Annotated in this window: 42 protein-coding genes, 3 tRNA genes and 1 pseudogene (2 of these 46 running past the window's edge); 20 read left to right on the top strand and 26 right to left on the bottom strand. The window is 69.3% G+C overall.

Annotated elements, in window-relative coordinates; all coding sequences use genetic code 11:
• The 4 genes from C3V41_RS09650 to C3V41_RS09635 all read left to right on the top strand — a co-directional run.
• Window positions 1–355: the final stretch of a lysylphosphatidylglycerol synthase transmembrane domain-containing protein gene (locus C3V41_RS09650; protein WP_106110086.1), read on the top strand. The gene continues 2,393 nt to the left of window position 1, outside the view; 355 of the gene's 2,748 nt are visible here — the last part of the coding sequence; its start codon lies beyond the left edge, outside the window; its stop codon occupies window positions 353–355.
• A gap of 195 nt (window positions 356–550) precedes the next feature.
• Window positions 551–2,398 (top strand): RNA-binding domain-containing protein, encoded by a 1,848-nt coding sequence (locus C3V41_RS09645; protein WP_106110085.1) that lies wholly within the window; start codon window positions 551–553, stop codon window positions 2,396–2,398.
• A gap of 137 nt (window positions 2,399–2,535) precedes the next feature.
• A complete protein-coding gene (gene tdh / locus C3V41_RS09640; protein ID WP_106110084.1) occupies window positions 2,536–3,609 on the top strand; it encodes an L-threonine 3-dehydrogenase in 1,074 nt (357 codons plus the stop codon).
• A 23-nt stretch (window positions 3,610–3,632) separates the two neighbouring features.
• Window positions 3,633–4,817, top strand: coding sequence for a glycine C-acetyltransferase (locus C3V41_RS09635; RefSeq protein ID WP_254423745.1), 1,185 nt, complete (start codon window positions 3,633–3,635; stop codon window positions 4,815–4,817).
• 81 nt (window positions 4,818–4,898) lie between these two features.
• Here C3V41_RS09635 and C3V41_RS13185 read toward each other — a convergent pair whose 3' ends face one another.
• On the bottom strand, window positions 4,899–5,057 hold the full coding sequence (locus C3V41_RS13185) for a hypothetical protein (protein ID WP_165271630.1): 159 nt from the start codon (window positions 5,055–5,057) through the stop codon (window positions 4,899–4,901).
• Window position 5,058: 1 nt separating this feature from the next.
• Complete coding sequence (locus C3V41_RS09630; RefSeq protein WP_106110082.1) at window positions 5,059–5,817, bottom strand: class E sortase; 759 nt, start codon at window positions 5,815–5,817, stop codon at window positions 5,059–5,061.
• Between the two features lie 143 nt (window positions 5,818–5,960).
• On the opposite strand from C3V41_RS09630, the gene C3V41_RS09625 reads away from it, so the two are divergent.
• Window positions 5,961–6,656: a cell division protein CrgA gene (locus tag C3V41_RS09625; RefSeq protein WP_106110081.1), complete on the top strand. Its 696-nt coding sequence runs from the start codon at window positions 5,961–5,963 to the stop codon at window positions 6,654–6,656.
• Window positions 6,657–6,798: 142 nt separating this feature from the next.
• Here the strand turns inward: C3V41_RS09625 and C3V41_RS13180 are convergent, their stop codons facing one another.
• The gene (locus C3V41_RS13180) at window positions 6,799–6,975 is read right to left on the bottom strand and encodes a hypothetical protein (protein ID WP_165271552.1); all 177 of its coding nucleotides are present in this window, start codon (window positions 6,973–6,975) and stop codon (window positions 6,799–6,801) included.
• A 216-nt stretch (window positions 6,976–7,191) separates the two neighbouring features.
• Between C3V41_RS13180 and C3V41_RS09620 the strand changes: the two genes are divergently transcribed.
• Complete coding sequence (locus tag C3V41_RS09620; RefSeq protein WP_106110080.1) at window positions 7,192–7,713, top strand: peptidylprolyl isomerase; 522 nt, start codon at window positions 7,192–7,194, stop codon at window positions 7,711–7,713.
• Window positions 7,714–7,986: 273 nt separating this feature from the next.
• A complete protein-coding gene (locus C3V41_RS09615) occupies window positions 7,987–8,859 on the top strand; it encodes a rhomboid family intramembrane serine protease (protein WP_106110079.1) in 873 nt (290 codons plus the stop codon).
• Between the two features lie 2,080 nt (window positions 8,860–10,939).
• Here C3V41_RS09615 and C3V41_RS12895 read toward each other — a convergent pair.
• The 3 genes from C3V41_RS12895 to C3V41_RS09590 all read right to left on the bottom strand — a co-directional run bounded on the left by C3V41_RS12895 (window position 10,940) and on the right by C3V41_RS09590 (window position 15,029).
• Window positions 10,940–12,463 (bottom strand): class I SAM-dependent methyltransferase, encoded by a 1,524-nt coding sequence (locus C3V41_RS12895; RefSeq protein ID WP_129591551.1) that lies wholly within the window; start codon window positions 12,461–12,463, stop codon window positions 10,940–10,942.
• Window positions 12,464–13,017: 554 nt separating this feature from the next.
• Complete coding sequence (locus C3V41_RS13885; RefSeq protein WP_246741955.1) at window positions 13,018–13,851, bottom strand: response regulator; 834 nt, start codon at window positions 13,849–13,851, stop codon at window positions 13,018–13,020.
• On the bottom strand, window positions 13,848–15,029 hold the full coding sequence (locus tag C3V41_RS09590) for a sensor histidine kinase (protein WP_106110076.1): 1,182 nt from the start codon (window positions 15,027–15,029) through the stop codon (window positions 13,848–13,850). Before C3V41_RS09590 ends, C3V41_RS13885 begins: the two co-directional genes overlap by 4 nt.
• 330 nt (window positions 15,030–15,359) lie before the next feature.
• Between C3V41_RS09590 and C3V41_RS09585 the strand changes: the two genes are divergently transcribed.
• Both C3V41_RS09585 and C3V41_RS09580 read left to right on the top strand, forming a co-directional pair.
• A complete protein-coding gene (locus C3V41_RS09585; RefSeq protein ID WP_106110075.1) occupies window positions 15,360–15,704 on the top strand; it encodes a hypothetical protein in 345 nt (114 codons plus the stop codon).
• Window positions 15,705–16,004: 300 nt separating this feature from the next.
• Entirely contained in the window at window positions 16,005–16,793 is a 789-nt protein-coding gene (locus C3V41_RS09580; RefSeq protein WP_129591550.1) for a hypothetical protein, read from the top strand.
• A 1,358-nt stretch (window positions 16,794–18,151) separates the two neighbouring features.
• On the opposite strand, the gene C3V41_RS09575 is transcribed toward C3V41_RS09580, so the two are convergent.
• The gene (locus C3V41_RS09575; RefSeq protein WP_106110073.1) at window positions 18,152–19,096 is read right to left on the bottom strand and encodes an ROK family protein; all 945 of its coding nucleotides are present in this window, start codon (window positions 19,094–19,096) and stop codon (window positions 18,152–18,154) included.
• A 322-nt stretch (window positions 19,097–19,418) separates the two neighbouring features.
• Window positions 19,419–20,195: a DsbA family protein gene (locus C3V41_RS09570; RefSeq protein WP_368033260.1), complete on the bottom strand. Its 777-nt coding sequence runs from the start codon at window positions 20,193–20,195 to the stop codon at window positions 19,419–19,421.
• A 1,065-nt stretch (window positions 20,196–21,260) separates the two neighbouring features.
• On the opposite strand from C3V41_RS09570, the gene C3V41_RS09565 reads away from it, so the two are divergent.
• From C3V41_RS09565 to C3V41_RS09555, 3 genes are read left to right on the top strand one after another with little or no spacing between them, the layout of a single operon-like run.
• Entirely contained in the window at window positions 21,261–22,832 is a 1,572-nt protein-coding gene (locus tag C3V41_RS09565) for a DUF2079 domain-containing protein (protein ID WP_106110071.1), read from the top strand.
• Complete coding sequence (locus tag C3V41_RS09560; protein ID WP_106110070.1) at window positions 22,825–23,262, top strand: fluoride efflux transporter FluC; 438 nt, start codon at window positions 22,825–22,827, stop codon at window positions 23,260–23,262. Before C3V41_RS09565 ends, C3V41_RS09560 begins: the two co-directional genes overlap by 8 nt.
• Window positions 23,259–23,648 (top strand): fluoride efflux transporter FluC, encoded by a 390-nt coding sequence (locus tag C3V41_RS09555; RefSeq protein WP_106110069.1) that lies wholly within the window; start codon window positions 23,259–23,261, stop codon window positions 23,646–23,648. The genes C3V41_RS09560 and C3V41_RS09555 overlap by 4 nt, the downstream gene beginning before the upstream one ends.
• A 248-nt stretch (window positions 23,649–23,896) precedes the next feature.
• Here the strand turns inward: C3V41_RS09555 and pknB are convergent, their stop codons facing one another.
• From pknB to C3V41_RS09520, 7 genes are read right to left on the bottom strand one after another with little or no spacing between them, the layout of a single operon-like run.
• A complete protein-coding gene (gene pknB, locus C3V41_RS09550; RefSeq protein ID WP_106110068.1) occupies window positions 23,897–25,750 on the bottom strand; it encodes a Stk1 family PASTA domain-containing Ser/Thr kinase in 1,854 nt (617 codons plus the stop codon).
• Window positions 25,747–26,964, bottom strand: coding sequence for a serine/threonine-protein kinase (locus C3V41_RS09545; protein WP_254423557.1), 1,218 nt, complete (start codon window positions 26,962–26,964; stop codon window positions 25,747–25,749). The genes pknB and C3V41_RS09545 overlap by 4 nt, the downstream gene beginning before the upstream one ends.
• Window positions 26,961–28,451 carry a peptidoglycan D,D-transpeptidase FtsI family protein gene (locus tag C3V41_RS09540; RefSeq protein WP_106110067.1) on the bottom strand — a complete coding sequence of 497 codons (1,491 nt, stop codon included), beginning with the start codon at window positions 28,449–28,451 and terminating at the stop codon, window positions 26,961–26,963. Before C3V41_RS09540 ends, C3V41_RS09545 begins: the two co-directional genes overlap by 4 nt.
• Window positions 28,448–29,929 (bottom strand): FtsW/RodA/SpoVE family cell cycle protein, encoded by a 1,482-nt coding sequence (locus tag C3V41_RS09535; RefSeq protein ID WP_106110066.1) that lies wholly within the window; start codon window positions 29,927–29,929, stop codon window positions 28,448–28,450. Before C3V41_RS09535 ends, C3V41_RS09540 begins: the two co-directional genes overlap by 4 nt.
• A gap of 2 nt (window positions 29,930–29,931) precedes the next feature.
• Complete coding sequence (locus C3V41_RS09530; RefSeq protein ID WP_106110065.1) at window positions 29,932–31,365, bottom strand: PP2C family protein-serine/threonine phosphatase; 1,434 nt, start codon at window positions 31,363–31,365, stop codon at window positions 29,932–29,934.
• A complete protein-coding gene (locus C3V41_RS09525) occupies window positions 31,362–31,838 on the bottom strand; it encodes an FHA domain-containing protein FhaB/FipA (protein WP_106110064.1) in 477 nt (158 codons plus the stop codon). The genes C3V41_RS09530 and C3V41_RS09525 overlap by 4 nt, the downstream gene beginning before the upstream one ends.
• Entirely contained in the window at window positions 31,835–32,545 is a 711-nt protein-coding gene (locus tag C3V41_RS09520) for an FhaA domain-containing protein (RefSeq protein WP_106110063.1), read from the bottom strand. The genes C3V41_RS09525 and C3V41_RS09520 overlap by 4 nt, the downstream gene beginning before the upstream one ends.
• A 214-nt stretch (window positions 32,546–32,759) precedes the next feature.
• Here C3V41_RS09520 and C3V41_RS09515 point away from each other — a divergent pair.
• A tRNA-Leu gene (locus tag C3V41_RS09515) sits at window positions 32,760–32,843 on the top strand.
• 261 nt (window positions 32,844–33,104) lie between these two features.
• Here the strand turns inward: C3V41_RS09515 and C3V41_RS09510 are convergent.
• Window positions 33,105–33,926 (bottom strand): PfkB family carbohydrate kinase, encoded by an 822-nt coding sequence (locus C3V41_RS09510; RefSeq protein WP_106110062.1) that lies wholly within the window; start codon window positions 33,924–33,926, stop codon window positions 33,105–33,107.
• Window positions 33,927–34,478: 552 nt separating this feature from the next.
• On the opposite strand from C3V41_RS09510, the gene C3V41_RS09505 reads away from it, so the two are divergent.
• The 3 genes from C3V41_RS09505 (at window position 34,479) to C3V41_RS09495 (ending at window position 39,040) form a co-directional block, all read left to right on the top strand.
• Window positions 34,479–36,017, top strand: coding sequence for an L-serine ammonia-lyase (locus tag C3V41_RS09505; RefSeq protein ID WP_106110061.1), 1,539 nt, complete (start codon window positions 34,479–34,481; stop codon window positions 36,015–36,017).
• Between the two features lie 141 nt (window positions 36,018–36,158).
• Window positions 36,159–37,808 carry a GmrSD restriction endonuclease domain-containing protein gene (locus tag C3V41_RS09500; protein WP_106110060.1) on the top strand — a complete coding sequence of 550 codons (1,650 nt, stop codon included), beginning with the start codon at window positions 36,159–36,161 and terminating at the stop codon, window positions 37,806–37,808.
• Window positions 37,805–39,040 carry a type II toxin-antitoxin system HipA family toxin gene (locus C3V41_RS09495; RefSeq protein ID WP_106110059.1) on the top strand — a complete coding sequence of 412 codons (1,236 nt, stop codon included), beginning with the start codon at window positions 37,805–37,807 and terminating at the stop codon, window positions 39,038–39,040. The genes C3V41_RS09500 and C3V41_RS09495 overlap by 4 nt, the downstream gene beginning before the upstream one ends.
• On the opposite strand, the gene C3V41_RS09490 is transcribed toward C3V41_RS09495, so the two are convergent.
• From C3V41_RS09490 to C3V41_RS09475, 4 genes and pseudogenes are all read right to left on the bottom strand, one after another.
• Window positions 39,037–39,498 (bottom strand): hypothetical protein, encoded by a 462-nt coding sequence (locus C3V41_RS09490; RefSeq protein WP_129591549.1) that lies wholly within the window; start codon window positions 39,496–39,498, stop codon window positions 39,037–39,039. The two genes, C3V41_RS09495 and C3V41_RS09490, sit on opposite strands and share 4 nt — an antisense overlap.
• 268 nt (window positions 39,499–39,766) lie before the next feature.
• Complete coding sequence (locus C3V41_RS09485) at window positions 39,767–41,605, bottom strand: carbohydrate-binding domain-containing protein (protein WP_106110057.1); 1,839 nt, start codon at window positions 41,603–41,605, stop codon at window positions 39,767–39,769.
• A gap of 28 nt (window positions 41,606–41,633) precedes the next feature.
• Complete coding sequence (locus tag C3V41_RS09480) at window positions 41,634–42,629, bottom strand: polyphosphate polymerase domain-containing protein (RefSeq protein WP_106110056.1); 996 nt, start codon at window positions 42,627–42,629, stop codon at window positions 41,634–41,636.
• A gap of 309 nt (window positions 42,630–42,938) precedes the next feature.
• Window positions 42,939–43,499, bottom strand: a pseudogene (locus C3V41_RS09475) (DUF4956 domain-containing protein); the annotation flags it as partial.
• A gap of 1,284 nt (window positions 43,500–44,783) precedes the next feature.
• On the opposite strand from C3V41_RS09475, the gene C3V41_RS09470 reads away from it, so the two are divergent.
• The 4 genes from C3V41_RS09470 to C3V41_RS09450 all read left to right on the top strand — a co-directional run bounded on the left by C3V41_RS09470 (window position 44,784) and on the right by C3V41_RS09450 (window position 53,952).
• On the top strand, window positions 44,784–45,152 hold the full coding sequence (locus tag C3V41_RS09470) for a hypothetical protein (RefSeq protein ID WP_106110054.1): 369 nt from the start codon (window positions 44,784–44,786) through the stop codon (window positions 45,150–45,152).
• Between the two features lie 891 nt (window positions 45,153–46,043).
• Window positions 46,044–47,195 carry a hypothetical protein gene (locus tag C3V41_RS09460; protein WP_129591548.1) on the top strand — a complete coding sequence of 384 codons (1,152 nt, stop codon included), beginning with the start codon at window positions 46,044–46,046 and terminating at the stop codon, window positions 47,193–47,195.
• Between the two features lie 2,810 nt (window positions 47,196–50,005).
• Window positions 50,006–51,895: a hypothetical protein gene (locus C3V41_RS09455; protein WP_129591547.1), complete on the top strand. Its 1,890-nt coding sequence runs from the start codon at window positions 50,006–50,008 to the stop codon at window positions 51,893–51,895.
• A 791-nt stretch (window positions 51,896–52,686) separates the two neighbouring features.
• Complete coding sequence (locus C3V41_RS09450) at window positions 52,687–53,952, top strand: hypothetical protein (RefSeq protein ID WP_106110051.1); 1,266 nt, start codon at window positions 52,687–52,689, stop codon at window positions 53,950–53,952.
• Between the two features lie 84 nt (window positions 53,953–54,036).
• Here the strand turns inward: C3V41_RS09450 and C3V41_RS09445 are convergent.
• The 6 genes from C3V41_RS09445 to gyrB form a co-directional block, all read right to left on the bottom strand.
• Window positions 54,037–54,109: transfer RNA gene (locus C3V41_RS09445), tRNA-Ala, on the bottom strand.
• Between the two features lie 12 nt (window positions 54,110–54,121).
• A complete protein-coding gene (locus tag C3V41_RS13175; protein ID WP_165271629.1) occupies window positions 54,122–54,265 on the bottom strand; it encodes a DLW-39 family protein in 144 nt (47 codons plus the stop codon).
• Between the two features lie 31 nt (window positions 54,266–54,296).
• Window positions 54,297–54,370 (bottom strand) — tRNA-Ile (locus tag C3V41_RS09440).
• Window positions 54,371–54,419: 49 nt separating this feature from the next.
• Window positions 54,420–54,824, bottom strand: a complete 405-nt coding sequence (locus tag C3V41_RS09435) for a DUF3566 domain-containing protein (RefSeq protein WP_106110050.1) — start codon at window positions 54,822–54,824, stop codon at window positions 54,420–54,422.
• A gap of 40 nt (window positions 54,825–54,864) precedes the next feature.
• Entirely contained in the window at window positions 54,865–57,582 is a 2,718-nt protein-coding gene (gene gyrA, locus C3V41_RS09430) for a DNA gyrase subunit A (RefSeq protein WP_254423556.1), read from the bottom strand.
• A gap of 53 nt (window positions 57,583–57,635) precedes the next feature.
• On the bottom strand, window positions 57,636–57,671 hold the final stretch of the coding sequence (gene gyrB / locus C3V41_RS09425; protein WP_254423743.1) for a DNA topoisomerase (ATP-hydrolyzing) subunit B. It continues 2,001 nt past the right edge of the window; only the last 36 of its 2,037 coding nucleotides appear in the window; its start codon lies off the right edge, out of view; it ends in the stop codon at window positions 57,636–57,638.

The raw sequence follows: 57,671 nt of genomic DNA, 5'->3' as shown, positions 1-57,671 counted from the left end.
GGTGTGGGTGCTGACCAACCCGGCCCGGCTGGTCGTGGGGATCGGCGGCACCATGCTGCTGACCGCCTTCTACATCCTGTCCTTCGCGGCGAGCCTGTGGGCCTTCGGTTACACCCTGCCGTTCTCCGTCCTGGCTATCACCTACCTGGCCTCCAACACGGTGGGCTCGGTGGTGCCCTCCCCCGGCGGCATCGGCCCGGTCGAGGTGGCGCTGACGGCGGGCCTGGTGGCCGCGGGCATCCCCTCGGGTGTGGCGCTGTCCACGGCGATCGTCTACCGGGTGGTCACCTTCTGGATCCCCATCCCGGCGGGGTGGCTGAGCCTCCAGCGCCTCCAGAAGGCCGGGGACCTGTAGGGCGGGGCCTGACCGGAGTCACAAGCGCCCTCCTCAACACTCCCACCACCCAGCTAGACACTTTTGCTCCCCTCCTTGACACTCTCACTGGCCTCCTCAACACTTCTGGAGCCCTCCTCGACACAATCTGTGCCCAGCTAGACACTTTTCCTGGCCTCCTTGACACTTCTGCCGCCCTCCTCGACACTTCTTGGCATGGTCCTTGACACCAACGACCTCACCGAGGCCCTTGCTCAGCTCGACCAGGAGGGTGGGGACAACCTCCACCTGGAGGCCAAGACCTTCTCCGAGTACTCCTCGTCCTCCATCGCCCCCACGCTGAGCGCCTTCGCCAACCTGCCCGGGGGCGGCACGATCCTCCTGGGTGTCACGGAGAAGCCGCTGAACGTCGTCGGGGTCAGCCACCCACACGAACTCGCCAAGCGTGTGAGCAACCTGGCACGCAACGGCTTCTCCTCCCCCATAGGCGTAGACGTCCACACAATCAGGCTCGGGTCCCTGACGGTGCTGGCGGTCAACGTGCGTGAGTCCTCTGACGGGGACAAGCCCTGCCGCTGGCGTGAGACCAAGTACGCCTACCTGCGTCAGTACGACGGCGACTACCGCATGTCCTCCCAGGAGGAGCAGCAGCTCCTGCTACGCCACACCCGTCCGCGCGAGGACTCCCACGGCGTCGCCGCGACCGGGAAGGAGGACCTCGACGCGGGGCTGGTCGCCACCTTCGTGGGCAACGTCCGCCGGGGCAGCACCGCCCTGGCCAACGCGACCGAGGAGGACATCCTCCTCAACCTCAACGTCGTCACCGAAGACGGCACCCTCACCCGCGCGGGCCTGTACGCGCTCGGCACCTACCCTCAGCGTTTCCTGCCGGCGCTGTCCATTACGGCGGCGTACCTACCCGGCCCTGAGGCGGTCGACGGCGTCCGCGCCACCGACCGCCTGGACATCACCGGCCCGGTGCCCGCCATGCTGGACGCGGCCGTCAGCTGGGTGGACCGCGTGGCCGACCGCACCATCAGGTTCCGTCACGGTCACGGCTACGACCAGGTGGAGTACCCCTCCCTGGTCGTCCGCGAGCTGGTGGCCAACGCCTTGGTCCACCGCGACCTCTCCGAGCCCGCCCTGACCAAGAGGGTTGAGATCCGCCTGCTGCGTGACAAGCTGGTCATTGGCAGCCCTGGAGGCCTGTACGGCCTGAGCGTGGACCAGCTCGGAACCCGTGACGGCAAGTCCGCGGTCAACGAGTACCTCTACCAGATCTGCACCTTTGTCTCAGCTCCTGACGGCCATCGCGTCATCGAGGGCCTCGGCTCAGGAATCCGTGCCGCCCAGCAGGCGCTGGCCGCCGCCGACATGGAGCCTGTCAGGTTCCAGGACACCGGTGTGCGGTTCACCGCGATCGTGCCACGCGCGGCCCTCCTGCTCCCTCAGGATCTGGAGTGGCTGGGCGAGCTGGGTGCCCAGGACCTCACCGTCCCCCAGCGCCACGCCCTGGTGGACATGCGGCACGGGACCACCTGGACGAACGCCGGCTACCGACGGCGCTTTGGCGTGGACACCGTGCGGGCCCGGCAGGATCTCCACACGCTGGTCTCCCGTGGCTACGCCGTGCAGACAGGGACCCGGGGCTCCACGGCCTACTCCCTCGCGGCCCAGTCCCCTGGCCCGGACCAGCCTACTGGCCCGGCCGTCGGCAGCCCGGCCCAGGAGGGGGTTCCCGCCGGGACGACGCCGGAGGCCCTGCGCAGGCTGAGCAGGAACGCCCCGGCCACCTGGGAGGCACTGGCGGACGGCCCCGCCAGCACCGCCCAGGTGGCGGCCGCCACCGGCCTGAGCGCACGCCAGGCGTCCTACGCGCTCAGGGCACTGCGGGACGCCGGGCTGGTGGTCGTCAACGGCAGACCGGGCTCACGTACCACCAGCTTCGCCCGCCACGACGCGGCAGCCGACGCCGACCACACGGCTCCGGCCGACCGTGAGGCCCCGGCTGACCACGCAACCTCGGCTGACCATGCGACCTCGGCCGCACGGCCCCCGGCCTGACCGGAGCGGCCCCCGGCTGACCACGCGGCCTGACCCGCCGGTGACCTGAGCGTCACCACCGGCCTCCCGGGCTACCATATGCGCAGGTGGGCCCCGCGGACCGGTGCCCAGCCCTTCCTGACGTCAACGGAGACATAATGCGTGCACTACGCAAGCCCGCGCCCGGCCCCGGCCTGGAGCTTCAGGACGTCCCCGAGCCCACGCCCGGCTTCGGGGAGGTCAAGATCCGGGTCATGCGCACCGGCCTGTGCGGTACCGACCTGCACCTGGCCGGCTGGGACGACTTCGCGGCCGCCGAGCTCCATCCGCCCCAGACCCTGGGCCACGAGTTCTACGGCGAGATCGTCGAGCTCGGCCCCGGGGTGGGCAGCTCCCTGGACGGCGCCACCTCAGGCACCCTGTCCGTGGGCCAGCGGGTGAGCGTGGAGGGGCACGTCACCTGCGGGCGCTGCCGCAACTGCCGGGCAGGACGACGTCAGATGTGCCAAGCCGTCAGCTCCATCGGCGTCAACCGCGACGGCGCCTTCGCCGACTACGTGGTGGTGCCCGCCGGGAACGTGTGGCTGCAGGGAGCGGAGATCGACCCGGACCTGGGCGCCCTGTTCGACCCCTTCGGCAACGCCGTCCACACCACCCTCCAGTTCCCCCTGGCCGGGGAGGACGTGCTGGTCACCGGCGCCGGCCCCATCGGCATGATGTGCGCGGCCCTGGCCAGCCACGCCGGGGCCCGCAACGTGGTCCTCACCGACGTCTCCGACTACCGCCTGTCCCTGGCTGCCTCCCTGGGCACACCCCGCCTGACCACGGTCAACACCACCGAACGGGGTCTGGAGGAGGTCAAGGGCGACCTGAGTATCCGGGAGGGCTTCGACGTCGGCCTGGAGATCTCCGGGGCGCCCGAGGCGGTGCGGAGCATGCTGCAGGCGTGCACCCACGGGGCCCGGATCGCCATGCTGGGCCTGCCCAAGACCTCCTACGCGATCGACTGGGGCTGGGTCATCACCCACATGCTCACCATCCAGGGCGTCTACGGCCGAGAGATGTTCGACACCTGGTACAAGGCCTCCTTCATGCTGGAGTCCTCCCCCACCCTGCGTGACGCCGTACGCGGCGTCATTACCCACCGCTTCCCGGCCGACCAGTGGGAGCAGGGCTTTGAGGCCGCCCGCAGCGGGCGGTGCGGCAAGGTCGTCCTGGACTGGACCGTCTGACAAGGAGATTCACCGTGTACACCATGAGGAACGAGCTGGCCCGGGAGCTGGAGGGCATTCGCGCCGACGGCCTGTACAAGGACGAGCGGGTCATGACCACCCCTCAGTCCGGGCACATTGCCACCACCACCGGCCCTGCCCTCAACTTCTGCGCCAACAACTACCTGGGCCTGGCCAATGACCCCCGCGTGGTGGCGGCGGCCAAGGAGGCACTGGACCAGTGGGGGTTCGGTATGAGCTCGGTGCGCTTTATCTGCGGCACCCAGTCCCCGCACCGCACCCTGGAGCGGGCGATCGCCGACTGGCTGGGCTACCAGGACACCATCCTGTTCTCCTCCTGCTTCGACGCCAACGGAGCCATCTTCGACGTGCTGCTGACCAGCCAGGACGCCATTATCTCCGACGAGCTCAACCACGCCTCCATTATCGACGGGGTGCGCCTGTGCAAGGCGCGGCGCTACCGGTACCGCAACGCCGACGTCTCTGACCTGCGCGCCCAGCTGACGGCTGCCCGTCAGTGGGGGGCACGGCGGGTCATGATCGTCACCGACGGGGTCTTCTCCATGGACGGCTCCTACGCGCCCCTGCCGCACATCTGCGACCTGGCGGAGGCCTACGGGGCGCTGGTCATGGTGGACGACTCCCACGCCACCGGCTTCGTGGGGGCCAGCGGGCGCGGTACGCCCGAGCTGCTCGGGGTGGAGGGGCGCGTGGACGTCCTGAGCGGGACCCTGGGCAAGGCCCTGGGCGGGGCGAGCGGCGGCTACATCACCGGCCCGCAGGAGATCGTCGACCTCCTGCGCCAGCGCGCCCGCCCCTACCTGTTCTCCAACACGGTGGCACCCGCCGTGGTGGGGGGCTCCCTGCGGGCCCTGGAGATCGCGCGGGAGGCCGCCCAGGCGCGCGCCGACCTGGCCCAGCGCGCCGCCCTGTTCCGCGACCTCATGGACCAGGCCGACTTCAGCCTGCTGCCTGGCAGCCACCCCATTGTGGCGGTCATGTTCCCCGGGGAGGACGGCGCCCGCCAGGCGGTGGCGGTGGCCAGGCGCATGCTGGAGCTGGGCGTGTACGTCACGGCCTTCTCCTTCCCGGTGGTGCCGCGCGGTAAGGCCCGGATCCGGGTCCAGCTCAGCGCCGCGCACAGCGAGGCGGACGTGCGCGCCTGCGTGGCGGCCTTTGTCCAGGCGCGCGAGGAGCTGGGCCGCTGAGCGGCACCTGAGCGGCACTGGCCGGGTCCGCGTACCCGGGCACTGGCACACGCCACCTACTCCCACGGGGCGGGCGGGCGGTCAGCCGACGTCGGCCTCACCGGAGAGGTGCCAGGTGTCATTGGCCCAGGGGAAGACCACCTCGAAGAGGAGGAGCACCACGGCAGCGGTCAGGACGAGGGCCTCAATGGTCCTGAACCAGACGGGGCCGGGCAGGTGCCTCCAGATCCATCCGTACATGTCAGTTGACCTCCGGGTCGTTGAGGACGGAGTCGGGCCGGCCCTCGGAGCGCGGCATCCAGTAGGAGAACTTGGCGTGGACAATCCACCGGTGGTCGTTACCCCACTCGCCCATGCTCAGGGAGTGGCAGGTGGTCATGGTCAGGTAGCGCTCAGTGGGCTGGGCCTCGGGGTCGTCCGGGACCGGGGAGAGGACCTCGACCTGGTGGGGCTCGACGATCTCGTAGTTCTCCACGGTGTAGACGTACCACGTGTCCTGGGTGGCCACGACGACCTCGTCGCCGGGCTCGAGCAGGTCGATCCGGCGGAAGGAGTTGCCGTTGGTGCGTCGGTGCGCGGCAATGGCGAAGTTGCCGACCTCCCCTACCTGCTGGGTGTCGGTGTAGTGCCCGGCTGCCGCCTGGTCCAGGACGTCCTCACCGGTCCCCTCGATAACCGGCATATTGTTGTTCGTCACGCCGTACCACTTGGGCACAATGAGCATCCCAATGGCCTGGCCGTAGTCGACCTGGGTGAAGGCCGGGGGGGCGTCGGTGTGCTTGGTCCCGGCGACCTTGGGGGAGTCGACCTGGGTCTGGGTGAACTGCTCCTTGACGGCCTGCGCCTTCTCGTGGGCGGCGATACCGGTCCACCACAGCTGCCACACCAGGAACAGGGCGATCACCAGGCCGGAGGTAATAAGGAGCTCTCCGATACCACCCAGGACCATGCTGAGCGGTCCAGGACGGTGCGGACGCCGCTGGTGGCGGGGGTGTGCCATCTAGTCTCCTGGTGTTGCGAGTGTCTTGTGCAGTCTATGAGCTTGTAGGCGTGGCAGGAACCCGGTGGCGATGCCCTAGGCTAGGCGCTAGCGCCAGTCAACCGACTTCCCCTGTCGGGAACATCCCAAGCGAGGAGGACCACATGGCCCTGCGGAAGAAGACCAGCCCGAGGCCGGACACCAACCAGGCCCCCGACTCCGAGGAGCCCACCTCCACGGGCGAGGGCTCCGGGGTCCAGGACGAGGACCCCGCACAGGGTTCCGAGGGTGGGGGTAAGGGATCTCAGGGTAAGGGTAAGGATGGTAAGGAGCCTGCCACTGAGGACCCCCAGGACGAGGTGTCGTCCAAGAAGACCTCCGAGGCCTCGGACTCCACGAGCTCCGAGAAGGAGTCCGGCTCCGGGAAGGAGTCCAAGGACTCCAAGTCCAAGGGCTCCAAGAAGGAGAAGGGCTCGGCCTCCGGCTCCAGGCGCCTGGTGCGTTTCGGCAAGCGGGCCAAGGAAGAGGACAGGAAGCGCCTGGCCCGGCTCAAGCGCTCCGGGAACCCCGCCAAGGTGGCGGCGGCGCTGGAGGAGGAGTCACGGGCGGCGGCCAACCGGGTGTCCCGCACGCCCCGGAAGATCAAGGACGTGGGCAGCCCCCGCTGGTACGCGCCAGCCATGGTGACCCTGCTGATCACGGGCCTGCTGTGGGTCGTGGTCACCTACCTGTTCAAGGGCCAGTACCCGATCCCCTACTTCGTGGCGCACCACCAGACTGACTGGCTGGTCAACGGCAACCTGTACGTCGGCTTCGTCATTATGATGGCCGGCTTCCTGGGCCTGCTGAACTGGAAGTGACGGGCACCACCCAGGGGTGTCCAGCGGCGCGGCGTCGGCCCACCGCCCGGGCACGCCGGGGCGCGGGCGCGCCGGGGCCGTGCGGGAGCCGGATGACGCGGCGGGGCCCCGGTGCGGGACCCCGCCGACGCCCGGCCAGGGCTCAGGCCTCAGCGGGAGCGGGCTCGGCCTCCTCCTCTTCCTCGGAGTCGGCCCAGTACTCCTCGGCCCACGGGTCCTCCACCGGCTGCGAACGCTTCCAGACGACGTAGGCGGCGCCGGCCGCGACGGTGGCGACGGTCAGCCAGCCGAGGGTCCTGCCCAGGGTGCACTTCTTCATGGGTCCTCCTAGAGATTCTTCGCGGCACCCGGTGCGGGGACCGGGGCCGATGGCGACTCGAACGGTGCGTACGCATCCGTGCGACCTGTCCCTATCCTCCCACCGACGTGCAACGGCGGACCAACCTTGTCGTCGGCGTTTTGCCTGGGGTGAACAGTGCGGTGGCACCTACCGCAGTCCCGGTCCGCGGTGTCCCGCCCATGCGACGATGACAGCATGGAAGCGACACTTCACACGACCCTCGGCGACATCCGCCTCACGCTCTTTCCCGAGCAGGCGCCCCAGACAGTCGCGAACTTCACCGGCCTGGCCACCGGTAAGACCACCTGGACGGACCCCCGTACAGGCGAGGAGACCAAGGCCCCGCTGTACGACGGTGTCATCTTCCACAGGGTTATCCCCAACTTCATGATCCAGGGCGGCGACCCCCTGGGCACCGGTACCGGCGGCCCCGGCTACGTCTTCGACGACGAGATCGACGACTCCCTGACCTTCTCCGCGCCCTACGTCCTGGCCATGGCCAACGCCGGCCGGCGCCTGGGCAAGGGCACCAACGGCTCCCAGTTCTTTATCACCACGGCCCGCACCGAGTGGCTCCAGGGCAAGCACACCATCTTCGGGGCCGTGGCCGACGACGCCTCCAAGCAGGTCGTGGACGCGATCTCGGCGGTGGCCACCGACCCGCGTGACCGCCCCCTGGAGGACGTCGTCATTAACTCCGTGACGGTCACCGAGTGAGACCGCCTCGGGTATGAGACCAGACGGCGTCGTCGGGCACCCGCGAGTGCTCAGCGACGCCGTCCGCGTCCCGCCGGGCCCGCCGGGCGGCACCGCACCGCCAGGCACCACCCCACCGGGCCAGCTAGGTTCGCGAACCACCGGACCCGGCTCGTCAGACGGGGCCCAGCAGGCTCCCCCGGCCGGACGCCACCGCTGCCGGCTGGCCCGCAAGGCCCCGACCCACAGCCCCTGATCCCTGTCCACAGCGACCTCCAGCGACAAGGCTGAGCCATGACCCAGCAGTACCCCTCCAGCTCCTCGGGAGCGGACCACCAGGCCGACCCGCCGGTCTGCCCCCGCCACCCCCAGCGTGTCTCCTACGTGCGGTGCCAGCGCTGCAACCGTCCGGTGTGCCCCGAGTGCCAGGTCCCCAGCCCGGTGGGGGTGCGCTGCGTGGACTGCACCCACCAGACGGGTGGTCGCGGGACCCGGACCGTCCTGGGGGGCCAGCCGATCAGTGACGTGCGCGTCACCACCTTGCTCATGGCGGTGTGCATTGTCGTCTGGATCCTTCAGAGCCTTCCCCTGCGGTCCCACCTCATGAACCCGGTGACGGCCTGGGGGGGCTTCGTGCCCGCCCTCGCCGCGCAGGAGCCCTGGCGGTTCCTGACCACGGCGTTCCTCCACGGCGGGTTCATGCACCTGGCGTTCAATATGTACGCCCTGTGGGTGCTGGGTGGGATCCTGGAGCCGCTGCTGGGGCGCTGCCGGTTCACGGCCCTGTACGTGCTCTCCGCCCTGGGCGGCTCGACGGCTATCTACTGGCTGGCCTCACCGCAGGTGCTGTCGGCGTGGTTCAGCCAGACCGTGGGCGCCTCGGGGGCGATCTTCGGGCTGTTCGCGGCCCTGTTCGTCATCCAGCGGCACCTGGGGCGGGACACCTCGGGGATTGTGGCCCTGCTGGCGGTGAATGTGGTCATATCCTTCCTGGGCAGCGGGATCTCCTGGCAGGGGCACCTGGGCGGGCTGCTGACCGGCGCCGCCGTGGCAGCGGTCTACAGCCTGGATCTTCGTTGCCAGCGTACGACTGCGGGCATTATGGGGATTATTGGCGTCACCGCGACACTGGTGGGGCTCATTATCCTGCGCATGGCGCTGGTCTGAGTCTGGGTCTGCGCTGGCCGGAGGCCTGGGCCTGCACGCGACGCCAGCCTGAGCTTGGGCATGGCGCCGGCCTGAGTCTGGCTCTGCGCGCCGCACTGGTCTGAAGGCCCAGGTCTGCGCGCGACGCCAGCCTGAGGGCGCGGGATCCTGCCGGTGCAGCCCCCCACGCGCACAGGCGCCCGCGCCCAGCGGAGCAGGACGGCAGTCCACCTCCCGCACACAGCCATCCTCTGGACACGTAGCTCCCACCAGCCCAAGCGTCGCGAGCACAGACCCTGGCCTGCCGTCGGGCCACCGACCAGGGGCGCCGCAAGGAAAGGGCTGCGGACAGCTGCCGACCCGCGCCCAGCACGCCACAGCGCGCACCCCTCAGCACATGGCCCCCAGCGCACCATCACGTAGAGCCGTGGCATCTCGGGCGACCCCGGCCCGCCCTCCTACCGGGACCCGGCACGCAGGCTGGCACGCCCCACCCATCGGACCCTGGTAGCACAGCCCGGCAGAATGTTGGAGTGATAATCCTCACATATCCCTCAAACCCGCAGCATCACGCCGAATGCGCGGGCCTCGTCTTGAGGTAAGTCACTAGCGGATCGGCTGGCGATAGCGTAGAGTGTCCTCTCGAGGGCCTCCAGATCGGTATCCATCTCATATCCCGGTATGGGTTATGGGAACGGGATCCAGCACCACCGAGCTGTGAGGCCCTCGCTTTGCCCCTGCGGTCCCGCGCAACCTCGGACCCCAACGGCCCTGGTTGCCCAGAAGGCCGTCAAGGCAGGGCGGCGCAAGGCTGGCAGCAGGCCCTGGACAGGGAAGTCAGGGCGGACGCCACAGCCAGAGCTCTCACATGACATGCCCACGCTGGCCAAGCGCTAGTGTGATAAACATCGCCAAAAATGAGGTGGGAGGTCTCGCCGACGACGGTCACGCGAACCTGGGAGACGGACCAGTCCGATTCCTCCTCCATGGCGTCCGCGCACGCGGCACGCAGAGGGCCACGTGAGTTCGACGGGACCTCACCTGAGGCCGAAGTAGTCCCAAGCCTGCCCGGGCGGGGCCCACCTGCCCCACCGGTCGGCCCACTGGTCGGCCCGGGTCGCGTGGCAGCAGCAGCGCTCGTCGAAGCGCAGGAGCCCTGCTCTTGTAGCGCGAACGGGGCAGGACCTGGTTGCGGGGGTCCGGGCTGAAGGTGACCGTCACCTTCACGTAGCCTCCGCAAGGCCCAGTTGTAGAAGGTGGGGTGCCTGCGGGTCGTGTGTCCCGGGTACCCGGGTGGTGGTCGGAGCGTGCCAGCGGGCCAAGGGCGCGTCCCGTCGGGACCTAGGAGGTGGTGTTGCACATTCATCCCGGGGTCCTGTTCGGGCCGGTCACACCAGGAGGAGCACGTGCCCGCTGCCCGCCCTCCAGGAGCTGGCCGGTCGGGCAGGGCGGCCCGGGCCAGCCAGCCCGCTGTTGCCCGCCCTCCAGGAGCTGGCCACTGCCCCCAGCCCTACCGGAAGGAGCCTGCGCCCCCACGTCCGCGCTCGCCCACACCAGCCACACCGAGCCAGAAGGAGTGGTGTAAGCTCCTGTACGGACAGTGTTCGCAAGAAGCGAAACCAGGCATACCTACGGTGTTAGTTTTCTCATAGAACGCTCCTCATGGCGCCGGTCGGGCTGTGCTCCACGGCTGGCCCGGCGGCAGTCGTGGCGACGGGAGCGGACGTTTCCGCTGCGTTTGGTGGGGTTATGTCGGGCACGACAGTCCCGGTAGCGAGGGCGGACGGTCGCCACCGGACGGGACCAGGTGGTGGAGCAGACAGGCCCCGGTGACGGAGCGGACAGCTTCCAGATGCGAGACCCGCCCGCGCGGACGAGGACGACGTGCCCGAGGCCGCGGAGGCACGGCCGCGGGCAATAAGTACCGTTCTCACGACGAACAAGTACCGTTCTCGCGAGCAATAAGTACCGTTCTCGCGAGGGGACGGACGAGGGGGTGGGCGGAGGGGCACGGTCCGAGGCGCGGTCAAGGGGCGCTGTCAGAGGTGTGGTCAGAGACCCTGTCAAGGGGCACGGTCAAAGGTGCAGTCAAGGGGCGCAGTCAGGGGCGCTTGACGGCGGCTATGACGGCGTTGGCGCGCCCCGGGACCGCGGAGTCGGGGCGGGAGTGCTGGTAGATCACCGTCAGCCCGAGCCCGCTCAGGGCCTCCACGACCCATGCCGGCGGCACCACAAAGAGGTCGGAGGCGTAGCGCTCCGCTCCCCAGCTCAGCCAGAGCCGACGGCGCCTGCCATCGGTCTGCTCCTCCAGCTTCACGTCCTGGCCAAAAGACAGCGAGAGCGAGGAAGGAGCGTCCTCAAGGACGTACTCGGTGCACACAATGAGGATCCCGCCCGGCGCCAGGTGGGAGGCGGCCAGCCTCAGGGTGTGCCGACGTGTCACAGGCGACAGGAGGGTGACCGAGCTATTGGGCAGGCAGACCGCCTTAAAGCGCTCGGTGAGGCAGAAGGCGGTCATGTCGGCCAGACCCAGCCCAATCCGGTCCAGGGCCCCCGGCCGCGTCCGCCCCAGCCCTGCCGACGGCAGGGGGAGATGCGCCCCACCCTGAGGGGTAGAACCAGAGACGTCCACGCTCTCGCCCCAGCTCGACGGCGCGCCAGCCTGAGAGTGGGCACTAAGCGGGTCCGGGTCAGGTGCCACGTGCCTGCCCCGCCTCATGTGTCGGCCCGGCTCCGGAGCCAGCCCCGCAGACGGAGAACCAGACGGGCTGCCCGGCGACCCCGCTGAGCCCGCGGACCAGGAGGAGCCCGGCCCAGCCGGCCAGCCAGCCTCCCAATCCGACGCCACGAACTGGGACGGCCGATCCGCACCCGAGCCCGCAGACGAAGAGCCGAGCGCGCCCAGCCAACCCGGCTCCGGAGCTGGCCCCGCAGACGAAGAGCCAGGCGCTCCGCCCGGCGCCTCCGTACCCCACGCAGACGGGGTCAGGTTCCAGGAGGCCTGCCGCCCGGTGCCAGACCCCGGCTCCGTCCCCAGCCCCGCACCCGGCTCCGGGGACAGGGGGTCCAGCCTGTGGTTGGGGCGGAGGTACTGGCCCGCCCTGGGCCTCGAGGCCAGGCTGGCGTACGAGGCGGCCACATCAGGGACCGAGGACTCGTACACCGCCGAGCTGGCCCGGCGGCTTATCCGCGAGTCCGGGGTCGGGAGGGGAAGGGCCCCCAGGTCCGGCGCAAGCCCTTCAACCGCCCCCGGCTCCAGGGTCTGTGATCTCAACCACCTTCTCAGGCCCATTGGGCGCTTCCTGGAGCTCGACGTCGAGCGCTCCGGCCCTAGGCCCAGCTGGGATCCCAGGTAGGCCAGGACCTCGGGCTCGACGTCGGTGGCCAGCACGCGGTGGCCGGCGGAGGCAATGGGCAGGGTCAGGCGCCCCGAGCCGCAGGCCAGCTCCAGGACCCGGCGCTCGGCCAGGTCGGAGACACCCAGGGGGTCGGCGCCCAGGGAGTCCAGGAGGTCCAGGACGGTGCTCACCTCGGTGCGGTCACGCAGTGACAGGAGGTGATGACGTCGGGCCCCGGTGCCCCGGTGAAGAGGCTGAGGCAGGGCGTCACAGTTCATAGTGCTCATGGTGCAGTCCGGACGGTAGGGGCCAACAAAAGACCGACAAGTAGACAAGGGCCACCAATCCTGGGCGGCACGAGGACCAGTGGCGGCGGGGCCGTAAGAGGCCCCAAGAAAACGCGCCGACAAGGGCGTCAGCAGCAATACCGCTGAAGCCCTGTTAAAAGAGCACGACGCGGGCGGGGGAGGTTATCCCTCCCCCGCCTACGTGGTAGCTACAGGTCATTGCCAAGCCAGGGAGACGGATTATAGCTCAGGTGGGTCATACCCAAATGAGCGGCAACCGTAGGAGGCACGGAATAGCATTAGCATGACCTATAGGAGACAGACAGGGTCACTTGATCCTAGGCCAAATGGAGACCGGCCCCCAAAAGAAGCCATACCAGCTAATGGTGTTTTCGTGGGGCGCAGGAGGGAAGAGCATAAGCAACACCTTTCATGGAGACCAGTACGCGCCCGAGCGGACAGGCCCGGGCACCACCATGGTGCCCCACCGCGGGCAGCACGTCATCGGCCGACCGGTTCAACCGATCGGCCGAGATGACGGGGGAAGGCTAGCCTCAGACGAGCCCGTTGCGCAGGGCCTGGACGACGGCGCCCACCCGGTCCTGGACGCCCATCTTGGCAATGACCGTGGAGACGTGGGTCTTGATCGTTGCCTCGCTCAGCCCCAGGCGCCGGGCGATCTGCTTGTTGGAGTAGGCCTCGACCATGAGGGCCAGCACCTCCGTCTCGCGCGGCGAGAGGGCGACGCCCGTGGGCGTGCTCCTGACAGCGGTCGGGGCGGGGCCGGCCACCAGGGGACCGGCAGCCGGGGCAGGGCTGGCCGGGACGGAGCCAGCAGCAGCCGGGACCCGTGCCGGGGCGGAGGCCTTCGGGGACTTCCTGAGAGTGGGCATCATGAGAGCAGGGATCTCAGGACTGGCGGTGGGACCGGAGACCGCAGGGCCAGGGATGACGGGGTTGGAGCCGTCAGGGCGGTTCTTAATGACGTTCAGGGAGGCGGGGGAGAGGACCATGTTGCCCTCCACGACGTGGCGGATGGTCGCCGCCAGGGCGGTGACCGGATCCTCCTTGGCTACGAAGCCCTTGGCCCCGGCCGCCATGGCACGCTCCATGACGGGGTCGGCCATGAAGGTGGTCAGGATGAGGATGTTGAGGTTGGGCATCTCGTTGTGCAGGAGCTCCGTGACGGCGATGCCGTCCATGCGGGGCATCTGGACGTCCAGGAGGAGCACGTCGACCAGCGGGTAGTCGCCCGAGTGCAGGATGTCCAGGACCTCCTCGCCGTCCCGGGCCACCCAGAGGGCGCGGATGTCCTCGGTGTCGTTGAGCAGGTCGTTGAGGGTCTGACGGACCAGGGCGTCGTCGTCAGCGAGACCGACGTGAATCATGAGGTCTTCTCCAGGGGCTGAGGGTTTGATGGGGTGGTACTGGGGCAGAGAACGGTGGCGACGACCATCCAGGTCCCGTCCTCCGAGAGGGTGGACAGGGTGCCGCCGATCGCGTTGAGCCTCTCGCGCATGCCCAGGACTCCTGAGCCGGAGTGGGGCAGGCGGGGGGCGCCCTGGTTGATCTTGTTGGTGGCTACCAGGCGGATGAACTCAGGGCCCAGAGTGAGGGTCAGGGTGACGTGATGGTCGATGTCGCCGTGACGGATGATGTTGGCGCCCATCTCACGGGCCACACGGGACAGGGTGACGGCCTGGGCCCGGGTGGGCACCAGGGTGCCTATCCGCTGGTAGGTGACGTCAAAGCCTGCGGCGGCGACGTCGTCGCCCACGGCCTGGACGGCGGTGCTCAGGTCGGTGACCAGGTGCCCCAGGTTGGTGACGGTCTGGTCCGGGTCCTCCTGCTTGTTGGGGCCGGGGTCCTCGCGCAGGGTGCGCAGGAGGAGGCGGAGCTCGTGAAGGGCGTCGGCGGCGGTGCACTCCAAGGCGGTGAACTCCTGACGGGCCGCGGCGGAGAAGGCGGAGTTGGCGGCGGCCCGCTGGGCGCGCAGGGCCGTCTGGGACATGGAGTAGGCCACGAGGTCGTGCATCTCCCGGGCGATCTCCAGGCGCATGGCGTCCAGGCGGGCCTTGGCCAGCTTGGACTCCATGTAGCGCGCCCGCTCGGTGGCCCTCAGCAGGATGCCCATGGGGACCATGAGCAGCCCGAAGAGGAAGAGGAAGGCCGAGGCCTCAACGCTGTTAACCAGGTACATGGGCGGCTGGGTCAGTATGGCCACGATGGGCACGCCGACGGTAGCCAGGAAGAGGGTGAAGGCGGGCAGCGGCCGCAGGAACCGTCCCAGGAAGACGAAGAAACCCAGGTCGGTGATGATCATGTCCCCGGCGTAGACGCCCGGGGCGAGGACCACCACACTCCAGCAGGCCAGGTAGCCCAGGATGACAGGCAGCGGCCGCAGGGGGATGCAGGTCAGCAGGACCATCCCCAGGAGCATGACCGCCAGGTCCGCGAGACGTGGTGTCCCCGCAGCGACGATGTTGACGACGATGTTGACGATGCCCGCACCGGCTCCCGCAGCCGTGTAGAGATGCTGCCGGAGCCTGTCATCAGGCTCAAGCATCGGTCGCAGGTCCCACATCGACCGGAGTCGGGCGAGACGGGTGGATGATGTGTTTCGCATTGGATCCCCTTTTTGCCACACACGTGCTGGCTACTTTACCAAGAACATCCGAGTGGATGACAGTCCTGGGGGAGCGGTTGGGGGGAGATCATCCGATCGGACGGGCCAACTGTATAGGCTGATCGGCTGGTTCCGGCAGCCAACTGTATGCCCTAACCAGCCGATGTTCACACCCGCCTCCCTCTGAGACGCTTTCTGACGGAACGACGAGGGCTCGCCTCGTCACTCGCGCACCCGCCTGCTTCCCAGGGCGGGACCCTGGAGGTGCTAATGAACCCGTGGATCACCTGGGGCCCTGTGTCCCTGCTCCTGATTGAGTTCCTGGTCTCGATCTGCCTGCTCGTCGTGTTCACGGCATGGGGCCGCGAGCGCGCGGTGAGGTACTACAGCGCCTCGCTCGGGCTGGCCGTGGGCGTGCTGACGCTCAGCCTGCTTCAGATCGCCCGGGAGGGTACCGGGTCCATGTTCATTGTGACGGCCACCGCCCTGGGGAGTCTGGGCTGGCTGCTCCTGGTGCTGCTGGGAGCCCACGCCAGGCACCTCGACGCAGCCCACCAGGAAGGCCCCGACCTTGTTCTCGCCGAGCGCCCCGACCTGCAGCCCAGCCAGGCCTGAGAACCTGGCAGCCCGGGCCTGCCAGACGCTGGGGTGGCCCAGATGCTGGCCGCCAGCCAGACCCGGGATGCTGGGCACGCTCGGGAACCCGGCTGACCAGGGGCGTAGCTCGCAGGCGTCTTGGCAGGCTCACCGCACCCCACCGGGGCGTCCCCAGCCAGGCCTGGATGCCAGCTGGTGGTCGCACCTGGGCCGGCAGCCGGCCAACGGCCGCCCTGGCGACATCACGGACTTGTCACCATTCATATCCTTTTTTAATCACCGCGAATGGAGTCTCCTATGTACCATCCGTGTGGTCTCATGGGTTCACCCAGCACAGAACACCTCTATTGCCGCCACCGGGGGCGCGGCCTGGCACAGCTGGCCGCAATGCTCCTGCTGTCCCCCGGGCCGTGCCTTGAGGACACCAGGGACGCCGGGGCCGACCAGGGCCGGGACGGCCAGGAGGGCAGCCGGGCTCCGGCGAGCCACGACGCTGACGGCCAGGTCCTAGCAGGTCAGGGCCCCAAGGATCTGCCCGGCCTGGATCTGCCCAGCCCGGGCGCCAAGAGCCTGCCTGGTCAGGATCTGTCCGGCCTGGGCGCCAAGGGTCTCGTGGGGCAAGGACCAGCGGACCCCGGCCTGGGCGCCAAGGGCCTACTTGGCCTGACTAGCCAAGACCAGGCAGGCCAAGGTCGGGCAAGCCAGGGCTCCCAGGACCAGGCAGGCCAGGGCTCCCGGGGTCAGGACGCTGGCGGCCGAGACCCAGGAGCGCGCGGCAGCCAGGACGTCGGAGGCACTGGGAGCACCCGCAGCACCAAGGGCCAGGAGGCGACCGGCCGGGGCGCCGATCAGAACGCGGTCCCGGCCCGGGACCCGCAGCAGTACCTGACGGAGCTGGAGCTCCAGCTGCTCTCCAACCTCCGATCCGGGTCGCCTGCGCCCCACGCCGACTACGAGATCGGCCGGGGGCGGCCGAGCGCGGCCGACATGGCCCCGCGCTACGCCTACACCCCGGGGTTCTACGGCCTGGGCCACCCCGGCTCGGGGTACCACGGCCCGGGCTACCGCGTCAGCCTGACCAGCGACAGCTATACCTACGTGCGGTAGGCGGAGCCCTGTCTGCAGGTGGCTGAGCGCTGCGGCCCCTGCGACGGTTCGCCAAGCAGACAGCCAATGCGGCTCCCGCCATTACCGCAGGCGCTGTCGTGGCGGTCTTGGCGGCGTCATGACCGGGGCGGGCAGGGCGGTGCCCTGGCAGGGCAGATCGGGCGGCGTCGTGACCGGGTGGGCCGGGTGGCGTTGACCAGCAGGTGCCGTGCCGTCGGGCTCTCCTGGGTCTGCGGCCCGACGGTGCGGCACATGCTGGTCGGCGACCCGCCGGGGTGGCGCCCGACCCGGCCGAAACCGCACCCGGCAGGTGGGGGCAGGAGCAGTCGGCACCGGGCCGGGCAGCAAGAACGGAGCGGCGCCGCCATGGAACCCATACGCTCTGGCCGCAGCACAGCCCTACCGGCCCATCCCGGCAGGCGGGAAACCACCCGTCACGCCGGGGCGGACCGAGGCGCTGCCCTGGGCCCACAGGCCAGCGGGACCGACCCGAGTATGAGGAATATCACTCCGCTGAACCCGGGTGACGCACCTTTCCAGCACGCCCTATTAGTGATTAATCTCATATCAAAGATTGGCTTCGAGGTACCCGGGCTGGCTCAGGGCGCGCGACCAGCCAGCTGGGACGGCGTCGCCAGCGGTCCCCGGGCCGAGTCAGCCACGGCCGACGTCATCCGTCTGGCCGATACCTCCCGGCCCCGGACCGACGGACGGCTCAGCCAGACGGACGGCTCAGCCAGACGACTGGGCCGATCAGCGGATGGTCCAATCGGTTAGTCCGGCGGCAAACGGGCCGCCATCCCGTGAACCGACCAGCCCCACGACCCCGCCGCCCCCGCACGCGCGAGAGCCAGGCCGCGGATGACCTTCTTGCCGGCGTCCGTGAGCCGCCGCCCCCGCACGCGCGAGAGCCAGCACCATGAAGGTCCCGCAGTAGGGGAGGGTCAGCCGCCGTCCCCGCTCGCGCAGGGGCCGGGCCGTCCGCACCCGTAACCGGGACCTCGATATCCCACCGTCCCCGCTCGCGATAGGGCTGGGACGCGCTCAATCTAGGGGCGGCACGCAGGGCGCAGTACACAGGGCGAGGCCAGCAGACCCCACGGGCCGGGACGCACCCGGTGGTGTCGTGCAAGCCCGACAGGGCCTGGGAGCAAGGTGCGCCCCCCGGCCGGTGACGCCTCGTCATCTGCAAGCCCGTCAGGGCCTGGGAGCAGGACTCTCTATGGACCGGGACGCACCTGCTTTATAAGGGTGTACCTGCGCAGACCGGCTCCCCCGGCCCTCCCTGGTTCACTACCTGCTCGCGTACCGTGCCAGCACGCCGTCGAGCCCCAGGGGTAGGCGTGGGGGCCGCGCCTCTAAACCTGCCGAGCCAGGTCAGCGGCCCCCACGAGGCCAGCATACTGTCCCCCCTCGGCCAAGACGACAGGAATCTCCGGACGAGCACGTCGGGCGGTGATCTCAGTGTGGAAGACCTCACGTGTTGGCGCCAGGAGAATGTCCCCCGCCTCCGCCAGGCCACCGGCGATGACAATGACCTCGGGGTCCAGAACTGCGCAGAGATCCGCCAGACCGCGCCCCAGGTGCCCGGCGAGGTCGTCGTAGCACTGCAGGGCGGCCGGGTCTCCCTCGCGGGCGGCGGCGGTAATGGCCTCGCCCTTAATGTGTGAAGAATCACCACCCGAGAGTTCAATGATGCGGGCGGCGTAGGCGGGTCGGAACTGCGCCAGCTCCCAGCCGTTGACCCCCAGGGCCGTGCCCGAGGCGTACCGCTCCAGGCAGCCGCGACGCCCGCAGCCGCAGGGCCGACCGCCCGGCACCGAGGTGATGTGCCCGACCTCGGCGGCGAAGCCCGCGGCCCCGCGCACCAGGCGCCCGTCCACCACGAGCGCCCCGCCCACGCCAGTACCAATGGCCACAATGAGGGCGTTCTTCTTGCCGCGGGCCGCGCCGAAGCGGGCCTCGGCCCAGCCGAAGGCGTTGGCGTCGTTCTCCACCACCACCGGGAGATCGACGCGGCCGGAGACGGCCTGGCCCAGGTTGAGGCCTGTCCAGTCCAGGTTCGTGCCGTGGGCGATCGTCGAGCGGTCCGAGGACACGAAGCCGGCCGCGCCAATGCCGACGCTGGCGGTCTTGTGACGGGCCGCCAGCTCGGCGGTCACCGCCACGATCGTGTCGATAATGGCCGCACGCTCCTTGGCTGGCGAGCTGCGGCGGAGGGCCTCCAGGACGTTGCCCTCCTCGTCAACCACGCCGGCGGCGATCTTGGTGCCGCCAACGTCCACGCCGATCGACAGTGACATGTTCTTCTCCTTTGAGACGGGGCCGGGCCCAGGAAGTAGGGTGACAGCATTCTCGCAGGAAATGTGACCCATTTCCTAGACTTAGGCAGACCGGCGTGGGGTCCGGACGAGAGCGGGACGCCTCGTGAGATATGATTTATCTCACTATCAAGGCTGGAGGTCCGGGGTCCGGGCTCCAGCGGGCTGGCGGCGGGCGCCGAGGGCCTCTGCTCCGGGGCTCCCGGGCAGCCTCCGAGACTCCTGGCGGCCGGGCTCCAGCGTCTCGGGTGGGGCCAGCTCAGCTGGCAGGCCAGCAGGGTCCTGGGCGGCATCTGGGTGGGCGCTAGCCGACCTTGGCCGCCTGGTCGAGCACTGTGGCCCGCACAAAGTCCGCGTCCCGGTAGCCGCTAATGTAGGTGTCGTTAATAATCATGAACGGCGTTCCCTGGATACCTGCCTGGTGGGCGTGCTGCTTGGCCTGCGTCACCGCCGTGACGGTCTCCTGGCTGGTCATGTCGGTGCGGAAACGGTCCAGATCCGGCACGCCCGCAGTCCGGGCGAACTCCACCAGGGAGTCCTCGGTGTAGGTCGGGTGACCAGCGGGGTCCGCGGCGGCGTAGACGGCGTCGTGGAACTCCCAGAAGCGGCCCTGCTTGGCAGCGGCGACGCCCGCCTGGGCGGCCAGGGGCGAGGTCGGGGTGATCTGGGCCAGGTCACGCCACTCAATGCGCAGGGTCCCGTTGCTGACCAGGTCCGCCAGCTGCGGCTCGACACTCCGGGCCAGCAGGGTGCAGAAGGGGCAGGCGAAGTCCGAGTAGAGGACCATGACCACAGGGGCGTTCTGGGCGCCGCGGGCCTGGCCGTCATTGGCGTCGCGGTGCACCTCCTGGTGCATGAACGTCAGGAGCCGGGAGTCGGTCACGCTGGGAGCCGCGGTCTCCGGGGAGCTCGGAGTCGGAGTCTGCTGAGTGGCCGGGGCCGGTGAGGTGTCCTGGCCCGTCGAGGCCGGTGGGCTCGCGGGAACGGGGTCCGACACCGTCGGGCCAGCGCCGGGTGCTGCCGCGGGGCGAGTCAGGAACGCAGCGATCGCTATGGTCAGGAGCACTGCAATGACAACCAAAAGAGCAATAATAATTGCGTTGGACTGAGCTGAGCGTTGGGAACCGGGCATAACGGCCGCACCAGCTGAGGCACCAGCGGGCCCGGCGGCGGGCTGGACCGGCCCGGTGGGGCTGCCGGTAGGGCTGGTCGGCTCGGTCCCGGCTGGCACAGCGGCGGCCCCGGTGGGCCCTACGGGGCCGGTAGCGGGCTCAGCCGGACCAGCGGCCCCAGGCCCGGTCGCGACCCCGGGCCCGGTCGCGGCGTACACGCCGTACGCGGGTGCAGCAGCGGCCCCGGGTGCGGCCCCCTGGGCACCCGCGGCGTCCGACGCAGCAGCCGGGGCGCCATCCAGAGCACCCTGGGAGTCTGCGGCAGCTGGCACGGCATCCGTGGCATCCGACGCGGCGTCCGCAGCATCTGCGGCAGCTGGCACAGCATCTGGCGCCTCAGGACCTGTACTCGCGTCCACACCAGCCGGAGCCTCCGGGACACCCGCGGCCGACCCGGCTCCCGGCACAGCCGGTGCGCCGTCCGGGGCACCCTGGGAGTCCGCGGCACCTGACCCAGCCGGAGCAGCCTGGGAGTCCGCAGTATCCGCGGTAGTCAGCACGTCATCCGTAGCGTCCGACACGGCACCCGACCCAGCATCCGTGGCGGCTGGTCCAGCGATCTGCCTGGTCTCACGGGTCTTACCAGCCGGTTTGCCTGCAGGGGTCGTCCCAGCGGGCACTGCGGGTTCGGCTGACGGGGAGTCTGGGGTGGTGGTCATGGGCGCAGTCTGTCAGACACGCGCCGCTCCTATCCACGCACTGCGACCAGGTGCGGGTCTGAGGCCAGCTCAGGGCCCGGTCGTGGGCAAAGCGGGACACGCCACCAATGACCACCGGCCCCGGATCCACCAGGGGACTAGCACCTTGCGGGCCCGCCCCGCCGCCAGGCTCCCGGGCCCAGGGGAGCGCGGGAGGCATCCAGGCCATCCCCGCTCGCACAGGGACCAGGCTCCCGGGCCTGGGGACACGGATAGCGCAAACATCCTCACAATGCTCCCCACCGGAGGAGTCGGTCAGCCGATAGGCTCACAGTGATGTCTTCCTGCGCAGCACCCGTCCGCTCCCGTCTCTCCTGGCTCCTTGACCGCCTTCCTGCCGTCGTCGCCGTGGTGACCGGGGCAGTGGTCCTCATTGCCTACTCGGTAGGTCAGTGGAGGGCCATGGTGGTGCCCAGCTGGGACCTGGCGATCTTCTCCGAGGCGGCCAAGGCCTACGCCCACCTGCAGGCTCCGATCGTGGAGATCAAGGGCCCCGGCTACAACCTCCTGGGCGACCACTTCCACCCGGTCCTCGTGCTCCTGGGCCCGGTATGGCGTCTTTTCCCCTCCCCGCTCAGCCTCCTGGTGGTCCAGGACCTGCTCCTGGCCCTGTCCGCCTGGCCGCTGACCCGTCTGGCCACCCGGCTGCTGGGACGCTGGGTAGGTGGTGCGCTGGGCCTGGCCTACGTCCTGTCCTGGGGGATACAGGGGGGCGTGCAGTCGCAGTTCCACGAGGTGGCCTTTGCCGTACCCCTGCTGGCCTGGGCGGGCGTGGCCTTTGTAGAGCGGCGCTGGTGGGCCTGTGCCATGTGGTGTATGCCACTTATGCTTGTCAAGGAGGACCTAGGACTCACTGTCTTTATGGCGGGTCTGGCCCTGGCCTGGCGTGGCTGGCGTGAGCGACGTCGAGCCAGCCGCCAGCCCGACGCCCCCCAAGAACCCGTCCTGCCTGAGCCGGCTGGCAGGCCGTCGGCCGACGGTGCTGCGCAGGCCGGGGCGCCAACGACCCCGACCCCGAGGCCCCGGATCCTGGGCAGGTACCTGGCCAGGGCGCGCACCTGGCGCAAGCAGGCCGACTCCGACCCGCTGAACCTGGGTCTGGGCCTGGCCCTGGCGGGGGTGACCGGCTTTCTCCTGACCACCCTGGTCATCCTGCCCGCGCTCAACCCTGACGGCACCTGGGCCTACTCGCTGTCGGGCGGGGCGTCGCAGGGCGGGGCGGACGGCACCCTCGTGAAGGTGCAGACCACCCTCATGCTCGTCCTGACCGCGGGCGTGGCCGGGCTCGGCTCCCCGTGGATGGCGCTGGTCCTGCCGACCCTCGCCTGGCGCTTCCTGGGGAGCATCGCCTTCTACTGGGACTGGCGCTTCTGGCACTACAACCTGGTGCTCATGCCCATTGCCCTGACCGCCCTGCTGGACGTGGCAGCGTGGTGGGGGGTCCGTCCAGCCTGGCGACGCTGGACGGCGCGGGCGGTCGCGGCGGTGCCGGTGGTGCTCATGCTCGTCATAGCGCCCAAGCTCCCCCTGTGGGACCTGACCAGCGACTACTACGGCCGGGAGCCCCTGCGCGCGCAGGCGGCCCACAAGGTGCTCAACACCGTGCCCCAGGACGCCACGGTAGAGACCGACCTGGGACTACTGGCCTACCTTGTGCCCCGCGCCACGGTCTCCTGGGTGGGGACGAGCCAGGGCGCTCCCGACTACGTGGTGGTGGACCGCTACTCCCCGGCATGGGGCGGTCGGCCGCCTGTGGACGCGGCGGCCTGGGCCAGTGAGCGGACCAAGGTGGGCTACACCCTGGTCCTCAACGAGGGCGGCTACCAGGTGGCGCGACGCAATGGCTGAGACCACAGGCACCCGCGGTAGCGGACAGGCTGACGCCGGCAGGGCCCGGCAGAGCAGACCGGAGGCACGTGGTCAGGGCTTACGGGCGTGCAGCGCCCTGGGGTGGGTCGCCCTGGGCGGGGCCGCCGGGACACTGGTGCGCGCGGTGGTCGCCGTTGACGTGCCGCGCACGCTGCTGGTCAACGTGGTGGGGGCCTTCCTGCTGGGCCTGCTGCTGGGGCACCTGGCCCAGGTGGAGCAGACCCCCGGACGACGCCGTCTCCGGCTGTTGGCAGGGACCGGCTTTATGGGGGGCCTGACCACCTACTCCACCTTTGTCCTCCAGGTCGACCGCATGGGCTGGGCCGGAGTCGGCTACGCGGCCCTGTCCCTGGGGGCCGGGCTGGTGGCGGCCGGGGTCGGGCTCGCAGTGGCCAGGAGGACCGCATGACCTGGGTGCTGGTAGCCCTGGCCGGTGGGGCGGGCGCGGTGAGCCGCTACCTGGTGGACCAGCGCGTGGGGGCGTGGACCGGGGCGCGACGGGCCCGGCGCACCCAGCGCACCCACCTGGAGATCCCCTGGGGGACCATGGTGGTCAATGTGAGTGCCTGCCTCCTCATTGGGCTGGCGGCCGCACTGACGGCCGGCGAGACCTACCGGGTGCTGGCCACCGGCTTCCTGGGCGGCTACTCGACCTTCTCCACCGCCTGCGTGGAGGGGGCCCGGCTGTTCATGGCGGGTCGGGCGCGGGCCGGGTGCGCCCACACCCTGCTCATGGTGGGGATCAGCTGGCTGGCGGCCTGCGCAGGCCTAGCCCTGGGCGCCCTGGCGGCCTGATTCTCGGCCACCTGGCGCCGATTCGGTCATGAAGACAAGGCTTCAGAGGCTCATCGGTGATGCCCGCCGAGCGGTGTGCGAGAGCATATCCGCACCGGACGAGAACCGGTACATCAACCGTCAGGGCAGGTACGAGGTGCCGCCTGCGCGGGTGGGCTCGGCCTGGGAGGCCTTCTGGGCATTGAGGATCCGCCCCGTGCGGAAAGGTTGGGGCGGGCGCCTAGGCAGCACCCGCCCCAACCCTGCTACTACGGGTTCTTGGTGGACTTGGGGGGCTGACCCGACGCCTCTCCCCCCTGCTTCGGCTGCGCAGCTTGCGTAGTCGCTGTCGCCGACGGCGACGGAGGCGCCTGGTAGGCCCCAATGGTAATGGTCACCGTGGTACCGCTGTCCACCGTCTTGTCCTCGGGCGAGACCTCAATGACCTTGCCGTCCTCGTCCTGGTTGGTGGTGGCCTTGGTGACGATCTTGACGGTCAGGCCCGCCTGCCGGAGGGCGTCACTGGCCTCGTCCTCCTTCATGCCCTTGACCCCCGGGACCGTGACCCGGCCGGAGGCCACCACCAGGGAGACGCTGGAGCCGCGCTGGACCGAGGTCCCCGAGACCGGGTCGGTGCGGATGACGTCACCGTTCTTGACCCCCGGGGAGTCCTCCGAGGTGACGTCTCCCACAACCAGCCCGGCCTTGGTCAGGATGGAACGCGCGTCGGCCTGGGACTTGCCGGACACGTCCGGGACATCCACCATGGCCGAGCCGGAGGAGAAGTGGACGGTGACGGTCTTGCCCACCACCAGGCTCGTGCCGGCACCCGGCTCGCTGGAGACGGCCAGACCGGAGTCAATGGTGTCGCTGGCCACGTCCGAGCCCTTGGCATAGACCAGGCCCAGGGCCTCGATAGCCTTCCTGGCGTCGTCCTCGCTCTTGCCGGAGACGTCGGGCACCGCGGCCGCCGTCGGCCCGGTGGAGGGGGCCACAGTGGGCTTGCCGGGACCGCCGATCACCCCGTTGGCCATGAGCACGCCCACGACCACGGTGGAGGCGGCCAGGACAATGAGGAGCGCCCACACCCAGGTGTAGCGGCGGGGCTCCGGCTCGTCGGGCGCCTGGGGCGAGGGGGTGTGCGGGGCGGGTACCGGAGGCGCCGGAGGGCCGGGGGTCGGCGGGGTCGCGGTGGTCTTGCGGTCCTGGACGACCGTGGTCGGGTCGGCCTCCTGCCAGCTGTCCACCGCCGGGGCGGCCACGGACATGCCGCGGGCCGCCGCCGCCAGCTCGGTGCGCATGTGGGCGGCGTCCTGGTAGCGGTCGTCACGGCTCTTGGCCAGGGCCTTGAGCACCACCCTGTCCAGGGACTCGGGGATGTCGGCCGCTATCGCCGACGGCGGCTTGGGGATCTCGCGTACGTGCTGGTAGGCGATAGCCACCGCCGAGTCGCCGGTAAAGGGCGGGCGCCCGGTGAGGAGCTCGTAGAGGAGGCAGCCGGTGGAGTACAGGTCGCTGCGGGTGTCCACGATCTCCCCGCGGGCCTGCTCGGGGGAGAGGTACTGGGCGGTGCCCACCACGGCGTGCTGCTGGGTAACGGTGGCGGCGGAGTCCTCCATGGCCCGCGCGATACCGAAGTCCATGACCTTCACCATGCCGGTGGAGGTGAGCATAATGTTCCCGGGCTTAATGTCACGGTGGACGATCCCGGCCCGGTGGGAGTACTCCAGCGCGTCCAGGACGCCGGTGACGATCTCCACCGCCTCGGAGATAGGGACTGCCTCGCCGTCGCCCAGGAGCTCACGCACGGTGTGCCCCTCCACGTACTCCATGACAATGTAGGGCACCTGTTTAATGGAGCCGTCAGCCTGGGTGAAGACCTCCTCGCCGGAGTCGTAGACCGCCACGATGGAGGGGTGGTTGAGGGCGGCCGCGCTCTGCGCCTCCCGACGGAACCTCTCCTGGAAGGTGGCGTCCCCCGCGATGTCGCTGCGTAGCAGCTTGATGGCCACGACGCGGTTGAGGCGGGTGTCGTACCCGAGGTGGACCTCGGCCATGCCGCCGCGGCCGATGAGTTCGCGGACCTCGTAACGGCCAGCGAGAACCTGGTGGTGGACGGTCACAGTGCCTCCTTGGACGAGAGGGTGGACGAGGCTGAGGCAGTGTCCTGCGCTGAGGCGAGAGCATTCGCAAGAGTGAGTAGGATAACAATAACCACCAGGGCCACCACAATGGCGTACCAGGTCCGCGGACTCAGCCCGCCGGGACCGCTCCGGGGGGAGCGGTCGTCGTCACGGTGCCCCGGCCCACGGGATCCGCCCCCCGCGTCCGACGCCCTCGGGATGGCCTGCGTCGCAGGTCGTGAGAACGTGGCCCCCAGCCGGGGACGGCGTGGGGCACGCAGATCCCGTCGGGATGTGACCTTTACCACCGCGTCTTCCTGGGCGGACAGAGGCTGTACCGGGCGGCCGGTCGTGTGCCAGGTGACATTACGACGCGGGTCCCAGGAGTCCGGAGGCAGGTTGACCACGATCCGGTCCAGGCGTCGGGCCAGCTCCCGGGCCGTGGCCGGCCGGTCACCGGGCCGCTTGGCCAGGAGCTCCATAATGATCTGCCTGACCTCGGCAGGCACCGACTCCGGTAGCTCCGGCACCGGCTCGTTGACGTGGGCGAAGGCGATGTCCACCTGGGTGGAGCCGGTGAAGGGACGCTGCCCCATCAGGGCCTCGTAGGCGATGATCCCCAGGGCGTAGATGTCCCCGGCGGGCGTGGCCATGTTCCCCATGGCCTGCTCGGGGGCCAGGTACTGGGCGGTGCCCATGACCATGCCGGTGGCCGTCATAGGACGTTGGTTGCGACCCGTGGATATCCCGAAGTCGGTGAGCTTGGCCAGGCCCTCCTGGTTAATGAGGATATTGGAGGGCTTGACGTCGCGGTGCACGACGTTGGCGTCGTGGACCACCTGGAGGGCACGGGCCACCTGGGCCAGGATCGGCAGGATCTCGGAGGGCGCCATGGTGCCCTTCTCCGCCAGGACGTCGGAGAGGGGACGGCCCTGGACCAGCTCCATAATGAGCCACCCTGAGCCGTCACGCTCCCCGGCGTCGAGCACGACGGCGAGGTTGGGGTGGCGCAGGCCGCGGGAGTTGGCGGCCTCGGCACGCAGACGCGACAGGAAGATCTCGTCGCCCGTGAGCTCGGGGCGCAGGATCTTGGCCGCGACCATACGGCCGCTGCGCAGGTCACGGGCCTTCCAGACCTCCCCCATGCCGCCGATCGCTATGCGCTCGACGAGCTGGTAGCGCCCCTGGAGCTCCAGCCCCGGCTCAGGTGTCACTGGTCCACCGCCGCGTCAATGACGGAGGCCGCCACCGGGCCGGCCAGGGAGCCGCCGGTACCGCCGGTGGTCTGCTGGCCGCCGTCGAGGACCACGGCCAGGGCGATGGTGGGCCTGGACAGGTCGGTGCCCGCGAAGCCAATGAACCAGGACGTGGGGCCGCCCTCGTCCGAGCCGGTCTCGGCGGTGCCCGTCTTGCCGGCCACCTGCACCCCGGCCACCTGCGCGGAGGTGGCCGTCCCCGAGGAGACGACCTGCTGCATCATGGTGGACAGGCTGGCGGCGGTGGCCTCGTCAATGGGCTCACGCAGCACGGAGGGCGTGGTGGAGGAGATGGTGTTGAGGTCGGCGTCCATGGTGGAGGCCACCAGGTAGGGGCGCATCTGCTTGCCCTTGTTGGCGACCGTGGCCGCCACCATGGCCATCTGGAGGGGGGTGGCCTTGACCGAGGCCTGGCCGATCCCGGCCATGGCGGTCATGGCCGCCGAGTCGTTGGCGGGGTAGGTCGAGGGGGTGACCGTCAGGGGGATGGACAGGTCCGCCCCGAAGCCCCAGGCGGCGGCCTCGTTGGCCAGGGCGGTGTCCCCCAGGTCCATGGCCATCTTGGCGAAGGGCGTGTTGCAGGACTCGGCGAAGGCGTAGGTCAGGGTGACCTTCCCGTTGCCGCAGGACTCCCCCTCGTAGTTGGTCAGGGTGTGGTTGGTGCCCGGCAGGGTGATGCGGTCCGGGGCGGCCACCTCGGTGGTGGGGGTGGTCTTGCCGGCGCGCAGTGCGGCCGCGACCGTGAGGATCTTGAAGGTCGAGCCGGGGGCGTACAGGTCCCCGGCGATGGCCCGGTTCATGAGCGGGTGGGCCGGGTCGGCGGTCAGGGAGTCCCAGGTGCCCTGGGCCGTGCCGGAGTCGTGGGAGGCCAGGAGGTTGGGGTCGTAGGAGGGGGAGGAGACCAGGGCCAGGATGCGGCCGGTACTGGGATCCAGGGCGACCACCGAGCCGCGCCGACCGCCCAGGGCGTCCCAGGCGGCCTTCTGGACCACGGGGTTAATGGTCAGCTCCACATTGCCTCCCTGCTGGCTGCCGCCGGTGATCAGGGAGCGGACACGGGAGGAGAACAGGGCGGGGTCGTCCCCGTTGAGGACCGAGTTCTCCGCCCGCTCCAGACCCGTGATGGAGGCGAAGGTCGTGGAGAAGTAGCCGGTCACGGGCGCGTAGAGCGGGCCGTCGGAGTACACGCGCTGGTAGCCGTAGGCGTCGTCGGACTCCTCGGAGGTGGCGATGGTGCCGTTGGCCACCGTGATGTCACCGCGGTCCCGGCCGAACTCGGAGTAGACGGTACGGGAGTTGCGGACGTCGGTCACGAGGTTGCCTTGGGGTGAGGAGAACTCCCACAGGGCCGGGTGGGCAAAGCCCTGGACGCTCGTGACAGAGACGCCCAGGACGAGGAAGAGGACAACGACCAGGACGGTGACCTGGTGGATCTGACGGTTCACGGGTGTTCCTCACGGGGATCCTGGGTCGGCCGTACGGGCGGTGCCGACGCGGGGGTGTCATCTGTCAGGACCTGCTCACGCAGGCGGCTGGGCAGCTCAGCGGTGTCAATAATGCGGGGGGCGGCAGGGGCGGGACGCCGGGCGGCGTCGGACAGGCGTATGAGAAGGGCCAGGATGATCCAGTTTGCCACGAGCGAGGAGCCGCCGTAAGCAAGGAACGGTGCGGTCAGGCCCGTCAGGGGGATGAGCCGGGTGACGCCGCCGACCACCACGAAGACCTGGAGGGCCAGGGTGAAGGACAGGCTGGTGGCCAGGAGCTTGCCGAACCCGTCCTTGAGGGCCACCGCGGTGCGCAGGCCGCGCTCGACAATGACCAGGTAGAGCATGAGGATGGCCAGCAGGCCGGTCAGCCCCAGCTCCTCGCCCAGGGAGGCGACAATGAAGTCGGAGTTGGCGAAGGTCACCTGATCGGGGTCGCCCTTGCCCCAGCCCGAGCCCAGGATCCCGCCCGAGGCCATGCCGAACAGCCCGGTGACCAGCTGCCAGGAGCCGCCGATGGCGTTGTAGACCTCGGTGTCCATGGCGTGGAGCCAGCCGTTAATGCGGTTGGCCACGTGGTTGAGGTGGGTGGCCGCGAACCAGGCCGCCGGCAGGAACAGCCCGGCGCCGATGAGGAGCCAGGAGGGCCGGTCCGTGGCCACGTACAGGGTCACCACGAACAGGCCGAACAGGAGCACCGAGGTGCCCAGGTCGCGCTGGAGGACGAGCACGCACAGGCTCACCCCCCACACCACCAGCAGGGGCAGCAGGTGGCGGGCGCGCGGCAGGTTCATGTGCAGCACGCGCCGCCCCGCCAGGGCCAGGTTGTCCCGGTTGGCCACCAGGAAGGAGGCGAAGAACACCGCCAGGAACACCTTGCTCAGCTCGGCAGGCTGGAAGGACATGGGGCCCAGGCGGATCCAGATCTGGGCGCCGTTGATATCGGTGCCCAGGCCCGGCACGAAGGGCAGGACGAGGAAGACCAGGCCCGCGACCATGGCCCCCCAGTCCCAGCGGCGCAGCAGGCGGTAGTCGCGCAGCATGAGGACGCCACAGAAGAGGATGACCCCGATCCCGGTCCACATGGCCTGCTTAAAGCCCACGACGTACTGGACGGTCCTCTCGCTGCGCGCGTAGGCCAGGTCCAGGCGCTGGATCATGGCCAGGCCGATCCCGTTGAGGGCCACCGCGGCGGGAAGGAGGACCGGGTCCGCCCAGGGGGCGGTCCAGCGCACCCACATGTGCACAATGAGGCTGATAATGACGAGCGCCCCACCGAGCTGGAGAATCTGCCCCGGGGAGTCCCCGGTGCGGTTGACGGCCGTCAGGACAAAGCCTCCCAGGCCCAGCACAATGGCGAAGACGAGCAGGAGGGCCTCGATCCAGCGCCCGGAGCCGCGTGGGGTCCCGCTGGTCGCCGAGTTGAAGATCGACGCCATGCTCAGGCCGCCTCCGCTGTGGTCTGCGCACCCGGCTCAGGCTGTACCGACGGCGCCGACGGCGCTGGCTGCGCGGGGGCTGGCGTCGCGGACGGGGCGGGGGTGGTGGCCTGGGGCAGGACGACGACGGTGCGGTGCTGCATGACGGTGACGTTTATGTACTCCCGGGCGGCCTCCAGGGAGGGCTGGGAGACGGTCTCGTTCAGGCGGCGGATCATCTGGTCGTCCAGGGTGGCGGTGTCCGGCTCGGAGTAGCTCTCCACCAGGTGGCTGAGCTCAAGGGGCCCGAGAGCCTGGGGGATGCCCTGAAAGATGGCAACCTTCCCGTCGGCGATGGTCACGTAGTACTGGCTCTGGGTCCACTGGTAGCCCAGGAACCCGGCCACGACCAGGGCAAGGACGAGGACGAGGGTGGCCAGGATCGAGCGGCGGCGACGGCGTCGCCGGGAGTTGCCCTGGGCCACGGCCTCAGCGGCCACCGCCTCCTCCTCGCCGGTGCGAGGGGGGCCGGAGGTCTCCTCCAGACCCGCCACCAGGGCAGCGGCCTTGGCTGCCGGGGTGGCGGCGGTAGGGCCCGGGGAGGTAGGGAGGATCTCGGTCGGGGCCTCGGGGTTGGGCCGGGACTCGGGGGAGTCCCCCGCGGCGGCGGCCAGGCGGGCCCGCCGGTTGGCCACCGCGCCCACGAGCTGGGGGGTGGTGTCGGCCTCCGCCTCCTCCACGACGTCGAAGATGACGGCCGTGACATTGTCCGGCCCCCCGGCGCGCAGGGCCAGGTCAATGAGCTGGTCGCCGGCCTGCCCCGGGTCGGGGACGGTGGACAGGACCTCGGCAATGGTCTCCGCCGTCACCGGGCCGCTCAGGCCGTCGGAGCACAGCAGCCACCGGTCCCCGGGGACCGCCTCACGGATGGACTCGTCGAGCTGGACCTCGCCCTCGGCGTCGCCCAGGACCCGCAGGAGCACCGAGCGCTGGGGGTGGCGGCGGGCCTGCTCACGGGTGAGGCGGCCGGACTCCACCAGGTACTCCACGAAGGTGTGGTCCGTGGTGACCTGGGTGAGCCCGCCGTCACGTAGGAGGTAGGCGCGCGAGTCCCCGACGTGGACCATGGCGAGCTTGTTGCCGCTGCGCATGACGGCCACGCAGGTGGTGCCCAGCCCGGCCAGGTCGGGGTCCTGGTTGGACAGGGTCACCAGGTCGGTGTGGGTGGACTGGATGGCCTCCCGCAGCAGCCCCAGCATCTCGCTGGCCTGGTGGGAGTCCGCGTCCAGGGGCGCCAGGTGCTCGATGGCGATCGCCGAGGCGATGTCACCCCCGGCAGGGCCTCCCATACCGTCGCACATGGCGCACAGGTGCGGGCCAGCGTAGCCGGAGTCCTGATTGGTCTGGCGGACGAGTCCGATATCACTGCGGGCGGAGTACCGCAGGGTAACTGTCATGGACGCAGCTCCAGGGTGGTCTGACCGATCCTGACGGGGACACCGGTGGGCAGCTCGACGGCGCCGTGGACGGGACGACCGTCCAGCAGGGTGCCGTTGGTAGAGCCCAGGTCCTCCAGCCACCACGACCCGTCCTTGGGGAAGACGCGGGCGTGACGGGAGGAGGCGTAGGTGTCATCCAGGACCAGGGTGGATGCCGGGGACCGGCCGATAATAATCGAGGTGGGGCTCAGTGGCACAGTGGATCCGGCCAGGGGGCCCTCGGTGATGACGAGGCGGGTGGCGCCCCGCCTCCGGGGGGCGGGCGGCGGATCCGCGTGAGTCTTCTTGCCGCGCCCGCGCAGCAGGGGTGGGCTGGAGGGGGTCATGGTGGAGTTCATGTCCCGACGCAGGGCCCGTACCACCAGGGCCACGAATATCCACAGGAGGACCAGGAACCCCAGACGCAGGGAGGTGAAGGCGAACTGGCTCACGCGGCGGCCTCATCCGTGGGAGTGCCGTCCCAGAACAGGATCCGGGTGCGGCCGATGGTGAGGGTGTTGCCGTCCACCAGGGTGGCGGCGTCGATCCGGTGGCCCTCGACGAAGGTCCCGTTGGTGGAGCCCAGGTCCGTGGCAATGGCGTGCCCCTGGGTGAGACGAATCTCAAGGTGGCGTCGGGAGACCCCGGAGTCGTCCACAATGATGTCTGCCTCACTGCCGCGCCCGATAATGGTGACCGGGCCGGTGAGCAGGTAGCGCTGCCCGTCTATGTCCAGGATCGGGTGGCTGGGTGTGGCCTGGGCGGCGGCGGCCGGGGCCGCCGGGCCGCGGCGGGTGGCGGAGTCGATCTCGATGGCGGTGGGAGGCAGGCTGTGGTCGGCGTCGAAGGTGATCTCCACCGGCCCCACGAAGGAGTAGCCCTGCTCGGCGGCGTGCGTGGTGGCGATGTTCTGCAGCTCCATGGCCATCTCGTCCACGCCCCAGGTGTTGATCTGGGCGATGTCCGGTGGAGCCAGGCGGATATGGAACACGTTGGGCACCACGGAGCGGTCCCGGGCGAAGGACGCTGCTCGCTTGTCCATGGTCTCACGCAGCTTGGAGGCGATCTCGATCGGCTCGACGGTGCCGGAGCCGCCTAGGGACATGGCACGGTGGGCGACGTTCTCGACGCCCTTCTCGAACTTGTCCAGGAACCCCATGGACGTACCTCCCGTAAAAAGTGTGCGCGTGGCGACCACCTGGCGGTGGACTGCGTCGCGCGCACGTACAGACCAGCCAGACCCATCGTAACGGGTACGGCCAGAGAGGCGCCCCACATGTCCGGCGATCCTGCCCGGCAGGGGAGACCGTGAGAGGTATCACTGCCTCGCGGCTAGACGGCAGGCAGCCGGTCCCGCTACTGTCTACCCCGCTGCGCGAGTGGCGGAATTGGTAGACGCGCACGGTTCAGGTCCGTGTGATCTAACGATCATGGGGGTTCGAGTCCCCCCTCGCGCACGACAGGCCCGGAAGGCTGAGAGCCTTCCGGGCCTTTTGGCGTGGCAGGGCCGCGGCGCCGTGGTCCAGGTGCCGGGGTAGCGCCCCGTCTGCCCCCGGGGTACGCGCCCCGGCTACCCCGCCGTCTGCCCAGCTACCCCGCCCAGGCCCGTGTTCTCCGCCAGCCAGTGGGGCCGGGCCCCTGGCCGCGGGGACGCCGCTATGGAGTCCTCCCTGGCGATCCCGACGGCGACGCCGGGCCCCTGGCCGCGGGGCGCCCGCTCAGGCGGTGGGCACGTACCGGCCCTGGTAGACGCAGTCAAAGGGGGCGTTGCCGTGCATGCGGTTCTCAATGGAGGAGACCACCACCTGCTTGGCGGTGCGGGCCGCCTCCAGGGGCGTGGCGCCCTTGGCCAGCTCGGCCGTGAGGGCGGCGGCCAGGGTGCACCCGGCGCCGGAGACCCGCTCGCGCCCGACGGCCGGGACCTCCAGGACCTCCAGGGTCTGCCCGTCGTAGAAGACGTCCAGGGCGGTGCCGGTGCCCAGCAGGGTGCCGGCCTTGGCCAGGACCACCGGCACCCCGGCGTCGTGGATGCGCCTGGCGGCGTCCTTGAGGGCGGCGACGTCGCGGATCTCCTCCACACCGGCCAGGACCTGGGTCTCAAAGAGGTTGGGGGTGGTCACGGTCGCCAGGGGGAGGATCTGCTCGCGCAGGGCGTTGTCCACCTCCAGGGCCGCCCCGGGCTCCTGGCCCTTGCAGATGAGGACCGGGTCCACCACGACGTGGGGGAAGCGGTAGGTACGCAGGGCCTGGGCCACGGTGGCAATGGTGTCGGGGGTGCCGAGCATGCCCACCTTGACGGCGTCAATGCGGCCGTGGACGGCGACGGCGGCCTCGATCTGGTCGTGGATGACGACGGGGGCGACGGGGGTGAAGCGGTGGGCCCAGGAGTGATGAGGGTCAAAGCTGACGATGCAGGTCAGGGCCGTGGCGCCGAAGACGCCCAGGGTGTGGAAGGTCTTGAGGTCGGTCTGGGCGCCGGCACCGCCGGAGGCCTCCGAGCCGGCAATGGCCAGGGCGATAGGTGGAGGTGAGACTGTCATGGCACAAGACTGCCAGATCCGCGAGAACGGTACTTATTCCTCGCGAGAACGGTACTTATTCCTCGCGAGAACGGTACTTGTTCGCCGTGAGAACGGGCAGTCGCGGACACGGCGCCCAGGCAGGCCAGGGGACGCCTCCCCCGCCGGGTGGCAGCCCGTGATTGCGGGGTAGCTGGCCGAGCCGCCTCGGAGACGCCTCCCCCACCAGGCGGCAGCCTCGCCCAGTCCCAGCACGGACACAGGTAGGAGCCTTTCGGGGCACCTGGAAGGTGGAGCCCCGCCCGGACCCCTGGGCACAAGGACAGCCGTGGTGCGCGTGGTGGGGCGCACGCTGGTGGTGTCCCGGACCCCTGGGCACAGGGGCCGGCCGAGACGCGCCGTTACGAATAGCGTTCAGAATAGCCCGGACCCCTGGGCACAGGGGCCGGCCCCAACGCACCAGCCACCAGGGCAGCACTAGCCGCCAGCGCGTCGGCCTATCCCCCGGGAGCGTCCCAGGTCTGCAAGGCACAGAGGCTGGCTATAAGAGCGCGGATCCTCATAATTGAAGACATGTCCGCCGACACCACCCTACGCCCCACGACCCTGGACACCGCGAGCCCCGCGGCTCTCCTCGCCGGGGAGATCGCCGTCGAGGCCGCCCCGCGCCCACTGAGCGTGTTCGACCTCATGCGCATTGGAGTCGGCCCCTCCTCCTCCCACACCGTAGGCCCCATGCGCGCTGGCCGGGCCTTCGCCCGCACCCTGTCAGCCCGGGTCGCACGCCGCCGTGACGAGGGCGACGACACCCCCGTGACCCGCGTCACCATTGAGCTCTACGGGTCGCTCGGCGCCACTGGCCACGGCCACGCCACCGACCGCGCCACCGTCATGGGCCTGGCCGGCTACGTCCCCGAGACCGTCCCGTCCTTCGTGTGCGAGGGGCTCATGAACGAGGTCGAGGCCGCCGGGAGCCTCACGGTCGACGGCGTCGGCCCCGTCCCCTTCGCCCCGGCCACCGACATCCACTTCCTGCCCGGCCGGGTCCTGCCCTACCACGTCAACGGCATGACCCTGACCGCCTACTGCCCGGCCGGGAACGAGATCCTGCGCCGCACCTACTACTCGGTGGGCGGGGGCTTTGTCATGGAGGACACCGGCAGGCCCGGGGCGCCGTCGATCCGCGCCCTGGCCACCGCCTCCAGCGCCCAGGCCCACGCCACGCCCGCCCCCTACCCCTTCTCCACCTCCGCCGCCCTGCTGGAGATCTGCGCCCGCCAGGGGCTGCGGGTCTCGGACGTGGTCATGGCCAACGAGGTCTCCGCCCGCCCCCGCGCCGAGGTAGAGGCCTACCTGGACCTCCTGCGCGACACCATGGCCGCCTGCATCCGCGCGGGCATGGAGGCTGAGGGCACCCTGCCCGGGGGCCTGGGGGTGCGACGCCGGGCCAAGGCGCTCCACGAGCGGCTGGTGGCGCAGTCCACCGGGCCGGGCGCCGCCTTCACCATGGCCGACCCCCTGCGCGGCATGGACTGGGTTGACCTGTTCGCCCTGGCCGTCAACGAGGAGAACGCCGCCGGGCGCCGGGTGGTCACGGCCCCCACCAACGGGGCCGCCGGGATCGTGCCCGCGGTGCTGGCCTACTACCAGCGTTTTATCCCCGGGGCCGACGACGACGGCGTGCGCCGCTTCCTGCTCGCCGCCACCGCCGTGGGCAGCCTCATCAAGACCAACGCCTCGATTGCCGGGGCGGAGGTGGGCTGCCAGGGGGAGGTGGGGTCGGCGTCGTCCATGGCGGCGGCCGGACTGGCTGAGGCGCTGGGAGGAACCCCCGCCCAGGTGGAGAACGCCGCCGAGATCGCAATGGAGCACAACCTGGGGCTGACCTGCGACCCAGTGGGCGGCCTGGTGCAGATCCCCTGTATTGAGCGCAATGCGGTGGCGGCCGTCAAGGCCATTAACGCGGCGCGCATGGCCCTGTGGGGGGAGGGGCGGCACGCGGTGTCCCTGGACACCGTCATTGAGACCATGCACCAGACCGGTGAGGACATGCTCGCCAAGTACAAGGAGACCTCTCTGGGAGGCCTGGCCGTCAATGTGGTGGAGTGCTGAGACGGGCCTGACCGGGCCCCCGCCCTGCCAGACGGCCCCGCCCGCCCGGAGCCCCAGGCGGCAGGACGGCCCCGGGCGGCAGGACCGGGCAGCGGGCAACCCGCGCCCGGAAGAACGTAGTCTGCCTGGCATAATCGGCCTATGGACAAGGCGCAGACGATCTCGAAGGCGGAGCACTACACCATCCGTGAGCTGCACGCCCTGGTGGTCTCCGGGCGCATCCGGCTACCGGAGTTCCAGCGCTCCTTCCGCTGGGAGGCCAAGGACGTCCGCGCGCTCTTTGACTCCCTCCTGCGGGGCTTCCCGGTGGGCAGCCTCCTGCTGTGGAAACGGCCCGCACCGGCCGGGCACCTACGGATCGGGGTGCTCGACGTCGAGGCCCCGGAGGTTCCTGACGCCCTGTGGGTGGTGGACGGCCAGCAACGTATTACGAGCCTGGTGAACGCCGTGGATCCAAAGGGCGTGAAGGACCGGCGTTTTGCGCTGGGGTACTCGCTCACGGAGGGCACGGTGGTCCCGCTGCGGGACCCAGATGACCTGGTGGTCCCGCTGCCGAGCCTCTTCGACCTCGGGAAGGCACTCGCCTGGCTGAACGAGAACCCGGAGGCGGGAAAGGAGGCGGCACGACTTCAGGAGGCCGTCGCCCGGCTGAGTAACGCGGAGATCCCCGCCACCACCATGGAGGACGCCGACGAGTCCGTGCTGCGTGAGATATTTGATCGCATTAACAACCGCGGCAGGAGACTCAATGCCGCCGAGGTCTTTGACGCGCTCCACGGCGGTCCCGGTAAGGGACTGACAATCGAGGGTATCCGAGCCTCTATCGCCTCTCAGACGAGCTTCGGCCTGCTGCCCGACGTCGTCGTCGTCCAGGCGCTCCTGGTGCGTCGGCACACGGATATTACCCGGGATATCCACGGCGAGTTCTCGGATTCTCGACGCCGGGTGAGTGACTTCCCGTCCGAGAGCAGGGAGGAGGCCTACCTGGCGACGGAGCGTGCGCTCCTGGAGGCGGTGCGGTTCCTTCAGGAGGAGGTCGGCGTACCGCACTGGACATTTCTCCCCTTCCGTTTTCAGCTCCTTGTCCTCACCCGGTTCTTCGCGCTCTTCCCCAGTCCTTACGACCGTAATCTCGACCTGCTGGCCCGCTGGTTCTGGCGGACGAGCGTGGCGGCCGATGAGCTCGGGATCAGCGGTTCGCAGACCGACCTACGGGATATGGCCAAGTGCGTCGTCGCGGGAGAGGAGTCCTCCTCCGTGCAGCGTCTGCTCGCCTCCGCCAGGCTGAGTGGCGACCCGACGCCACCGGACCTCAGCACGTTCCGGGCGACCCGCTCGGATGGCAAGGTGGTGCTCATAGCCATGTGGAACCGAGAGCCTGTTGACTTGCAGACTGGTGAGCCCATGACCGTGGAGGCGCTGGCAGACATTCTTGAAGGTGAGAGCACGCCGAGTGCGGCCCTCTCTGATCTCGTACCCGTCACGGCACTGGGTGAGGGTGCCCGCGCGGCCGCCAACCGTATAGTCTCCGGACTGGACCGCAGGACGGTGACGGAGTACCTGGCAAACGGCGTCAGGGACCTAGGGTCCCTGCTCCTTACGGAGGAGATTGTCGCCTGCCTGCAGAATAATGAGCACGAACGGGCCATTGCGCTCCGGGCGCAGCTCCTGGACGCCTACCTGCGCGACTTCGTCACCGTGCGTACCGCCTACCAGTTCGAGGACAGCCCGCCGCTGGAGGACCTTCTCCGCGCCGTTAGCTCCAGCCCCGGAGAGAAGAGCGCACCGTGAGAGAGGAGACCTACGACGTCGCCCTTCATGGGGAGCACGTCGGATCCATACAGAGAAGGGATGAATTCACGAAGTTCGTCCTGGACCGCGGCTACTGGCAGCGTCCCAGACGGAGCGTCCTCGGCCTGTGGTTTGAGAACCACAGGCGCGAACGACCGCATGCCGTCAACCGTGTTCCCGCCTGGTTCTCCAACCTGCTGCCTGAGGGACGCCTGAGAGAGCTTATCGCCCGCGAGCAGGGCGTGAGCACCTTTGCTGAGATCGACCTGCTCGCCCGGATTGGTGACGACCTGCCCGGTGCTGTCACCGTCACCCGGGCAGGGAAGGAGGGTGGTGCTGACGGCCCCGGGGACACGGCCTCAGGAACCCCTCCCCGCGCACGCCCCCGAGACCCGCGTCCTGTTGACACCGGACCCCGGCGCGCGTCACTGGCCGGCATGACGCTGAAGTTCTCTATGAGCCGTCACGGAGACCGGCTCGTCGTCCCTGCCCACGGGGAGGACGGTGACTGGATCCTCAAGACGCCGGACCGCGCTTTTCCCGGGCTGCAGGTCAATGAGCTCGCTGTTATGAGGCTTGCCGGGCAGGTCGGCATTGACGTGCCTGAGGTGGCTCTGTGGGACCGCGCCTCTATTGACGATCTCGGCCCCGGTGCCTGGCCCTCGGAGGAGACCCAGGCCTACGCCGTTCGCCGATTTGACCGCTCTGACCGGGGACGTATTCACAGTGAGGACTTTGCCCAGGTGCTGGGACGCTTTGGTGCTGGGGACGGAAAGTACCACTCCTCCGTGGAGGAGGTGGCTGTCATCGCGTACCGTGAGCAAGACGTTGACTCCCTACGCGAGATGGTGCGGCGTACCGTGTTCAACCTCCTGGTCGGCAATGGGGACGCCCACCTGAAGAACTGGTCCCTCATCTACCCCGACCGGCGCACCGCCCGTCTCTCACCCGCGTACGACCTCGTGTGCACTGCCGTCTACCCGGGTCATGCCGAGCTCGGGCTGCCATTCTTCGGGGCCAGGACTCTGGCCGAGGTCGGTCGCGGTCACTTTACCCGTCTCCAGCAGGCTCTACAGGTGGATCCCGAGGACGTCCTCCACGTGGTTGACGAGACCGTGGAACGGTTCTACGACGTATGGGGCACCGACCTGACCGCGCCGGTGCCGCCCGACGTGAGGCAATGGGTTGGGGGTCACCGGGACGACACCCGGAGAAGACTGGAGCAGGACTAATCGGCAGTACCTCCCATCGGCAGGATCTCGCGGAGAACATAGTCGTCAAAATCAACGGAGAGAGTATCCAGGGGCTCATTGTGGAGGCTGACCTGCTGTCCCGCTAAATAGCCTGACGATGCGGGCAGCCAGGACGTGCGCGTCAGTTTTCTGTCAAGTTTCTTGACGCCTCGGTCCTCGGTCTCGACCCAGGTGTCGTCACAGAGTATCCAGGCAGTACCTGAGGGTGTTACCTTCTCCTGGAGCGAGAAACCCGTGATATCAGCACGCACCCCTGAGGCCATGTCTACCAGCTCACGGGAGGAGGCGTACCACTGCTGGCTGTATGGTCTCAGGTCGGCAGCCCAGTCCCCGGTGACCCGTTCCACCCAGCCGTTGGGGTAGATCCTGTAGACGTGGTCAAGGCTGCTACGGGTCTCGCCACTGGCAGGATCAGCGAGGGTGACGGTCGTCGTCAAGCACGTCGTATAATTGTGGCAAAGATCTGTGTCCGAGTACGGGGAGATCATGACACTGTCAGCTATAGCCCCCATCAGAGGTGGTGCCGGGCCGGGCGCCGCCAGCAGGCTGCACGCCACTGGCGGGCTGTGCGTCACCAGCAGGCTGCGCGTCGTCTGCGTCTCCAGATGTGACCATGGCCTCGATTGTGCCTGAGTCACGGAATGATGTCGACAGGAAACGGTGGGGTACCCCACACCGAGGTACCCCACCGTCTGCTACTGCCTCCTACCGGGTCTGAGTCCCCTCGCCGGACTGACCGCCGCCGGTGCCGCCGGCCCCGTTCTGCCCGGGCGCCGGAGGCTGGCCCGGCCCCTGACCGGACCCGCCAGGCGCGCCCTGGCCCGCTCCTCCCTGGCCGGGCCCGCCGGATCCACCGGATCCACCGGGTCCGCCGGATCCACCGGGCCCACCAGGGCCACCACCGGGCCCACCAGGGCCACCGGCAGCCAGCGCCGAAGCGGTCAGCGTGCGAGAGCCGCCCGAGCTCGTGGACACGGTGTAGCTCTCACCCTCGACCAGTCCCAGGACGGTGGTGGTGGAGGCGGAGATCGTGCTGGTCAGTGTCTGGGAGCCGGAGCCCCCGGTCACGGTGACGGTGTCCCCGACGGCCACACCCGGGGCGTCGGTGACCCCGATGGTCGTGGACTCGCCGTTGACGTCCACGGAGCCGTCCACGGACCCGGCCGTCCCGGAGATGAGGACGGTGCCGCCGGTGACAAAGGCCGAGCCGTTGGAGTCGATCCCGTCCGACCCCGCGTAGGAGATCTGGGTGGTGCCACCGGTGATCGTCAGGACCGCGCCGTCGTCGGACTCGGAGTCGGCGTCCTCGTAGCCCTCGATCACGTGGTCGCCGTTGGTGGCGTTCACGCCGTCGTCACCCGAGGTGACGGTCAGCTCGCCGCCGCTGATATTGATAAAGGCGGACTGAAGGCCCTCGTCAGCGGCGTCGAGCACCACGGTGCCGGAGTCCTGGGTGTAGCTCACCCCGGCATTCACCCCCTTGGGCTTCTCGGTGCCCTGGTCGGCGGCGGACTGCTGGGCCCGGGCACCGGAGGGAGGCTGGGCCTCCTGGCCGGGACCGCCGGAGGCGGGTGTCGCGGCCCCCTGGCCGCCGCCTGCGGTCACGCTCAGGGTGGTGCCGCTGACGGTCACGTCGGTGGTGGCCGAGACGCCGTCGTCGCCCGCGGTCACGGTGACCGCCGCCGCGCCCAGGGCCACGAAGCCCTGGGTCTGGTCGGAGTCCTCGGAGGACTTAATGCCGTCCCCGCCCGCGGTCACGCTCAGGGTGCCGCCGGTGACGGCCACGTAGTCCTTGCCGCGGATGCCGTCGTCAAAGGCGTTGACGGTGACGGTGGGGCTGCCGGAGATGACCACGCCGTTCTTGGAGGAGATGCCGTCCCTGGCCAGGCCGGTCACGCTCAGGGAGCCGGTACCGGTAATGGTGAGGTCGTCGCTGGAGTACAGGGTGGCGGTAGGGGCGTTATCGGAGGTGTCGGCGTAGCTGGCGCCGTCGGACAGGGAGTTGGCGGACCCCGCGGCCAGGACCACGACCACGGATCCGGCGTCCACCACGTTGACGGCGGGGCCGTCGGCGTTGGTAATAGTGGCCCCGTCCAGGACGAGGCGGACGTCGGCGTCGTCCGCGTTGACCACGATCTGGCCGTCGGACAGGCTGCCGGAGACCACGTAGGTGCCCGAGGAGGTAATGGTGACGGTACTGCCGTCCACGGTGGCGCCGGAGCCGGAGACCGTGGCAGAGTCCCCCGAGAGCGCAATGGTCGTGGCCCCCGAGTCGTAGGTGCCGGCCTCGTCAGCCGGTGTGGTGACGGCGGCGACGGCGTCGTTGGCGGCCAGGACGTCAGTCACGCTGGCCCCGGTGGAGGCCGTGCGCACCGAGGTCGAGATAGTGGTCCAGGCGTCCTTGGACGCGGCGCCCGCGCCGGTAGAGGTGCTGCTGGCTGTCGCGGAGCAGCCTGCCAGGAGGGCGGCGGCCGCCAGGCTCGCGGTCACGGCCCTGGTCAGGCGGCGCGTGGGGGTGGGTGAGATCATGTCTTGTCCCTTCATGGATTGTTTAGTATTTGTTGCGTGCACATTAGGCTGGACACTGGTGGAACGAGTCTGTAGGAGCGTCCGGCGCAGCTCTCATGCAGGTGCTGTGCCCACGTGAGAACCTGGGGCGCGTCAGTGCCCCCGGTGGGCGACCCGGTACCTCGGCCCGACGGCGGGCCCCGACCAGCTCCCGCAGCCCTACCGCGGGGACGGACGTAGGCGGGCGGGCCCCGGCCTGGGCCAGCTCCCGGTGCTCTCCTCCTGCCAGCTCCCGGTGCATGACCCGGTGCCACTTGTTGGCGGGCAGGCCGGGGTGGAGCAGGGCCATACCGGTGGCGTACTTGGAGACCCGGGTCGGCCGGTACCCCGCCGCCCACAGGAGCCGGTCGACGGGAGAGGGTACGGCGGGGTTCTTCGTCTCGACGACGGCGTAGCCGCACGCCTGGTAGGTCTCCCCCGCCTCACCGGTGGCGGCGCTGGGGTGCGACCAGGTCAGGGTGGTGTCAATGGTGACGCGGGCGCCGTCGGCGGGCAGGTGGAGGGTGGTGCGCTCGTAGGTGGTAGACAGCGCGGGCATGAGGGTGTCGGCGACCTCGTCGGCCCGGGCCTGCGGGCAGGCGCCCGAGGTGGCCAGGCACTCGGCGACAAAGCGCCGCCCCGGCTCGGTGAGGAGGTCCGTACGGTCGTACTCGGTACGCGACTTCAGGGTGGTGTGTCGCCCGCCCCGGGTCTTGACCTCCAGGAAGGTGAGGTCGGAGTCCAGGTAGGAGCGGGTGCGTACCTTGAACCGACGCCGTCGCCCGCGGGCTGCGAGGTAGTAGGAGTCCAGGTCGGGGGTGTCGAAGTAGGTCGAGGCGTAGGCGAAGGAACGACGTCGGCCGATCTGGAGGACCTGGGCGCCCCCCAGGGCGTGGACCAGGTCCTGGGCCGCGTGGACGGGCAGAAGGTACTTGCGGTCCACCCGGGTCAGGAGGCTGGCGGCGGCGTTGAGCTCGGCCAGGGTGACGGCGGCCAGGCCGTCAGTACTTATGGTGGTCATGTGCGTCCTGTGTCCTATGAGGCTGGTGGGGGCCTGCGGGGTGACCGTGGGGTGGTGGAGCAAACCCTGGCCTGCGGGGTGACCGTGGGCTGGCGGGAGCTGGTGGGGCGGCCCTGGGCCAGGGGGCTAGCCCGGGGCTAGCGGGGCGACCCTGGGCTGGTGGAGCGACCCTGGGTTGGTAGGAGCCAGTGGGGCAGACCCTGGGCCAGCAGAGCAAAACCTGGGTCAGCGGGTGGCACCAGTGAGGACGGCGGCGCGGGCGGCGGGGTCTGTTCCGCTCCCGCCGAGCCGCTGTCCCCCGGCGGTGCGGGCGGCAGACGTACGCGGCACCAGGTAGCTGACGTCCACGAGGGTGGTGTCGTTGACCAGGTCGAGGCGCTGGACCTCGACGGAGCGCACCCGGCCGCCCAGGAGGGACTCCAGGTGGGCGGTCAGCGCGGTCTCGTCGGTGACGGCGCGGTCGAGCACAATGACCTGGCGACGGTTGCGCCGGGCCAGCCGGGGGTGGTCCCCGACCCACAGCGCGGCCACCACCAGGGCCATGAGCGGGGCGATGAGGCTCAGGGGGGCGGTCTGGATGCCGCCCATGAGGCCCAGGGCGAGGGCGGCGAAGAAGTAGGCGATCTCGCCCTGGGATATCTCGGCAGAGCGCAGGCGGATGATTGACAGCACGCCGAACAGGCCCAGCCCCAGGCCCGCCGCAATGGAGGCGGTGGACATGAGGAGGGTGACGGCCAGGACGCCCACGTTAATGCCCAGGTAGGCGGCTATGAGGTCCTTGCGTCCATGGCGTCGGGCGTAGAGGGCGCCGACCAGGACGGCCAGGGCGGTCAGGTCGGCAAGGATGTAGGTGAGTGACGTCACGGTCATGAGCTCCTCCTGCTCCGGGTCTGCGGGCGACGCCGTCGCGTCGTCGGGGTTGGCCGTAAGTCAACGCAGGAGGTCTATGGGGAGCCTGTGAGGCCCGTGTCCCCAGGGTATGAGATCAGCGGCCCCGGTCCGGCCTGGCGCAGTCGGCGCCCGCGTCCCCGTGGCTACGAGCAGGTCAGGCCGCTGCTGGCCCTCCCTCCAGGCCCCCGCCCATGCCCTTGTGGCTACGAGCCGCGCGAGCGGGGATGCCTCGACGTGGGGCCCCTCACCTCCTCACCCGTGGTCCCCATGGCTATGAGATTGACGGCCTTCACCCATGCCCACCATCCTCTAGCTAAGCCGTCACCATTCTCACATATAAGTAGTGGTGCTTCAATAGTTTTTGATAGTTAAAGCTAGCTCTACACTGTCATTACCATTTACTCAGCATTTTGTATAGTCAACCCTTGTCGCCGTTCTTGAGAGTGATTTCAGTCACTTTCTGCTTGTGCGCCGAGGCCCCGACACCTCCTTCACGTCGCTGCTCCCTCGCAGACCGAGGGGCCACCCTCTCCCCTCTGTCCACAGCTGTGGACAAAAGCTGGGGACAGGCTGGGGAAAAGTTATCCACAGGCTTGTCCCCAGGTGGGGAGAAACGGCGGGAGAACGGTCTTTCCCCCACCGGGGCGGCTGCCCCGGGACTCCACACCCTCCCCTCCGCAGTTGTCCACCCCCTGTGGCCCCACGGTTTCAGGGGGTACCCACAGGCCTCATAGGACAGGTGTCAGGAGCACGGGAAGGCCCTGACCGCTCAGTGGGGCGCGCTGACCCGTCCCCTTGGCATCCCACGCCCTCGCACATCCCCCACACCTGTGGACAGGGCTGTGGAAACACATCCGTGTAATTTTCCACAGGTCTGTCCCCAGGTGGGGAGAAAAGGGCCAGGCTGCTGTGGATCCCTCTCCCTGACACTGAATCCACACAATCCACAGCCCCGCCTCCGCCGTCGTCCTCATGCTGTGGACAGCCGCCTCTCAAGCCGGACCCGCACCCCTCGAACCCGACACGACATGACCTCGGTCACACCAAGGCCGCCTACAGCTAGACCCAGGCACCGGCTCCAAGCAATGTCACCGGCGTCTAGCCACCTCATCGTGACCTTCTGTCCACGTTTAAGGAACTGTCCCGGTCTCCAGCTGGTTGCGGACAGCCCAGGAGGACCCGTCCGCCACGGCCACAGGGCCCTGGTGGCCGCCCCAAAACCCGCCGCCACATCCACAGCCCGTCCGCGGCCCTGGTGGGTAAGTGCCTGGATCGTCCGCCCAAGTCGGGACCCCGTCCGCGATCCTGAGGCCGCAGGACCTGCCGCCCAGCCCGGACCCCCTGGTCGACCTGAGCGCGCTCGTCGTGCGTATGCACACCCTCCTGGCTAACCCGGCCCTGGGCTCCGCCGTCCCCTACCCGGCCCTGGAGCTCCTCGCCCGCCCCCAGTCCGAGCGCGTCTACCGCGAGAAGGTCGTGGCGCCCCTGCGGAACGGGGAAATCGACGCCGTCTCCCGGGCCGGCACCGGGGTCTGGCAGGGGACCGACAAGCGCCCGATGGGCCTGAGAAGGTGGCTGAGAATCGGCACCGGGGTCTGGCGGGACCCGACGCCGTCACGAGCGCGGACATGATGATCGGCACGGGCCTGTACCGGCTCGTCTACCTCGGGACGACGCCGAGCCTTGAAAAGGTCTTCACAGTGGCCGAGGCCGTGGCGGGCCACCCCTGCCACGACCCACCTCGCAGTGAGGACAAGGGCTCGGGGCCGCACCCGGGCACGTGTGAGCGGCATGACGAGCACATAATGCGTGATGCATGTCATACTCAACGGCATGACCAATCCTCTTCAGTCAGAGCCCGGACCCCAGGGCAGGCACGTGCAGACCCCTCAGCCGGACCAGCTACCAGCGGCTCAGCCACCGCCAGCTCCTCACCCGGACCAGCCACCACCAGCGCCATTGCCCCGGCAGTACGGGCGAGCCGTCCCCACCGAGGAACAAGGGATCCCGGCGGCTCGCCAGCCTTCTCCCGGACCCGGCGCGGCCCCTGCTGAGGAGCAGGAGAACCCGCCCCCGCACGAGCTGGCCAGTCCGGGCGCACCCCCTTCTCCGGGCGCAGCCTCTCCAGGCACGCCACCTTCTCCGGATGCACCCCCTTCTCCGGGCGCAGCCTCCTCTCCGGATGCACCCCCCTCCCAGGGATCGCCTGACAGCGGGAGCCACCCGAGCGGTGACACCGTCAGCCACGAACCCACCACGACCACCGGGCGGCACCTGGAACCAGTCGCTACCACCCAGATCCTCCCCGTCGTCGCCAGCGGCCCGGTACGCCCCGCCCTGCCGGGCGGCAGGGAGCCAGCCGCCACCACCCAGATCCTCCCCGTGGTCACAGCCGCCCCCACGCGCAGGAGACGGCGGGCCAGCTCCGGGACCACTGGCTCGGGAACCACTGGCTCTAGGACCGCCCGCTCCGGGACCGCCAGCCCCCTCGACGGGACTGCCGTCCCCACGCGCAGGGGACGGATGACCCTGGTGGTAAGCCTGCTCGTGGCCGCGCTCGTCCTGGTGGCCGGGACTGCCGCCGTCACCGCCATGCTCCTGGGCGGCGGCACGACCGGCACCTCCGCCAGCTCACCCACTCCCGACCAGCCCTCACCCACACCCACGGGGAACAGGCAGCAGTGGTCGCAGGCCTGGCTAAAAGGCACCGAACAGGCTTGGACCCTGGAGCCTCCGGGCACCGGCACCACGAGCACGATCGTGAGGCTCACGGACGACAAACTCATCCGCACCACGAGGCAGAAGGAGAAGGGCTCAGTTCTGGTCACCGTCTTCAGGCTGGGTCAGGGCAAGCCCGAGCAGCTCTGGGAGGAGAAGATCACGTCCACCGCTCCCGGCACGACCATCTGGAACGGGAAGATCATCATCGGGAACAATGTCATAGACATCAATTCCCGCGAACGCAGCACAGCATTGTGGGGTGCGGAGGCGGACACCTACGCAGCGACCGGCGTCGGCGTCACGGCATGCTCAGGGACGTCGTGCGCCCTGTGGACGTCACTGACCGAGAAGAAGTGGGAGGCCACCATCCCCGTGTCCAAGCAGGCCTACATCAACACCGGCTCCAGGGTGGGGAGGTACGTCCTGGCCGGCGGGCGCGCAGATAAGGATCCGAACTTCAGCGTGAACATCGACACCGGCGAGGTCAAGAAGATGGAAGGGAGCCAGTCCCAGAACTCCCCACACGCCCTGGTAGACGGCTGGGTCATTTATGACAAGAACGGAAACATCAGCATCTACAAATCCGACGGCACGACCAGGGAGAAGTTCACGACGGACACCTCCAGGAACTTCACCACCTACCCCTGGTCACCCAACCGCTTCACCATCGACCAGACCCTGGCGTGGCTCAAGAACGGAGACACCTCCTGGGCCCCGGGCACGTACTCCGTTTCCACAACCGACCCCACCTGCCAGTCCATCACGGTAGCCGGCAAGGACATCAACCTCGGCAAGGACAACGAGATAACAAAGAAGGCTGACGGGAAGTGCTCCGCAGAGTTTGCCACCCACGCCTTCCAGCTCTCAGAAAAAGGGCAGATCTCAAGCTACCTCAACTACGAGGGCGACAAGAAGTTCCTCCTCCTCATCGACATGACCACGGGAGAGTCGTAAAAGCCCCTCACCCTGGGCGGGCGCAAGACGCAGTACGTGGTAAAGGACAACCTGCTCATTGCCTACGAGGAGTCGGGAAAGATTACCGCCTACCGTCCGCGGTAGTACGGCGGCCCCGCTCAGGGAGCCGTCATCGCCAGCGCCGGGGACAGCCGTCAGCCTCGCCAGCCCCCCTCTTCCCAGGCCCGGGGACAAGTTGGCATCCCAGCCAACGCCCGCACGCAGGTGACGGACGGCCACGAGGCCCAGGCCCACAGCGCGGACCCGCCCAGCGCCCGCACGCAGACGACAGAAGAAGAGAGTCTTCCTCTGCCACACGACCTGCCCCAGACAAATCGGTCCACGATTAGATCCCGTTCCGTTCGCGCTATAATGGAGCCCAATGGCATGGTCTGCCTCTGTCTTGTGTGTCCTGTGCGGGAGAGTGGGCGGTACGGTGCCTGTGCTCGACGCCGTGGGCCTGCGCCGGAGTGGACCTAGTGAGGGGGAGGGGGCGCGGTGCGGGTGCTCGCGAGGTTGAGGCCAGCCGAACTTGTGGTCTTGGTCACCATCGATGTGGTGCGGGACACCCTGTCTGACTGCCACTTTTCCGCATGGTCTCGTCCAAAGCCGGCGCCGGATCCGCCTCTGGGGCCGTCGGTGGCGAGTGGCGTCATACCAACGAAAAGTGGTAGAAATGAGGCGCTCCAGCCACCTGCCGGAAGGGCCCCGCGGGGCCGGTGGCGATCCAGCCCCTGGAAACGTTGCAACCACGCGCCTCCCAGGAGCAGGGGTCAGGGAGCACCCCGCACCGCTAGGTGCATTAAGACCTGTCAATACACCTCCGCCACCAGGGGCGGCGAAGTCAGGGAGCACCCCGCACCGCTAGGTGCATTAAGACCTGAAGATTCGGAACAGGATGCTCGCTGGTGCGAACGTCAGGGAGCACCCCGCACCGCTAGGTGCATTAAAACCATGGCCGCCGTCCGGGCTGTCATCCCCATGGCCTGTCAGGGAGCACCCCGCACCGCTATAGCGCGAATAGGATTAGGATCTGGTTGTAGGCTTGTGCTGTCCGCGCTGTAGGTCGTCCTGTGTGCCTGCATGCAAGGTGTCTTGTGTTCCTGTGGGCTAGCCGCACCCGTGTTGGCGCGACCAAGGGAGACCGGATCCACCTACCTCGGGCTGCCGGTCCGGGGCCTGTCCTGTACTGGCGTGACCGGAAATCCTCTGGGGTGGGTGGTGGGATGTTTTGCCGTCTGGTCTGGTGTCTGGGCGGGGCCGTCGCCATAATCCCTGTGCCTCGTACCGCCTCCGTCACTGTCCCGGGACCGGCCCTGACTGGCGGGCTACGATCCCTGCGCCACCTCTATCCATGGTCCGGGTCCTGTTTTGGGTTGGGGTTGGGTGGGTTATGCGCGGTCCTGGCAGTGGTGGGTAGTCGGTTCTGTCGCAGTCTGAGGATCAGAACCGGATCCACCCCGTTTCTACTTTTGTGCGCGTAATGTCCACGCAGGTCAGGGGCTCGGGCCCTGGCGTGGCCGGGAGTGGCCCTCGTTCTGATCCTCAGAATGCGACACGCATACAGAAACAGGCCAGCAGACAGGCGGCAACCTATCCAGCACACCGCATAAGACCACCCGGACCCGCCCGGACCCACGCCAGGAGACGAGGAACCCCCAGCGTACCGGGCCCGCACCCGGACAAGCGCGGCAGACACCCCACCACCCGGACCCACGCCAGGAGGGACAAGGGCAGATCGACACCGCCTCAGCGTCCGGCACCTACACCAGACCCGCACCAGGAGACGAGGGATCCCCGCCCCGCAACCGACTCCGTCCCGCCTACAGCCAGCCGCCGTACAGCCCGGACGGAGCAGGACCCGGTCACGGACCCGCCCCGCAGCCGGGCCCACCTGTGCCGCGCCGGGGTACGGTGACCGACGTCCCCCACCGGGCAGGCCCGGCACCCCCGCCAGCCCAGTGACAGGCCGGGGGCCGCTGACCCGGCGACCTCCGCAGGGCCGGACCGGGGGCCGCTGACCCGCTGGCAGGCCAGGCCGGGGGCCGCGGACAGATCACCAGCTGGCCCGGACGGCGGAGTTGCACATTCTTTCTACAAACCACGATCAGTAAACGCCAGGATCACGCGGATCCGCCAGACGGCCCGGACCCCAGGAGACGGGATGAATGTGCGACGGCGCCCGCGTTGCACATTCATCCTGTCCCCGGGCGTCCCCCGGGCCGGGAAACCGTTGGAACCACACCACCACCCCTGCCAGCACCCCAGAAAGAATGTGCAACACCACCCCACTCCCTGACGAGGCACACCACCAGCAGCCACCGCTCTGGCCAACCACTGCCGCACTCGGCAGGACCCCGACCCAGCACCACCAGCAGCCACCCCGACCCCCGCAACCGGACCCCGCCTTGCCCGCGCCGTACGGCACGCAGTGGAACATTTTGTGCAGAGGGTAACCGATTGCGCACAAAGTGACCTAGATTCGTCACTTTCTGCACAAAACGTTACCCTACGCACAAAACGTTACCTCGTGCACAAAACGTCCCCGCACACCACTCCCACCCACACAACCAGGAACCCCGACTCCCCACAGACAGACCCCACCCACACCACAAACACCACCCCCACGAACAAGTACCGTTCTCACGACAAACAAGTACCGTTCTCACGAGCAATAAGTACCGTTCTCACGGAGAGGGCGCGGGCACATAGCGGGATGCCGGCCGAGGTAGCCGGGCACGCGGGCCGGGGTGCGAAGAGCGATCAAACGGTGCGTGCACCTAGACGTGACCTGTGCCATGCTCTGCCGCATGAGCAGTCCCGAGCAGCCCCAGCCGGGCCCCCGACAGCCCCAGCACCCCAGGGCGGACCAGGAAGGAGCGGACCAGGGAGGATCCGCACCGACCAGTTCCGCCACCTCCCAGTACGGCCTGTCCCCGCAGCCCCAGTCCGACCAGCCGACGCCGTCAACCCCGGCCGGGCAGTACGGTCACGTACCAGCTACCCAGCCAGCCCAGCCCGGAGGCGCCACCGAGTACGGACGCACCGCCCCAGGAACCCAGGCCGCCGCTCAGGCCGCCACCCAGGCCGAGCACCCCGACCAGGCCGGGGAACCAGCCACCGAGTACGGACGCACACCCCAGTACGGACGCACCGCCCCAGGAACCCAGGCCGGAGGCCCGCACGCCCAGTCCGTCCCCACCGGCACGGCACCCGGGCTGGTTACCAGCGCCGAACCGGCCGCTGCCAGCTCGGTGCCGTACAGCCCGTACAACCCGCAGGATGCACGGGAGGCCGCCAGGGCACGGTACGGCCCGGACGCGCCCGACACCCCCTACAACCCGTACAGCCCGCAGGGCACCCCTGCGGGGGCCGCGTACTCACCGGGTGGCCCTGGCGCCTCCTACGGGACACCGGCACCCACCCTGGGCGCCTCGGCCCCCGCTGGCTACCCCCAGGCCGCTCCCGGCACCCCGCTGGCCCCCGCACACAGGCGACGGACGGCCCTCATTATCACCCTGGTGGTGACCGTACTCGTCCTGGTGGCCGGGACCGCCGCCGTCACCCTGCTCCTGGGCGGGAAGAGCAGCACCACCGACAACATCAGGTGGTCCACCGCCTGGCTGAAAGGATTCGAGCAGGCCTGGACGCTGGAGCCCCCCGGCGACAAACCGAGCGACACATTCGTGTATATTCTGGACGACCACCGCTTCATACGGCTTACCCGGAAGGACGGGAGGACTACGGCCACTATGTTCCGTCTGGGGCAGGGGACGCCCGAGCAGCTCTGGGAGGAGACGGTCCGTTCCTCGACCTTCGGTGGCTCCATCTGGAAGGGGAAGCTCATTATCGGTAACACGGTGATCGACCTGGAGTCGCACGAGCGCACCACCGCCCCGTGGGACGCGCGAGTAACCACCAACGGGAACGAGGAGAACGGTCTCGCGGTCTGCACGGACACGTCGTGCTCCCTGTGGAGCTCACTGACCGACAAGAAGTGGGAAAGCAGGCTCCCGCAGTCGGGACGGACGACTATATACACCAGCGAGAGGGTCGGCAGGTACGTGATCGCCGCTAATTACGAAGAGGACGACACCTACTACGTCGTCAACCTCGACAACGGAAAGATAAGAAAGCTGGAGGACAACACGGTCGACCCCATTCCTCAATCCCTGGAGGACGGGTGGGTCACCTACGGCATCGACGGTCACGTCGTCATCTACGAACCCGACGGCACCGTTAAGGAGCGGTTCACAGCAGACAACGACAGGCCGTCTACCGTCTACCCCTGGACACCTAACCGTCTCACCGTCGCCCAGGCGCGGGCCTGGCTCAAGGACGGGGACACCTCCTGGGTTCCGAGCACCTTCTCCGCGTCCACCACCGACACCACCTGCCAGTCCATTACGGTAGCCGGCAGGGACATTAACCTCGGCAAGAGGAACCCGTTCTCCGAGAAGGAGGTCGAGGGCTGCCAGGCAGGATCACCGGTCCACGTCTTCTACCTCTCCGGGAGAGGCCAGGTCTCCAGCTACTACAGCTACGGCGACACCACGTCGACCCTCACTATCATTGACATGACCACCGGGGCCTCGCAGTCGATGACCCTGAAGAGTCGCGACGACAACTACACCGTCAAGGACAACCTCATGATCGTCTACAGCGACTCAGGCAGGCTCACCGCCTACCGTCCCAGGTAGAGCCCCGTTTAAGTCATCGGCGGGCCACCCACCGGCCCGGGAGCCCACCGCCCGCCTTCGGCTCCCGGGCAGCCCCCGGTCCCACGCACGTGCCAGAGGGGGGCGCCCGGGTTGCCAGCGGGGCTGGCGTACCAGCCCTCGGCCCCACGTGCGCGTCAGGTCGCCCTTCAGCCAGGTGGCCAGCTCGTCGCGGCCCCGGCCCCACGTGCGCATCGGGTGGACTGAGCTGCTGGAGGACATTGCGGCGCAGCGTCACCCGGCCCACGCACGTGCGCGTCGGGCGGAGGCCAGCTTGCTACGTGACGCGCCAATCAGAAGACAAGCGCTCATGCGTGATCTGTATCATACTCTACTCTATGACCAATCCCCTGAATCCCCAGCCATCCTCCCCGCACCCTGATCAGTCCCCCACAACCCAACCAGGCCAGAACGAGCCACCAGCGTCATTAGCCCCACCGACGTCGCCCTCCACCGGGGTCTACGGGCGGGTCCCGCAGGCCGCGCGCCCCGCCCAGCCCCAGACCCCTGCGGCCGGGCAGGGCGCACCTGCCGGCACACTGTACGGACGTCTCGGCGCGGCCTCCCCGTACGGCCCGTACGGGCTCACGCCTAGTGGCGGGCCGCGTGCCGACGACGGGCGCTACGCCCACCCCGCCCAGCCAACCGGCCAGTACACCCCCTACCCACCTGCCGCCGGACAGTACGCAGCGCCACCGGCGGGCCCCTCGCTGTCCGACGCCTCAGGGCCTGCTCCCGCGCGCAGGAGGCGGGCGGCCCTCATTGTCACCCTGGTGGTGGCCGCACTCGTCCTGGTGGCCGGGACCGCCACCGTCACCACCCTGCTCCTGAGTGACGACAAGGACAGGCCCACGAGCGCCGACGGCGCCTCCGGCTCCCCTGCCCCCAGCCAGTCCCCGACCGCCCCCGCGCAGGACGGCAACAGGTGGTCCAGCGCCTGGGGGAACGGCGTCAAGCAGGTGTGGACCCTGGACGCCCCGAGCAGCGGCAGCAGGAACGTGACAATAGGTATTAACGACGACAAGCTCGTGCGCTTCGTAAAGAAGGGCGACGACTTCACGACCGTCACCGTCTTCCGCATGGGGCAGGGGACACCCGCGCAGCTCTGGGAGGACACGGTCCAGACGGGTCCCAACACCATAGTCTGGCAGGGCAAGATCGTTACCGGGAACACCGTGATCGACATTGAGTCGCGCGAGCGCTCCACGGCGTCGTGGGACGCGCAGTCCACGGTCTTGGGGTGGGGAGGTGGCATCTTCACCTGCGCGGGCACGCACTGCGAGATGTGGACCTCCCTGACCGAGAAGAAGTGGGAGACCACCATTAAGGTAGCCAAGCAGGCCTTTATCACCCCGATGAGCCGCGTGGGGAGCTACGTCATCGGCGGCGGGTTCGACACTGACGACACCTACTACGCCGTCAATACCGACACCGGTGAGTCCAAGCCCATTAACCAGTCCGGCCTCATGCACTTTCCCACGGAGCTGTCGGACGGGTGGCTGGTCCACGACGAAGGAGATGCTACTAACGACAACGACGACACGATCAGTCTCTACGATCCCGACGGCACCCCCAAGGAGACGTTCCCGCTCAGCACCGGGCACGCCGCCTACCCCTGGTCGCCCGTCCCCCTCACCGTCGACCAGGCGCGGGCCTGGCTCAAGGACGGGGACACCTCCTGGGCTCCGAGCACCTTCTCCGCGTCCACCACCGACACCACCTGCCAGTCCATTACGGTAGCCGGCAAGGACGTTCGCATCGGGCTCTACAACCAGCTCGTAGAGGACAAGGACGGCAGGTGCGTCCCCGAAGCCTCCGTCAACGCCCTGGTGCTCTCAGGATCAGGGCCTGTTATCGCGCGCTACATGTACGCCGGCACCAACACCTTCTCCTTGCGCATTATAGACATGACCACCGGCGCGTCCCCGGATCCCGTCCCCCTGGGAGGCAAGGAGTCGGGGTACCTCCTCAACAGCGCCGGCGACCTGCTGGTCACCTACGACGACGTCGGGAAGATGACCGCGTACCAACCGGCGTAGGGGACCGGCCCGCCGCCTTGAAGACGCGGTAGGGACCGCGCTGCCAGCCTCGGGCCCCAGCCTTTCGCCGGGGCCCGAGCACAGTGGAGCTAACGGGACTCGAACCCGTAACCCCCTGCTTGCAAAGCAGGTGCGCTACCAATTGCGCCATAGCCCCTGGCTGAGCGTCTCAGAGCTCCTCGTCCACCGGGTCCGTGACCTCGGCCCAGGCCGCCCGCTCCTGACGGGCCGCCTCGTAGCGGAGCCAGAGCGCGTAGGCGGCAGCCCCCAGGGACGAGAAAACCGCGGCCTTCAGAAGCGTTCTGCCTGTCATGAACTCTCCTCGTACCGCGGGCGGTGGACGGTGGGCCTAGCTGGACTCGAACCAGCGACCTCATCCTTATCAGGGATGCGCTCTAACCAACTGAGCTATAGGCCCGTGCGACCGGGCAAGGTTAACCCACCCGGCCCGCCCGGATCAAACCGGATCAGTCGTCCGCCAGTGTGAGATGAATCCCTCCCACGAGCCTGACGGTGATGTTGTACAGGAAGGCCCCGATCGTGGACAGGGCGGTAGTCAGGATGATGTTGACCACCGCGATGATGATCGACATGGAGAAGGTCCGGGAGAACTGGAGGTACTGGACCAGGGCGGTGAAGGAGTTGGAGTTGGAGTCCATGACCGAACTCACAAGGTCCTGGATCGTGGCGAAGACCTGCATGGAGTCCAGGAGGAACCATATGAAGGAGGCCGCCACGACGGTCATGATGCCCATGGCCACGCTGAGCAGGAAGGATACCTTCATGACGGACCAGGGGTCGATGTGGGTCAGGGAGAGGTGGACGCGCCGAGGGCCGCTGACGGTCGCCTCAGACGGGGGGGTGGAGCTCATGCCAGGTCCTTACTGTCGTTCTCACTCAACGCTACCGCAGTCAGGCGGTCTCATCCGTGCTCGACGCCGAGGTGTCGGCAGGGACGACGATCTCACTGTCCGTGCCGGGCGCGCCCGCGGCCCCGGAGCCGTCGGCGCCGTCGGAGCCGTGGGGAGCGGCCTCACGCGCGGCACCACCAGGAGCGTCACCGGCCTCCGGAGCGGCACCCGTCGCGCTGGCCTCGGCGTCGTCGTCCGGGACGTCCTCACCGTCGAGGTCGCGCTCGGCGTTGCGGGCCACCGCGAGGATGCGGTCGCCGTCGTCGGGCTTGGCGAAGGTGACCCCCTGGGTGGCGCGCCCGGTGCGGGAGACCTCCGCGACGGCGGAGCGCACCACCTTGCCGGAGGCCATAATGCACAGGACCTCGTCGCTGGGGGCGGTCACCAGCGCCCCCACCAGGTCCCCGCGCTCCTGGACGAGGTTGGCGACCTTGACCCCCAGCCCGCCGCGCCCCTTGGTGGGGTACTCCGCCACCGAGGTGCGCTTGGCGTAGCCGCCCTCGGTGACCACGAACAGGTCGGCCTCCTGCCAGCCGGGGTCGATGACGCCCATGGCCAGGAGGCTGTCGCCGTCCCGGAAGCGCATGCCGGTCACGCCGCTGGTGGCGCGCCCGGTGGGCCGCAGGGTCTCGTCGTCGGCGTGGAAGCGCAGGGACTGGCCGTGCCGGGAGACCAGGAGCAGGTCCTGGCCGGCGGACAGCAGGGAGGCGGAGACCAGCTCGTCGCTGACCCCGTCGCCGTTCTCACGCAGGTTAATGGCGATGACGCCCCCGGAGCGGTTGGAGTCGTACTCGCTCAGGCGGGTCTTCTTCACCAGGCCCCGGCGGGTGGCCAGGACCAGGTAGTCCGCCTGGGAGTAGTCCGCCAGCTCCATGACCTGGGCGATCTCCTCGCCGGGCTGGAAGGCCAGGAGGTTGGCCACGTGCTGACCCTTGGAGTCGCGCCCTCCCTCGGGCAGCTCGTAGGCCTTGGCCCGGTAGACCCGGCCCAGGTTGGTGAAGAACAGCATCCAGTGGTGCGTGGTGGTGGTGAAGAAGTGGGAGACGACGTCGTCCTCACGCAGGGCCGCGCCCTTGACCCCCTTACCGCCCCGGTGCTGGGAGCGGTAGGCGTCGGTGCGGGTGCGCTTGGCGTAGCCCGAGCGGGTGATGGTGACCACGATCTCCTCCTCGGGGATGAGGTCCTCCATGCTCATCTCCCCGTCGAAGGGCACGATCCGGGTGCGTCGCTCGTCGCCGTACTTCTCCACGATCTCGGCCAGCTCGTCCGCGACGATGCCGCGCTGGCGCTCCGGTGAGGCGATGATCTCGCGCAGGTCGGCCACGCGCTCGCGCAGCTCGGCCGCCTCGGTCTGGATCTTGAGCCGTTCCAGGGCGGCCAGGCGGCGCAGCTGGAGGGAGAGGATGGCCTCGGCCTGGACCTCGTCCACGCCCAGCAGCCCCATGAGCCCGCTGCGCGCCTCCTCGGTGGTGGGGGAGCGGCGGATGAGGGCGATGACGGCGTCCAGGGCGTCAATGGCCGCCAGCAGCCCCTCCAGGATGTGCAGGCGCTCCAGGGCGCGGCGCAGGCGGTACCGGCTGCGCCGCACAATGACGTCCATCTGGTGGTCCACCCAGTGGCGCACGAAGCCGTCCAGGCTCAGGGTGCGCGGGACGCCGTCGACCAGGGCCAGCATATTGGCGGGGAAGTTGTCCTGGAGCTGGGTGCGCTTGTAGAGGTTGTTGAGCACCACCTTGGCCACGGCGTCGCGCTTGAGGACGATGACCAGGCGCTGGCCGGCGCGCCCGGAGGTCTCGTCGCGGATGTCGGCGACGCCGGTGACCTGCCCGTCACGCACCAGCTGGGCGATCTTCTCGGCCAGGTTGTCCGGGTTGACCTGGTAGGGCAGCTCGGTGACCACCAGGCACTGGCGGCCCTGGATCTCCTCGATGGACACCACCGCGCGCTGGGTGATGGAGCCGCGTCCGGTGCGGTAGGCGTCCTCGATGCCGCGCCGCCCCAGGATGGTGGCCCCGGTGGGGAAGTCCGGGCCCTGGACGCGGGCGATGAGGGCCGTCAGGAGCTCCTCGCGGGACGCCTGGGGGTGCTCCAGGAACCACTGGACGCCGCTGGCCACCTCCCGCAGGTTGTGCGGGGGGATGCGGGTGGCCATACCCACCGCGATGCCCTCGGAGCCGTTGCACAGCAGGTTGGGGAAGCGGGCCGGCAGGATGGCCGGCTCCATGTCCCGCCCGTCGTAGTTGGGCGCGAAGTCCACCGTCTCCTCGTCGATGTCGCGCACCATCTCCATGGCCAGGGGGGCCATCTTGGCCTCGGTGTAGCGGGGCGCGGCCGGGCCGAGGTTGCCGGGGGTGCCGAAGTTGCCCTGCCCGGCCACCAGCGGGTAGCGCAGGGACCAGGGCTGGACCAGGCGGGCCAGGGCGTCGTAGATGGCGCCGTCACCGTGGGGGTGGTACTTGCCCATGACGTCGCCCACAATGCGTGAGCACTTGGAGAAGGACGCCGTGGGGCGGTAGCCGCCGTCGAACATCCCGTACAGGATGCGGCGGTGGACCGGCTTGAGGCCGTCGCGCACGTCCGGCAGGGCACGCCCCACGATGACGCTCATGGCGTAGTCGAGGTAGGAGCGCTGCATCTCCGTCTGGAGGTCGACCGGCTGGACGCGGTCGTGGGGGACGCCTGCGGGGGCGCTGGTGGTGGGGGCGGTCTCTTCGCTCACGGGTTTCCTTCAGGTCGGGTCCGACGACGTCGGGCGCGTGCCGGCGTGGTGCGTCAGATATCGAGGAAGCGGACGTCTGCGGCGTTGCG

Origin of the sequence: Actinomyces sp. oral taxon 897, assembly GCF_002999235.1 — a bacterium.
Classification (GTDB): domain Bacteria; phylum Actinomycetota; class Actinomycetes; order Actinomycetales; family Actinomycetaceae; genus Actinomyces.
Note: the sequence above shows the minus strand (reverse complement) of the source record. Positions and strands in the feature narration are given on the sequence as shown.

What these genes read in the sequence shown, in the direction of transcription:
- C3V41_RS09585 (WP_106110075.1), top strand. Translation starts at nt 15,360, where the DNA reads ATGAACCCGTGGATCACCTGGGGCCCTGTGTCCCTGCTCCTGATTGAG.
- C3V41_RS09590 (WP_106110076.1), bottom strand. Translation starts at nt 15,029, where the DNA reads ATGCTTGAGCCTGATGACAGGCTCCGGCAGCATCTCTACACGGCTGCG.
- C3V41_RS09555 (WP_106110069.1), top strand. Translation starts at nt 23,259, where the DNA reads ATGACCTGGGTGCTGGTAGCCCTGGCCGGTGGGGCGGGCGCGGTGAGC.
- C3V41_RS13175 (WP_165271629.1), bottom strand. Translation starts at nt 54,265, where the DNA reads ATGACAGGCAGAACGCTTCTGAAGGCCGCGGTTTTCTCGTCCCTGGGG.
- C3V41_RS09645 (WP_106110085.1), top strand. Translation starts at nt 551, where the DNA reads ATGGTCCTTGACACCAACGACCTCACCGAGGCCCTTGCTCAGCTCGAC.
- C3V41_RS09620 (WP_106110080.1), top strand. Translation starts at nt 7,192, where the DNA reads ATGGAAGCGACACTTCACACGACCCTCGGCGACATCCGCCTCACGCTC.
- C3V41_RS13885 (WP_246741955.1), bottom strand. Translation starts at nt 13,851, where the DNA reads ATGATTCACGTCGGTCTCGCTGACGACGACGCCCTGGTCCGTCAGACC.
- C3V41_RS09530 (WP_106110065.1), bottom strand. Translation starts at nt 31,365, where the DNA reads ATGACAGTTACCCTGCGGTACTCCGCCCGCAGTGATATCGGACTCGTC.
- C3V41_RS09615 (WP_106110079.1), top strand. Translation starts at nt 7,987, where the DNA reads ATGACCCAGCAGTACCCCTCCAGCTCCTCGGGAGCGGACCACCAGGCC.
- C3V41_RS09485 (WP_106110057.1), bottom strand. Translation starts at nt 41,605, where the DNA reads ATGAAGGGACAAGACATGATCTCACCCACCCCCACGCGCCGCCTGACC.
- C3V41_RS09480 (WP_106110056.1), bottom strand. Translation starts at nt 42,629, where the DNA reads ATGACCACCATAAGTACTGACGGCCTGGCCGCCGTCACCCTGGCCGAG.
- C3V41_RS09535 (WP_106110066.1), bottom strand. Translation starts at nt 29,929, where the DNA reads ATGGCGTCGATCTTCAACTCGGCGACCAGCGGGACCCCACGCGGCTCC.
- C3V41_RS09625 (WP_106110081.1), top strand. Translation starts at nt 5,961, where the DNA reads ATGGCCCTGCGGAAGAAGACCAGCCCGAGGCCGGACACCAACCAGGCC.
- C3V41_RS09505 (WP_106110061.1), top strand. Translation starts at nt 34,479, where the DNA reads ATGTCCGCCGACACCACCCTACGCCCCACGACCCTGGACACCGCGAGC.
- C3V41_RS09580 (WP_129591550.1), top strand. Translation starts at nt 16,005, where the DNA reads ATGGGTTCACCCAGCACAGAACACCTCTATTGCCGCCACCGGGGGCGC.
- C3V41_RS09435 (WP_106110050.1), bottom strand. Translation starts at nt 54,824, where the DNA reads ATGAGCTCCACCCCCCCGTCTGAGGCGACCGTCAGCGGCCCTCGGCGC.
- C3V41_RS09575 (WP_106110073.1), bottom strand. Translation starts at nt 19,096, where the DNA reads ATGTCACTGTCGATCGGCGTGGACGTTGGCGGCACCAAGATCGCCGCC.
- C3V41_RS09455 (WP_129591547.1), top strand. Translation starts at nt 50,006, where the DNA reads ATGAGCAGTCCCGAGCAGCCCCAGCCGGGCCCCCGACAGCCCCAGCAC.
- C3V41_RS13180 (WP_165271552.1), bottom strand. Translation starts at nt 6,975, where the DNA reads ATGAAGAAGTGCACCCTGGGCAGGACCCTCGGCTGGCTGACCGTCGCC.
- C3V41_RS09460 (WP_129591548.1), top strand. Translation starts at nt 46,044, where the DNA reads ATGACCCTGGTGGTAAGCCTGCTCGTGGCCGCGCTCGTCCTGGTGGCC.
- C3V41_RS09565 (WP_106110071.1), top strand. Translation starts at nt 21,261, where the DNA reads ATGTCTTCCTGCGCAGCACCCGTCCGCTCCCGTCTCTCCTGGCTCCTT.
- C3V41_RS09510 (WP_106110062.1), bottom strand. Translation starts at nt 33,926, where the DNA reads ATGACAGTCTCACCTCCACCTATCGCCCTGGCCATTGCCGGCTCGGAG.
- C3V41_RS09520 (WP_106110063.1), bottom strand. Translation starts at nt 32,545, where the DNA reads ATGGGGTTCCTGGACAAGTTCGAGAAGGGCGTCGAGAACGTCGCCCAC.
- C3V41_RS12895 (WP_129591551.1), bottom strand. Translation starts at nt 12,463, where the DNA reads ATGAGCACTATGAACTGTGACGCCCTGCCTCAGCCTCTTCACCGGGGC.
- C3V41_RS09635 (WP_254423745.1), top strand. Translation starts at nt 3,633, where the DNA reads ATGAGGAACGAGCTGGCCCGGGAGCTGGAGGGCATTCGCGCCGACGGC.
- C3V41_RS09500 (WP_106110060.1), top strand. Translation starts at nt 36,159, where the DNA reads ATGGACAAGGCGCAGACGATCTCGAAGGCGGAGCACTACACCATCCGT.
- C3V41_RS09630 (WP_106110082.1), bottom strand. Translation starts at nt 5,817, where the DNA reads ATGGCACACCCCCGCCACCAGCGGCGTCCGCACCGTCCTGGACCGCTC.
- C3V41_RS13185 (WP_165271630.1), bottom strand. Translation starts at nt 5,057, where the DNA reads ATGTACGGATGGATCTGGAGGCACCTGCCCGGCCCCGTCTGGTTCAGG.
- tdh (WP_106110084.1), top strand. Translation starts at nt 2,536, where the DNA reads ATGCGTGCACTACGCAAGCCCGCGCCCGGCCCCGGCCTGGAGCTTCAG.
- C3V41_RS09560 (WP_106110070.1), top strand. Translation starts at nt 22,825, where the DNA reads ATGGCTGAGACCACAGGCACCCGCGGTAGCGGACAGGCTGACGCCGGC.